Source organism: Mesorhizobium sp. LCM 4576 (assembly GCF_001854815.1).
Taxonomy (GTDB): domain Bacteria; phylum Pseudomonadota; class Alphaproteobacteria; order Rhizobiales; family Rhizobiaceae; genus Mesorhizobium; species Mesorhizobium plurifarium.
Genome location: NZ_MDDT01000057.1, coordinates 688,782 through 745,688 on the forward strand (window position 1 = coordinate 688,782; position 56,907 = coordinate 745,688).

Genomic DNA, 56,907 nt, shown 5'->3' on the forward strand with positions numbered 1-56,907 from the left:
TAAGATCAAAAGCGAGGCGGTCACCCTCACCGGTCCGATCGAGACTTTCATTGCMAAGCATTTTGTGGCGGGCGCCGGGGTGAAGCACGCGGACTAGCTAGGCCGGCAGCAAAATGACGAAATCCTGTTTCTTTCTGGCGGCGGATGCCAAATACTTTCCTTATGCCTGCCTGGCGGCGCGTCGGGTACTGGACGTTTCCCCATCGATAGACGGCTTTATCCTGCAAATGAACGTCGGCGCGGCCGATCTTGCCGCAGCGCGGCGATTGCTCGCCGATCGCGTCAGCRTAATCGATCTCTCGCAGATGATGCAAAATGTGCGCTTTTCCCCCGGCCATCTGAGCCTCGCGGTTTATATGCGGCTGTTCGTGGATGAGATAGCCGAGTTCGCTCCGTACGGCAGGGTTGTCTATTTGGACAGCGACGTGCTCTTCAACCGGTCGATCGTCGACCTGATGGAAACCCCGCTGAACGCGCCGCTTCTGGCGGCCCATGATGTTCAGTCGTATTTCGAGCCGGGATATCGGGAGCGCCTTTCCATGCAGCCCGGTGCCCCATATTTCAATTCTGGCGTTCTTTTGCTCGATCTGCCTTGGATCAGAAGAGATGGCCTATTGGCCACGGCTCGGCACTTTGCCTCGCTTCGCGTCAACGGACTCGATCAAGGCGCGTTGAACCTTGCATTCGAAGGCAAATGGCAGACCTTGCATCCTTCATGGAACGCCATGACCAACTACAGTTGGYAGATACCGTTCGACAGCGCCTTTGCCCGACACTTCAGTTGGGGCAAGCCTTGGGACAAGGTGCCGCTCGGCGTCGAACGCGCCGCTCTCGGCATCTATCGCGACTTGGYGAGCGGCACGCCTTGGGAGGCTGTCTTCAAGCGCCGCGTTCCTTTCGAGCGCGGCCAGATTAAGCGTTTCATCCGGCGTTTTGACAAGGTCGGTAGTCTTCTGACCAACCGTGAGCGCCTTCGCCGTCGCGCCCGCTACGACGGCAGGAAGGTGTACGAAATCTACGCCCGGCAAGCGGAAGAAGGTGCGATGGCGGCACAGTTTCCCGAGGTGCTTGGCGGCTTTGGCTGAAGCATCCGCCGCCGCGGCCTGTGGATAATAACCAGCCGTTTACCACGTCTCGGTGCTCGCGTTGCGGCCTGCCGGCCGACTCGCCGAAATGAAAGCGCCTGAACCCGTCAGGCAACCCCGAAGCCAGCGGCCGGCGTTTTCATGTATCCACGGGACGCGTGCTTGAACGCGTTCCAAGTATGCGTCGGCCGTCAGCGCGCCTCCATTGAAAACGCAAGCCCGCCGCGGCAATGGGAAACCGCGACGGGCTTGGTGACGCACCTCATAGGGCGCCAGGGGAAAATCGGGGCTACGCCAGCAGGCCGGCGACCTTGGCCGCTTTGCGCAGCGTCTTGCGGGCCTCCACCGGACTGCGCAGGCCGTCGAGCGCGTCGCGGCAGACACGGCTCGCCGAGCGCCAGGCGCCGTCGCGCGCCTGTCTGGGCCAGCGCTGGTCGAGGCATTCCATCGCTTCGAAGCAGCTCGAAACCTTGCGGTGGCCGTTTGGCTGGAAATCGATCACGACCGGCTCGGAAAACCAGACATCGTTCATCACTTCCTCCGTTCTTATGATCGTCTTTTGAGCAAGCAATCGGCGCCGGATGGCGCCCGATGCGGATCCGCGATTGCGGACCCGCGCGTTAACCAACCACCGGGCGTTAGGTTCCGAAGAATTTCAAGGCTGGGACACCCCGGGAAGCGTGTGAGCGACTAGCCTCGGCGCCCTTCGCCGTAGCTTCCGTCGGGGGTTGCATAAAAACAAAGAGATAGAGCGATCCGCTTTACGACGGGCAGTGCGTCCGGATGGGCTCTTGGGCCGGCCGATCCGCGATTGCGGATGGTCGAAAATAGCGTGACCAAAGTCACTGCCGCACCCTCGCGGGCGGCGCTAATCAATCCGGCAGGCTGATGAAACGCGGGAAGACCTCTCATGCTTATCGCCGTGCTCGCATCCACCATGACCGTTGCCACCTTGATGGCGACCGCTTTCGGGCTCTACGAGGAAGCGCGACTGAACCGCTCGCAGGCTGAAACGGATCGTCCGCGCGCGTTTCGAACGGAGCGTCGGTTTCCCGTCAAATGGCGCGATCGGTAGGTCCGACACCGCCAGGCATGTTCACTCCGCTTCAGCTGGCCATGTGCATCTTTCGCGCCGGAATCCTGCTGTCTCCGGCGGCGTTGGCGGTGCTGGCTCTTCTATGGCTTTACTATCGATAGGCCGGCTTGTAGAGCGCCGGGCCCGCCACAGCCTATTCCACCAGCACATGCGCTTCGCGCGCGGCTACGATGAAGGCCTYCCTCGCGTTGTCCGCCGCAACGTCGCCGCGGATCGCCCGCCGGCAGGCGCGCAGGGCCGCGCCATGCAGCGCGCTGCCGGCATCGCGCCATTGGCCGGTCAACAGTTCGACGGCCTGTTCGGCGTTGGATATGTGGCGGATCGAGCCGGAAAGCCCGACGGCCACTTCGACCGGCCTGGAAAACCATCCCTGGATCATCGCTAAACCTCCCGAACTATATCGGATCACGATACATTTTATCGCGGAGTTGCGTCGCGAAACGTCAACTTAACGTGAAGCCGTTTCACGAATGCGGCTCAGCTTGCTCATCTTCCAAGCGGCTTCCGTGAAAGCTCGATCAGTTCCGCTTCGTCGGYGATGCCCGCCATGTAATTGGCGATGATGCGCGAGGCGCGCGCTTCCTTCTGCTCGGCAGTCTCGCCTTCGAAATTGCCGTTTTCGTAGACACGGCCAAGCATGGCCGTTTCATCGGGATTGAACGTGTTGCGTACGACGGACATGGCTTCCTCCTCGAGCCCGGCCCCTCTTGCCTGGCTAATAATAGCACGCTTCGAGATTGGGAGTGAGTCGCGGCAAGGTCGTGGCCGAAGTCTTTTCAGCCGGGCACGCCGGTTGCTGTCTTCCTTGCTTACGGCTCGCCGCTGTTTTGCCGGCCTCGTTATATTCTTGCCGAACGAGCGCTGCGCTGATACGCATTAGCAGCGCGGAATTTTTCCGAGTCTCCATTGACTTGAGCCCAGAAAAAGCGCCGCGCGTTCTGTCCGAGACCAGCAACCCCGACGTGGTGGCAACCGGGTTACGAAAGGGTTCTGGTCGAAAAGAAGCAGGGCAGGTCCCGCGTCCAAACCGGGGCAGGCTCATCAACGCTCTGGAACCCTGAAGCCATTGCCCCCATGGCCTTCGGAGGAGCCTGAACCATGGGGAAATCGATGGTTACCAAGAAACTTACCGCCAACGCAGAAAGCGCGGCAGCCTTTCTTGCGGTGATGGGCAACGAGAAGCGTTTGCTCATCATGAATTACCTCGCCGAGGGCGAACTCTCTGTCGGCGTGCTCGCCGACAAGGTCGAACTCAGCCAGTCAGCGCTGTCGCAACACCTGGCCAAACTGCGCAGGTTTGGCCTTGTCGAAACCCGCCGTGATCGTCAGATGGTCTATTATTCCTGCAAGTCTTCGGCAGCGCGCGAACTTTTGGCGTTGCTTGACGGCCTGCTGGCGATGAACAAGCCGCTTGCCGGACCGGCAAGGCAGGCCTTCGTCGAGAGGATGCGGCGGCCGCAGGCTGCCTGAACGGACTGCTACGCACGGACGAGGCCGGGGGGCCTTCGTCCGGTGCGGCGCTTCGATGGCGCAGACTGCGCACAAGCGGGCCGCATCGCGACGCCGCCCACGTTCCTTAAACTGCTCTGGCCATGCCGCTCGCCGCGCGGTTCATCACGTTTCTTTGAGAGGCGGTGCTTCGAAGCTCGGTTCTCGCTGCAAATTTCTGATAATAAAGGGTTTTCTTGTTCTGGCCGGTCCCGGCACAGCCGAAGATTACAGATTTGTAAGTCGCCTGGCCGGGCGCTGTTGGCTAAATTTCGAGTCGATCCACACCCCCGGATCATGACGGCGCCGAGCTTCCACTTCGGCCCCGTAAGAGGCTCGCCGATCACGGCGGGCCTCTTTCGTTTTGGGGCCCCGTGCCTTGCCGCGCTCACCAATGCATGTCGCCCAGAAGTGCGCGGCGATTCTGGACAACGACATGCATCAAGCACAGGCCTGAGGCGCGTCGCCTGAATCCGTTCCAGCGCGACGCGCTTTAGGAGCAATCCCAGGAAAAGTGTGAGCGGTTTTCCGTCCGGAATTGCGTAAAAACAACGGGATAGAGCGGTTCGCCGTTTCCGTGAAACGCTCTGGCGCGATCACCGCCTTTGGTGTCGTCGGGAGCTGCTGTCCGGTAATCTGGACTCTCGATTCCCCGTCACCTATCGTCTCGCTTGGTTCACATTGCGCAATGCTCCATGCCGGGCTCCCGATCCGAGAAGCGGCKGGCAACGTGGCATTCTTGATCTTCGGTGCTGACGATGTTCGGTACGCAAAAAGCCAGGGCCGCTTCGCGCCTGTTGGTGACCCACTGGGACAATGGCACCCGTCTCGATGCGATACCCGAGACGGTGCGGCCGCAAACGCGTTCGGAAGGCTATGCCGTCCAATCGTATGTGATGGATCGCTCGACGGCTCYGCTTTTCGGYTGGAAAATTGYCGCCACCAGCCTGGCGGGGCAGAGGCACATCAACGTCGATGGTCCGATGGCGGGGCGACTGYTGGCGGAGAAGGCGGTCGAGGTCGGCGGGGCCGTTTCGCTGGCGACAAGCAGGATGYGCGTGGCCGAAATCGAATTCGCCTTTCGCTTCGGCCGCGCCCTGAAGCCACGCGCCAAACCCTATGAGATTGCCGAGGTGATGGATGCCGTGGCGACCCTGCACCCGGCGATCGAGATACCGGACTCTCGATATGATGATTTCTGCGCGGTCGGCGCGGCGCAACTCATCGCGGACAATGCCTGCGCCAACCTGTTCGTCATCGGCGAGGCCGTGGAAGACGGTTGGCGCGATGTGGATCTGGCGAGGCACCCGGTGGTCGGGTTCGTCACCGGGAAGTCGCGTCACGACGGATCGGGAGCGGCTGTGCTGGGCGATCCCCGGATCGCCCTTCAATGGATCGTCAACGAATTGTCGGGCCTGGGCATCGCGCTGGAGCCGGGGCAGGTGGTGATAACCGGCACCTGCGTCAAGCCGATAGAAGTCGAGCCGGGCGATGAAGTCACCGGCGACCTGGGCAGGTTCGGTCGCGTCTCTGTCAGGTTTGTCTGATCAGGCCTTCACGGCGCGCTGCCTTGTGACGACGCTGCGCACGGCGAGCACCAGAACGGTGATGATGATCAGGATCACCGAGAGCGCCGCGATCGCCGGGTCGATGTTGTCGCGCAGGCCCATCCACATCAGGCGCGGCAACGTGATCGCGTTGACCGAGGTGATGAACAGCGTCACGCCGATCTCTTCCCAGGAGAGCACGAAAGAAAGCAGCGCCGCGGTGACGATGCCGAACTTGATGTTGGKTATGACGACGCGCGTCGCACGCTCCCACACGCTGGCGCCGAGGCCGCGCGCGGCAAGATCGATGCGGCGATCCAGCTGGCTCAGCGAGACCAGGATCAGCACCGTGGCAAAAGGCACCGTCATCACCGAATGCGCCATGGCGACGCCGAGCCAGGTGTCGTAGCCGAAGAACGAGGTCAGGCCGGAGACCGAGGTGAGCAGGAAATAGAGCGTCACCGCAGAGAYCACCGGCGGCACCACCATCGGCAACAGCACGAAGCCGACCAGGGCGGCGGTGAAGCGCGGCTGGAACATCCAGACGCCGAGGCTGAAGGTGAGGGCAAGCGCCGTGGAGAGGATACTGCTGACGACGCCGATCCTGAGCGAAAGCAGGATCGAGTCCAGCCAGCGCGGATCCTCGATCAGCGAGCGGTAGTGGCGCAGCGACAGTTCGCCCGTCGGCATGGTCAGCATGCGGCTCGGCGTCAGCGACACCGGGATGACGGCAAGCAGCGGCATCAAAAGGAACAGCGCCACCAGCACGGCGAGGATGAGCGAGACGGGGCCGGGGCGATAGGTCGGCATCGCGCTACACCAATTGCTTCGGTTTGACGTAGCGGAACAGCAGCGCCATCAGCGCGCCGACGAACACCACCAGCACGACGCTGATCGCCGCGCCTAGCCCCCAGTCGGGGCTCTGGAAGATGCGCAGGTAGATCAGCTCCGCGATCATGACGGAGCGGCCGCCGCCGAGGATTRCCGGCGTGACGAAGAAGCCCAGCGAGAACACGAAGGTGATCAGCGCCGAACCGATGATGCCGGAGCGCGTCATCGGCACGAACACCGTCCAGAAGGTGCGCATGCGGCTGGAGCCAAGCCCGCGCGCCGCGAGCAACACGCGCTCGTCCAGGCTGCGCATGGCGGACGCCAGCGGGAACACCGCGAAGGGGATCAAAAAATGCGACATGCCGACGATGACGCCGAATTCGTTGCGCACCAGGGTCAGCGGCTCCGAGATGAAGCCGATCGATTGCAGCCAGGTGTTGATCAGGCCGCGATTGGAAAGCAGCGCCACCCAGCCGAAGGCGCGCGTCAGCACCGAGATCCAGAACGGCACCAGGATGCAGAATTCGGCAAGCACGCGCTGCACCGGTGAGCCGCGCACCCACACGACGGTGATGGCATAGGCGGCGGTGACGGAAACCACGGTGACGATCGCCGCGATGCGCAGCGTGCGGATGAACACCGACTGCACCAGATCGTCGGTGAGCAAGGCGTGGTACTGGCCGAGCCCGGGCGTCGGCAGGGTAAAGCTCCATTTCACCACGCCGAGGAACGGCCATGCATAGGCAAGGATCAGGAACAGGAGCAGCGGCGCCATCAGCAGCGCCGCGCCCGTCCTGTCGGAGAGGGTGCCTCTCATCGGTCTGAAAATCTCGGCAGAGCATTTTGCAGCCAAGTGAAATCACTTGGCGTCGCACAAATGCGACCAACAAAAAGACAGAGCGGGATGCCCCAATCCATCAAAATGCATCCCGCTCTCAGGCCGAGATGATCTTGGTGTATTCGTCGAGCGCTGCGCCGTAATYCTTCGCGTACCACTCCATGTCGAGYGGGATCTGCTTCGACATGTTCGCCGGATCGACAGGGTTGATGCGCTTCTTGTCGGCCGGGATCAGYGCGTCCGCCGCTGGATTGGCCGGACCCTGTCCGAGCTTGTCGAACATCACCAGTTCCTTCTGCGGGTCCTGGGTGCTGGCGATGAATTTCATCGCCGCTTCCTTGCCGCCGGGATTGTTCTTCAAGACGGCCAGCGCGCCGGGCGAGATCAGGCCCTGATCCCAGATGAACTTGATCTGGCCGCCCGAGYCCTGCTCGATCAGCGAGGCGCGGGTCGACCACACGATCGCCATCGAGGCCTCGCCGTTGAGCAGAACGCTCTGGCTCTCGGCGCCGCCGCCCCAATAGGAGACGACGTTTTCCTTGAAGGCGGCGATCTTGTCATGCGCGCGCTTGAGGTCGAGCGGATAGAGCGACGCCGGCGCGACGCCGTCGGCAAGAAGGGCGGCTTCCCAACTCGACACGCCCCATTTGTAGAGCGAGCGCTTGCCCGGGAATTTCTTCACGTCGAAGAAGTYGGCCATGCCGGTCGGCGCGTTGGAGCCGAATTTCTGCGAGTCGTAGGCGATGACATAGGAGAAGAAATAGGTGGACGCGGCATATTCCCAGCCGAAGCCCGGCCGCATCTTGCTCTTGTCGACGATYTTGTAGTCGATCGGCTCGAGCWTGCCCTGGCCGCCGAGCGTGATGGCCGAGAACGGATCGACGTCGACCAGGTCCCAGGTCGGCGCGCCGCTCTTGAACTGCGCGGCGATCGCGCCTTCGGTCGGGCCCGAGCCGTCCATCTTGACCGGGATGCCGGTGTCCTTGGTGAAGGCCTGGCCGTAGGCTGCGTCATAGGCGGTGATGGCGTCGCCGCCCCAGTTGACCAGCACCAGCCCTTTGGTTTCGGCATGGGCGCCGGTCGAACGCAGCAGCATCGGCGTGCCGGCAAGCACGAGGCCGGCGAGCTGCGCGAACTGCCGGCGTGAGATCTCGCCGCGCTTGGTCCGCTCGGCCAGCGATTCGATCATTTGTTTCTTCGTGTCGTTCATGTCAGTTCCCCTTGTTGTCGTTGATTGAACCGAAAGCCGATGCGGCGCTTTCAGGCCGCAGCGGCAGTGCTTACTGTCCTCCGTCCGGAAGGAGGAAGCCCTTTTCCGCTGGCCAGGTCAGCCAGACCGAATTGCCTTTGCTGAGTGCCRCCGCAGCCACCTCGTTCGGCACCGAGACGGTGACCTTGGCGCCCTGGCGGGTGGTAAGGTCGAGCTTGGTTGCAGCACCCAGGTAAGTTGAGGCGACAGCCGTCGCGGCGATGCCGTTCTGATTGACCGACGCTTCCGGCGCGATCGACATRTCCTCGGGACGGATGGCGAGGATCGCGTCGCCTTTGATCGTTTCCGCCTTGCAGCGCATGTTGACCGCGCGGTCTTCGCACAGCCCGGTGGCGCCATTGTCGGCGGGGCRCACGCCCTTCACCGGAAGCATGTTGATCTCGCCCAGGAACTCGGCGACGAAACGGTTGGCGGGGCGGTCGTAGACCTCGTCCGRCTTGCCGACCTGCAACAGCTTGCCGTGATTGAAGATGGCGACGCGCGACGACAGCGCCAGCGCCTCGCTCTGGTCATGGGTGACGAAGACGAAGGTGGTGCCGGTCTCCTGGTGCAGCCGCTTCATCTCGGCCTGCATCTGGCCGCGCAGGCTCTTGTCCAGCGCCGAGAACGGCTCGTCGAGGAGCAGCACGCCCGGCTCGAACACCAGAGCGCGGGCCAGCGCCACGCGCTGCTGCTGACCGCCGGAAAGCTGCGCCGGCAGCTTTTTCTCATGCCCTTTGAGGCCGACGCGCTCGATCATCTCGCCGACGCGTTGCTTGATTTCGGACGTGGACTTCTTACGCACCTTGAGCGGGAAGGCGATGTTCTGCTCCACGCTCATATGAGGGAACAGCGCATAGCCCTGGAACACCATGCCCGCGGCGCGCTGCTCGGCCGGCCGATTGGTGATGTCGACGCCGTCRCTGAAAAGCTTGCCTTCGCTCGGCTGCACAAAGCCGGCCAGGATCATCAGGAAGGTGGTCTTGCCGGAGCCTGAGGGCCCAAGCAGCGTCAGGAACTCGCCGCGGCCGATATCGAGCGACAGATTGTCGAGCGCCCGGAACGAGCCGAAGCTCTTGCCGATCCCGTTCGCCTTGATTTCTGCGGCCCGGCCGGGTTGCTGCATCCTGGCTCTTTCCTCAGTTCCCAATGAAATCGTAGGCATGGCTGCGGCTCACCGCAACCGAATAGTTTTCGCCTGATCGGCAAATTTGATTCACGGGTGGAGGGAGAGGGGCGTCGCTGGAACTGCAAATCTCCCCCCTTGCGGGGGAGATGCCCGGCAGGGCAGAGGGGGGTGCTGTCCCGCCAGCGTAGAAACTGGAAAGCGCTGAATTTTCGGAAGATGGCAATCGCCACCCGGGGTATCCGGAAATGTCGGCGTTCCGTCACACCCCCCTCTGTCCTGCCGGACATCTCCCCCGCAAGGGGGGAGATCAGCTCTCCGTCGCCCCACTCAATCCGCCTAAACCCTGCTCTCCGACAGCTTCGCCCTCAGCCAGTCGCCGAAGGCGTTGAGCACCGGGTGCCCCGCCTTGGCGTGTTCGAAGACGAGAAAATAGGAGCGCGGCGATGGGACGGTCGCCTCGAAAGGCTTGACCAGCCGGCCTTCGCTCAGCGCCTGGCGGCCGGTCAGCTCGTCGCCGAGCGCAATCCCTTGGCCGGCGATAGCCGCCGAGAAGACGAGGTTCATGTCGGAAAAGAAGATGCCGCCTTCGGTGTCAGGATTTTCCACCTTGGACAGCGCCAGCCAGCGCGCCCAGTCCTCTGTGTCGGAAAGATGCAGCAGGCTGGCGCGCAGCACGTCGGCGGGCTTGGAAAAGCCGCCGACCTTGTTGAGCAGTCTCGGGCTGCAGAGCGGCGTGAAAGAGACTTCGCAGAGCAGCTCCACGGCCCGGTTCGGCCAATTGCCGACGCCGAAGGCGATGAAGGCGTCGGCATCCGGATTGCTGACATCGTCGAGCCGCCGCGGCGTGAGCACGGAGAGCGTTACGTCCGGATACATCTGCTGGAATTCGCCGATATGGGTGCAGAGGAACATTGAGGCAAAGCCCGGCGGGCAAGAGATGGCGAAAGAACCGCCGACGCCGGCGCCGCTGTTCTGGGTTCTGGCATCGCCGAGCACGGTCAGCGCCTTGCGGACATCCGCCGCGTAGCGCTGGCCGCGCGGCGTCAGCGCCACGCCCTTGCCGATGCGCTGCAACAGATCGAAACCGAGGTCGCGTTCGAGCAGCCGTAGCTGATGCGAAACGGCGCTGCGGGTGAGATGGAGCTCGTCGGCGGCGCGCCACACGCTGCCGTGACGGGCAAAACTGTCGAGGGCGCGCAGCGCCTGCGTGGACGGTATTCGCAAGAGGCCTCAGGTGAACCGAATTTGCACGAACCGGGAAAACATATCACTTTTTGATGAGCCGCTTCACTGCTTTTCTTGGACCATGGACAAACCGGCGACGAGTTCCGCGCAAGAAACCGCGCTTGCCACGATCGACAGCATCCAGCCGCTGCTGTCGGCCTGGACGCGCACCATCTTCGATTTCGGCGAGACCGCCTGGCGCGAGTACCAATCGGCCGCCTGGTATGTGGAGCGGCTGAAGCGCGAAGGCTTTTCGGTCGAGGAAGGCTCGGGCGGCATGCCGACCGCCTTCTGCGCCCATTGGACGAATGGCGACGGGCCGACGATCGGCATGTATGGCGAGTACGACGCCGTGCCCGGCAATTGCCAGGACGCCGCGACGGTGAAGCGGCCGCGGTCCRGTCTGGGCTTTGAGGCAGGCGGYCACACCGATCCGCATTCGGGTCTCGGCATCGGCAGCCTCGGTGGTCTTCTGGCCACCAAGGCGGCAATGCTGGAGCACGGCATCAAGGGTACGCTGCGCTTCACCGGCGAGCCGGYGGAGAAGGTGAGGGGCTCGAAGCCGATCCACGCGGCAAAGGGCTATTATGACGGCCTCGCCGRCATGATCTCCTTCCATCCCTTCTATATGCTGCCGCTCTGCAATACGGCGCGCTGGGATACGCATTGCGGCGCCGGCTATTCGATGATCTACCGCTTCGTCTGCGACGAGCCCGAGAACTGGACCCGCGCGGCAAGCGACGCAGCACCCATCCCGCAGGCGCATTCGGCGGTCAGGGCGCCCRGCGCCAACGACGCGCTGATGATGATGTATATGGCCTCCAAGGCGCTGCGCGATTCCATGCTCACCCATCAAGGCGGCTGGTCGATCAGCGAGGCGATCCTGACGGCAGGYCAGGCGACCGCCGACAATCTCCCGGCCGGCCTGGCTGAAATCCAGTACATGATCCGCGTGCCGACCATTGRCATGGCCGAGCAAGTCWCTGYCGTGCTCGACCGCAACGCCGAAGCCGCCGCCCGTATGAGCGGCTGCCGCTACGAGCGCCACTGGGTGTCGAAGTCGCGGCCCGGTCTCGCCAACCACGCCATGGCCGACATCACCTATCAGGCGCTTTCCGCCGTCGGCGCGCCGCAATGGAGCGAGGAGGCGAGGGCGATTGCCCGCGAGGTCCAGGTCAATGCCGGCGGCGAGGCGACCGAGAACCCCTTCGTCGACGAGCTGGAGCGGCTGATTTCGCCTCAAGAGGCCGAAGCGATCCTGCGCCGCGACCTGCCGCCCTCGCAGGTGAATTCGACCTCGGACGACTACACCGACATGAGCTGGCACGCGCCGACGTCGCGCTTCTACATAGCCCGTCCGGCGCTGCGCGCGGTCAAGGGYCATACTTATCCGTCCTGGGCGATGAACGCGCTGGGCGGCATCTCCGCCACCATCGATCCGATGGTCACCTGCGCAGCCAAAACCGTCGCGTTGACCGCGCTGCGCCTGCTGGAAGACAAGGCTGCGCGCGACGCCRCCATGGATGAGTTCGTAGAGCGAACCGGCGGCGGCGTCGGCGGCTCGAACTGGATCGCGCCGCTTTGCGACTACGAACCGCCGATCAATTTCCGCTGGCCGGAATATGTCACCACGCCGCGCGGGCGCGACTGGTGGATTCCGGCCGCTTCCACCGCATGACAACAAAACCGATCGAGGAGAACACCATGACCGTCCATKACCGCATCGTCGCCGAGYCRTTCTCACTGCAGCGCCGCAACCCCAATGGCGGCACCAAGCCGCTCACCGCCTGGGGCTTCGCCAACGAAACCGACGTGTTGACCGACGTGCTGCTCGGCTCCCCCAATTTCCTCAGGCATTTGTCGACCAGCTCGCTGTCCAGAAAACATCTGCGCGAGGCGCCCTGCAACGTCCAGATCGCCCAGGCGCAGCACAAGGACCTCGTCGCGRCCTACGAGCATTTCGGCGTCAACATCCACTGGCACGAGCCGACGCCGGAACTGCCGATGCAGGTCTATTCGCGCGACTCCAGCGTCATGACCCCCTACGGCGCCTTCATCACCGCCATGGCCAATTGGTGGCGGCGCGGCGAGAACTACGCCGCCATCCGCACCTATGAGAAGCTCGGCATCCCGATCTACGACATGGTGACGGCCGGCACCTTCGAGGGCGGCGACTTCAACGTCATCGAGGAGGGCGTGGTGCTGATCGGCTGCGGCGGCGCGCGCACGCAGGAAGAAGGCGCCCGCCAGGTGCAGGACTGGTTCGAGAAGGAAGGCTGGGAGACGCGGCTTGCCTTCATCGACGAATATTACGTCCATATCGACCTGATGGTCGTGCCGATCGCCGAAAAGCTCACCGCCGTCTGCCTCGCCTGCACCGAGCCCGGCATCGTCGACTGGCTGAAGGGCAAGGGYCACGAGATCATCGACGTGCCCTTCCAGGACACGATGGCGCTCGGCTGCAACTTCATGTCGCTCGGCAAGGACAGGGTGATCGCGCCGACCTCCAGCAAGACGCTGATCGAGAAGCTGAAGGCRCAAGGCTTCGAGGTCGCGGCCGTCGACATGAGCGAGATCTCCAAGACCGGCGGCGGCATCCACTGCATGGCGCAGGCGCTGAAGCGCGTGCCGGCGTAACGGGCTTTCAAGTCCGAGACCACCGAAGGGGAACACCTATCCCCCTGGCCGTCGGCCCTGGGGGATTTTCTATTTGCAGGTCCGGCCTGTCAGGAGACTTCGCCATATCCGTTCCGATCATCCTTGCCCTGCGCTAGGCTCCGGCTAGCCGAAACAGGATTGCCGCAAAGATGATCGTCCAGGCCTGCATCAACGGCGCTCGCCCCGCCGATTTCCACCCCGCTTTGCCGCTCGATCCTGATGCCATGGCGCGCGACGCAGCCGCCTCGATCGCTGCGGGCGCGGCCGAGCTGCATGTCCATGTGCGCGGCGCCGATGGCCGGGAAAGCCTGGCGCCGGAAGCGATGGACAGGACGGTCGCAGCGCTCCGCCGCGCCTGCCCGGGCACGCTGATCGGCGTCTCCACCGGCGCCTGGATCGAGAGGGATGATCTGCGCACGCTGGTCGCCATCTCCGGCTGGCGCGAGCTGCCCGACTATGCCTCGGTCAATCTCAGCGAGACGGCGGCACCTGTGGTCATGGAAAGCCTGCGCCAGCGTGGCATCGGCATCGAGGCCGGCCTTGCGTCCGTCGCCGACGCCGAGCGCTTGGTCGGGCTCGACCATGGCGGCCGGGTGCTGCGCGTGCTGATCGAGATTTCCGAACAGGCGCTGGGCGAAGCCTTTGCAGTGGCCGACGGCATCGAGACGGTCTTGCAGCGCGCCGGCATTCGCCGCTCGATCCTGCTGCATGGCGAGAACGCGACGGTCTGGCCCTTCGTGGAAAGGGCGGCGGCAAGGAAGTTGTCGACGCGGGTCGGGCTGGAGGATGGKAAGGCGTTGCCGGACGGCAGCGTGGCCGATGGGAATGCAGCGCTGGTGGCTGCGGCGGTGGGGATTTATCGCGGAGCATGACCCGGGTTCCTCGCCCCACGAAGTGGGTACGAAGTGGGGAGAGGTGGCTCGGCGAAGCCGAGACGGAGAGGGGAGCGCGCTACGAAGACCCCCTCTCCGTCCGCTTCGCGGACACCTCTCCCCCGCTTTCAGYGGGGGCGAGGAAGCGCTACTGCGTATCCGCGTTGGCCCTCAGCTCGGCGCGTTTCTCGTCCGACACCACGGCAAGGTCCAGCACCTTCTGCAAGCCGGCCGCGTGGCGGAAGGTCGGCTCGGTCTGCACGCCGCTCTTCACCGCCTCGACGAAGCGCTGGTAGTTGGTCGGCACGGTGCCGGCATCGAGCTCTTCCCATTTGGCATTCTCGACATTTGCGCCAGCGCAAGTCTTGAGGAGCGAGTCGTCGAGATTGTGCACCACCTCGATGCCACCCTTGTCGCCATAAATCCGCAGCCTGAGTTCGTTGATATGGCCGGTGGCCCAGCGGCTGGCATGCACCACGCCGAAGGCGCCGTTGGAAAAATCGAGCGTCATGGCGAAGCTGTCATTGGCGTCGAGCTGGTATTCGCCGATGCGGTTGCCCGGCGCCTTGTCGAAGGCGCGCAGCCGGCAGAACACATGGTCGATGTCGAGCGCCGCGCCATAGCTGGCGAAATCGAGGATGTGGATGCCGACGTCGCCGAGCACGCCGTTGGAGCCGTGGCCGCGCGACAGCCGCCACAGCCATTTCGGATCGGTGCGCCAGTCGCCCCAGAATTTCGATACCAGCCAGCTCTGCAGATAGGACGCCTCGACATGGCGCACCRTGCCGATCTCGCCGGCCTGCACCATCTGGCGTGCCTTCTGCAGCGCGGCGACGTTGCGATAGGTGAGGTTGACCATGTTGACGATGCCGGCGGCTTCCGCCRCATCGGCCATTTCGTTCGCCTTGCCGAAATTCTCGGCCAGCGGCTTCTCGCACAGCACCGGCTTGCCGGCGGCGACCAGCGCCATGGTGGTTGGGTGGTGGATGCGGTCGGGCGTGACATTGGCGACCGCGTCGAAATCGCCCCAGTCGAGCGCCGCCTCCAGCGAGGTGAAGCGCTTCGGGATTTTGTAGGCGTCGGCGTACTCGCCGACGCGAACCGCATCGACGTCGACCGCGCCGACGATGTCGACGCCCTCGATGGCGCCGAAGCGGCGGGCATGTTCCTGCGCCATCCAGCCGGTGCCGAGTATCAGAAGCCGCATTTTCTGCTCCTTTGAGCGGTTTGGTTCGATTCAATACTGTGAGGCGAATGTGACCCAGGCACTGTTTCCGCGCAATCCCAGCCGAAGCCGAGAGGGCCTTTTTTAGCGGAAGCCGGCCTCGCCATGCGCATGCAGCTTAGGCCCGCGCTCCTCGATCGGCTCCAGCGCCTTCTCGACCGGCACGTTCGGCGCATTGAGGACGGCGTGATTCGACCCTTGTGGGTTCACCGCCCACTTCACTGCGTTGCGCAGCACCTTCTGTACGGTAGCGTCGTGATAGGTCGGATAAGTCTCGTGTCCGGGGCGGAAGTAGAAGACATTGCCGGCGCCGCGCCGGTAGGTCAGCCCGGAGYGGAACACCTCGCCGCCCTGGAACCAGGATATGAAGACGGTCTCCAGCGGCTCCGGCACGGCGAATTGCTCGCCATACATCTCCTCGTTCTCCAGYTCGAAATAGTCGCCGACGCCTTCGGCGATCGGATGGCTGGGGCTCGTCACCCACAGCCGCTCGCGCTCRCCGGCCTCGCGCCATTTCAGCGTGCAGGGCGTGCCCATCAGCCGCTTGAAGATCTTCGAGAAGTGCCCGGAATGGAGCACGATCAGCCCCATGCCTTCCCAGACGCGCTTTGCGACACGMTCGACCACCTCGTCGGCCACCGCGCCATGGTCCTTGTGGCCCCACCAGACCAGCACGTCGGTTTCCRCAAGGCGGGCTTCCGGCAGGCCGTRCTCCGGCTGCTCCAGCGTTGCGGTCGAAGCGGAGATTGCCTTATCGGCGTTCAGGGCCTTGGCGATGGTCGCGTGCATRCCTTCCGGATAGATGCCGGCCACCACCTCATTGGTCCGCTCATGGATGTTCTCGCCCCAGACGACAGCGCGAATTGTCATGGATTGCCTCGTGATGATTGGGGTGGAGCCGCCCGACGGCCATTCATAAAGCGTTCGGGGTATATTGGAAGGCCTTTCACCTCATCCTGTCCGCCAGCCATTTCGCCGCGGCATCGGCTCCATTCGCGCGAACCTTGCCGGCAAGGGCACGGGCACGCGCCGGAACCTTCGGCGCCAATGCCATCTCCAGCGCCGCTGACAGCGAGGCCGCCGTAGGCCCCGCGCCGTCATGCGCGGCGCCGATGCCCAACTCCGCCACCCGCCGCGCCCAATAGGGCTGGTCGCCGATCTGCGGCACGATCACCTGCGGCGCTCCCGCCCGAGCGGCGGCAATGGTCGTGCCTGCGCCGCCATGGTGGATGACTGCGGCGACTCGGCCGAACAGCGCCTGCTGGTTGACCTCGCCGACGGCGAAGCAATCATCGCCATCGTCGACGGGGGCCAACTCTGCCCAGCCCTGCGCGAGCACCGTGCGGAAGCCCTTGGCGCGGATCGCCGCGATGGCGGCGCTGCCGGCTTCTTTGGCCACCGCTATCGAGCCGAAGCCGACATGGACCGGCGGCGGGCCTGYATTCAGGAAAGCCTCCAGCCCGTCGGGGAGGGGCCGTTCATCCGGCAGGATGAAGGCCCCGGTCTGCACCGCATCGATCAGGTCCGAGGGCAGCCACGGTCCCAGTGTCGGATCRCAGGCGAGCAGGACGGGATTGCCATAGACATAGTCCCGGACATTTTGCACCGGGGATAATCCCAGCGAGGCGCGACGGCCGTTGACCGCCTCGCCGAAGAGGGCGTTCTTGGTCCGGATGTCGATGTCCCACAAAAGCCGGTTGTCGGTCACGCCAGCCGGGAGCGGATGTCCAGGATATTCATGCGGCCGGTTGTGCTGCGACGGCAGCCAGATGGGGCAGAACGTGCCGAGCATGTAACGCGTGCCGCGTTGTTCCGCGACCAGCCGCGCGGCGGCGCAGGACGGGAAGAGGCCGAACGCCACCACGGCGTCGCAGCCTTCGGCAGCCGCGCTCAGCGCCTCATATTGCCTGGCGACGATCTCGGCCGCCTGGCCGGAAATGAGCCTGGCCCGGTCCTCGGGCGAGGCCGATCGCGACCGGTTGATCATTTCCTTCGCCCATTCGCGCACCGGCGCGAAGGCCGGCGCCAGCGGTACGCCCGCGCGGGCGAGAAGCGCGGCAAATTCCGCGTCGGCCGGCGCGCTCACCCTGGCCTGGACGCCATGCGCCTGCAAGGCCGCGCCCAGCGCCGCCAGCGGCTCCACGTCGCCGCGCGAGCCGTAAGTCGATAACAAGATCCGCATTCCATGCTCCGTCGGGGTTTTTCGGAGCAGCGTTGATACGCCATGTCCAGGGGCTTGCCGCAAGCCCGGGCTGCGCCATATCTACATTCTGGGAAGGGTCGCTATCGCTTCCTCGGGTGAGGTTGCGACCATCGCTGTGCTCGAAACGGCGACGGCAAATGCTCCGGCGCGTCTTGGCGCCAAGCCCTTCCGATCAGCAAGTGGGGATCGACAAAGCCGGCGGTCAGCGCGCCGGCTCGGGTGGGACTTAACCCTGGCGGCCTTCCTGGGCGACCTGGGTGGGGGACCTTGTGAGCCGCGGGACGACGACGAGGCGCTTGATCTTGCCCTTTTTGTAGGCGGCAAGGAAGCGGTGGTAGTCCTTGAAGACGACGCAGCCATTCGACTCGGCGCGGCCGCCGCGCAGCATATAGGTGTGCGCGAGCAGGCCGTTGCGGCCGTATTTGTTCCGGCCGCTGGTCGGCGTCAGGCGTATCGCCTCGACGCCATGGAAGCGCGATTCACGGATCGACAGATTGTAGGTGTCGGGCGGCGTCGGGCCGACATTCTTGCGGTCGACGAAACGCGGCTGGTCGACCATCGAACCCAGGCCCGAATGCGCCTCCAGCTTCGAGCCGTCGGGCATGTAGACGGTTCTCGCCGAGATATCGTAGACGGCGACGCCATTGCCCGTGGAAGGACCGTTGAAAAGGTTGCGGAAGGCGCTGCCGAGACCGCCGCTCTCCGGCGTGTCGGGCTTGGCATAGGCCAGCATCTCGGATGTCTGCGCCTTGCGCTTGCCGAGTTTGGACTCGGCAACCATCGGTTTCGAGCCCGCCACGCCCGGCAGGGCCTGGTCGCCGCTTCTCGGCGAGACTGCCGTCGGCGTGCTTTGCGCAGTGTCGGCCGCGGCCGGCTGCGGCTTGGCCTTGGCGGCCTGCGGCTTCGCGGCTTCGGGCTTCTGCGGCTTGGCCGCGTTCTGCTCGGGCGCCTCGGTAGCGCGCTCTAGCATGGTGCGCGGACGAAGGCCGGGCACAGCGATCGTGTCGGGCAAACCGTCCTGCGGCGGCAGCGAGGCGACCTGGTACGCGCCATCCTGGCCATTGTCGGGCTTGTCGGCGACATTCGGCGCGTCACTGTTTTGAAGCGCGACGGCGGTCGGAACGTCGGCCGTCTCCTCTGGCGATATGTTGGCGAGCGCGAGCGCCAACTCGGAAGCGCCAGCGATTTCGGCTGGCTGCGAACCGAACCGCGCTTCCGCCGGGGCGCCCGGCAGCGCGCCGCCGAAGCGGTTCGCCGAGGGCAGGCTGGCCAGCAGGAACGGCGCCTTCTCGGCGCGGGCAAAGGCATCGGCAAGCTTTTGCGGCGAAAGCGCCGCACGCTTCACCACGCCGTCGAAACGGTCGGCGGCCCCGGCGGCCGAAGCCACCACCGCGACCTTTTCCTGCGCGACGCTGTCGGGCGCCGGCAGCTTGAGGCGCGCCATCTTGCCGTCGCGGCCTTCATTCTTCTGTTTTTCAAAAGCTTGGCCGTTATGCCTGAAGCTTGTCGCGAGGTTGAAGCAGCCAGCGTCGCAGCCGCCGATAAGCGAGCCCGCCTTGTAGCCGCCATTGGCGGCAAGGCGTGGCGCCCATGCGTTGGCGATCTGGCGGCGCTGGTCGCCAAGCGCGATGTTGCGTGGCGAAAGCAGACCTTGCGGCAATCCCTTGGAAGCGGCGGTCAGCGAGGTGCTTACCGAATAGAGCCCCGCCAAAGTGGCGATGGACCATAGGGCAAGAGCGGCGCCGACAGCAGGCACCACAACCCAACGATGACCAGACTTTTTCGAAGTTACCCCCCCGTGAGGAGCGTCACCCCGGTTTTTCAAACGCAAAAACGCCATACGACCACTCTCAATCGGCATGCCGGTTTGCGGACCTGGCACCCGTCACGATCACAGTTCGCTGGTGCCCCCTGCACCTTCACGCGTCTGTTGCCGATTGATTCAAAAGATGGACAAAGATGGTTAACCAATCCCTCCACCAATCGCCGATTTGGCGACGGTCCATACGAAAAAAGAGCTTTTCCACGGTCTTCGCCACGGTAAAAATGCTCTTTCCACCTGCTTTGCTGCCCGTTTTTCCGGCCTCTGTCAAGAAACCGTGAAGACCGGAACCGCAGTAATCCTGGCCGCCTATCGGGCGATTAGGGTCAAAATGCGGCCTACGCGCCTGGCGCTGGAACAAGCCGGCCAAAGATGCGGTGGACCAGCCGGTCAAGCCGAGGGGAAGACATTGGGGCGCCAGAACACCCCGAAAAAGTCACCTCCGCCGCAGGGCGGAGGTGACATGAAGGGAGGAAACTAGGGGAAACAGAGCTTTTCGACCGGCGGCAGCATTTCGGACGCTCCTGGCCTGGCTGGCCGCGACCACGCTGGTGTCTTCAACGCGTTTCGTCCGTTGCGTCGGCGACACCGACGTGACGCCGATAGACCATTCCCCAGCCTTTCCAGCCGGTGAACAGAAGAATGAGAACGACGATCAGCGACAGGACCAGGCCGACCGGCACCACGGCCGCCTCCGCGTGGGCATATCGCGAATACCAATTGTAAAGTTCGATCAGGACGACAATCACGTTGCCGCCGGCGTGAAGCCATACGTCGCTAAGACTACGGATTTGGGCATCGCCCAAGACATCGGTCAGGCCGGCCAGGGCGGCCAGCGCGGCCATTATCAGACCCGCCCCAAGAAGCCAGAGCGAAGCGGAGACCCAAATCGGATTGCCGGTTCGCCAGAAGATGAGGTCGCAAACGAAGGTCGCGACGAAGAAGGCGATCGGGAATGGTATCAGCATTGCATGGATGGGATGGCCGGCAATGCTTGCGGTGCTGTGCGGATTGTGGGGGATCGTGTGCTGGACCATGGTGATGTCTCCCGCAGGCGTGGCGAGCGCCGCCTCATGCCACGTCGCGACATAGGCTCGGCGGCGGCAGGAGCCGTATCGCATACCAACCCCGATCTCCCCTGAATGTTCCATAACCCGAGGCGTGCTCGTCGAGCCACGCACTCCGTCAGCCAAAACCCGGCGCCGCTCTCGTCTTGCCGCTGAGCCGCGCGCCCATGGTCAATACTTGCGGAAAATTGCGGACAACAGCTCTCATCATGGCGCCGCCGCCGGGGCCAATGGCGATGCGCGCGATGGCTTCCGCAGCGAGGACACGGGTCGAGAATAATTCTCTCCAGGCCGCCTCGTAACGTCTGCCGACCGCTTCGCGTTTCGCCTGCCCACATCCTGCCGTGCCGAGTTCYCGGGCCAGGAGCCAGCCGGATTGAAGCGCCATCGATATGCCCTCTGYGATGATCGGATGCGACTCGCCGGCGATGTTGCCGACGCGAAAGATGTCCCCGTCGTAGCCGGTGCGGATGCCTGGTCGGATCGGGCCGGCGGCAAGCCTCGGACCGTCGAGGCTGGCTTCCTGCAGCGCCTTCCGCGCACCCTCGCACGTCGCCCTGAGATGATGCTCGACGGCTTCGGCCGCCGAGACCTGGCCACCATGTTTGCGGGCAAGGTTGCCGCGCAACCGGGCGAGCATATCGCGCCTTATGCAGCAGGAGAGGGACATGCGGCCATGGTCTGCTAGCACCATGCCGCCATAGCCGCCGGGAAACGTCAGCAGCGGCATCAGGTCGGGCGGCAGCGTCGATCCTGAAAAATGCGCCTTGAAGCCGAGCAGGTCCGAGGGATGCCCTTTCTTCCCTAGCTGGCTCGGCAAAGGTCCCGGTTCCCACGAGCCATGCGCGGCGACAATTACCGGTGCCCGTAGGATCGTCGCCTCGTCGCGGGAATTCCGGGCTCCTGCCTGGATCCGCACCGCTTGGCAGACGCCATTGCGTTCGATGGCGACGGCGCGGCAAGGCTGAAAGACGTCCGCGCCGGCCGATCGGGCCGCATCCAACAGCAGCGAGTCCAGCACGTCGCGGCCGAGCGCCCGGCCGAAACCGTCTCCTGTCGCCGGCACGGACTTCGCACGCGGCATCGGCGCCTCGACGCTGGTATCGCCGGAAAAGAAGCCGATCCGGCGAATTTCGGGACCCGCCTCGGCCCGCCACGCATCGACGATCTCCAGTCGCTCGAGGAGCGCGAGATTGCTTGCCGAGATATATTCGCCGCACACCTTGCGACGCGGAAACGCGCTCTTTTCCACGATCGCCACAGTCCAGCCGCGCCGGGCCAGCGCCAGCGCCGCCGACGTGCCTGCCGGGCCGGCGCCGATGACGATCGCATCGTGGGTCGATGCCGGTCTCATGGCACAGCCTCGTCAGGCATCGGCGCGGCGCCGGCAAAGACATGGGAGAAGGGGCCGACGCTCCGCTCATCGAGTGGCCGGCCGCCGGCAGCGCTCCAGAGATCGGAAAGCTCGCTGCCGCGAAAACCGGCGCGCACGCTCTGAGCGGCGTCATGCCTAGTGACTTCATTGGCGCCGATCACCGGCAGAAGGCGAGTCGTCGCGAGCGCCAAGYCTGCCCTCAGCGGTTCCGTCGCCAGGAGCAATGGCGCCTTGCGAACCAGCAGCGAAAACAGACGCAGCAGTCCGGCCTCGTCGAAATGATGCAGAAACAGGTTGACCGTGATCACATCGAAAGCCCCGCCATCCGTCCTCTGCGCCCAGTCGAAGACATCGCCGGTGAAGGTTTCGAGTTTCCATCCCAGACCGGCGAAATCCGCCGTGAGCTCGGGCGTGACGAGACCGACGCGATCGAGCATCGTCAGCTCCACCTCCGGCCAGTCTCTTGTCATGCGCCAGGCGACTTTCAGCATGAAGGTGCCRTCGCCGGCGCCGATCTCAAGGATGCGGCGGGGCGCCGTGGCCACGAATTTTCTCATGAGCGATGCCATGATCGGCGCCTGGAACATCAGCGCGTTAATCCTGCGCAGATCGCGCCGCGAGTGGAGCGCCCGCGGATCGTCCGCGGCGAGGCGATCGAGGATTTCCGGGACGAGCGTCCGTCGATCGAGCGCGTTCATGGGGCGGTCCGGAACAACATGGTCTCGGCCGTCAGCCCGGGTCCGAACGACATGCCGCAGCCGAGCTGTCCGCCCGGCGCCTTCAGCATCTCTTCCATGACGAACATCACCGTCGCCGACGACATGTTGCCGTAGCGGCGCAGCACCTCGCGCGACGGCCCGAGCGCGGCCGGCGCGAGGTCGAGCGCCCTCTCGACGGCATCAAGAATACTGCGCCCACCGGGATGCACGGCCCAGAGGTCGATTGCCTCCGGCGGCCGGCCACCGAGGATAGCGTCCTGGTTGCTTCGCAGTGTTTCATGGACCGCCGCAGGCACCTTGCCCGAGAGGAACATATCGAAGCCGTGATCGCGGATATCCCAGGTCATCAACTCCCGCCGCTCCTCAGCGACGGTGCAGCGGAAGGAGTCGAGTTCGATACCGGACGGCTCGGCGGTTACGAGCGTCGCCGCGCAGCCGTCGCCCCAAAGGCAGAAGGACAGCAGCTTTTCCAGCTCGGTGGTTTCCCTCAGATGCAGGGTGCAGACCTCGATATTGACGACGAGGACCCTGGCCCGTGYGTCGGAGCGGACGATATGGCGGGCAAGCTTGAGGGCATTGACCGCGGCGTAGCAGCCCATGAACCCGATCATCGTGCGTTCGATACCGTCTGAGAGGCCGCATCGCGCGGCAAGGTCGAGGTCGATGCCCGGAGCGGAGAATCCGGTGCAGGTGGTGACGATGAGATGGGTGATGCGCGATGCCTCATCGCCAAGCTGCAATCCGTCGACGGCCTTTTGCGCCAGAATGGGTGCTGCTTGGCTGAACATAACCATCCTGGCGGCTGTTCCCGGAAAGGCGCCGCGCCTGAAGGTCCCGGCAAGGTCGGCCGACGGCCCTTCGGGGTCGAGAGCGGGCGCAAAGCAGGAAAAGCGGTGCTCGATGCCGGCAAGGCCGGCCATGCGCTGGAATATCCTCCTGCGGTCGGCGGTCAGCATGGAGGCCGCGTAGCGCAGGTAGAACTGGTGGACTTCATGCTCCGGAACCGCTGTCGCGATCCGGTTGATATAGGCGTTGGCGGACATCTACTGTCTCCCTGGGCCTCGGGCGCGGAGCGCGCTGTTGCCGGAGGGTTTCATTGCTCGCGAGCGCCTTTGTCGGGCGCCAGACGCTGAGCGTTGCCTGTTCGATAAACGTTTCGGGAAACCTGTTTCTTCCCTGGCGCGTGATCCCGAGCCTAAAAGATTTGGGAKGGAATAGTAGGCAAAATCAAACCGTTACAGCCTTTCCCTGCCTCTGGAAACAAGGACTGCGGGCCGATCACTTATTGCCTTGCGTCGCTCCGGGCACGATCAATGCTCCCTGGTCGTGCTCCGAATATCTGAAGCCGATAAAGAACAAGGCGATGATGATGAGGCAGATCGCCAGTACGGTGGCGAGAATCCTTCCCGGGTTTTCGGCAGGCGGTTTGTCTTCCATGGCGGTTCGCCTCGCATATAAACCCCGCGAGAGGATGAAGAGTTCCAAACTCGACGRCGCGGCCGCGGGGGTCGCCGGCGCGTAAGCGACGCGGCTTTGCTATCGCGAGAATTCACGGCTCGACGCCTTCGCCACGAAGATTCTCTGAACGCTCCCAGGGCGATGGGTGAGCGCATCACAAAAGTGACGCGCTCATGTCGCTATATGCCAGRCTCCCGCCGCCAAAACAGGGTTCATCGTTATGGATGCCAGCGAATTGCAGGCCATAGGTGATACGCTGATGCGCGTTGTCACCCCCGATATGAAACCGAAAGACCTGCTCAAGGCGGTGCGAAAACGGCATCCGGATGCCAAGAAGAAGGATATCGCCCGGGCGGCCTTCCACGCCATCATCGCCAACGCCGACCAGGACCCCGGCAAGTCGCGCAACCTCCAGGCCTTCGCGCTTGCCGAGCGTACCCAGCAATCGGAATAAATTGCCGCGAATTGTAGCGTGGGGCTTGCCGGAAACTTAATAAGCAGTTTCTAATTTAATGGCTCAACCGGCAGCTAGCCCCCAACCGGTAATGAGCTCATGACCAAAAACCTCGGCAATGCCAAACCCAGCGCTCCCGCCAAGGAGATAAACCCCTCGCTGTTCGRCAAGGCCGCGCCGGCGCTGTTTCCGCTGGTCGTCGCGGCGCTCGGCTATCTCGTCGGCCGGCATTTCTTCGGCTTTTGACGCGGCCGGCGGTCGTGAGGGCCATGCCCTTGCAGCTTTGGTCCTAGGGCCTAGGTCGTTCTTGTCCTTGGCTGGGCCCGAGCGCATGCTTATGACAGCCGGCGGCCTCGCAAACTCCGGTCAGGCCCGGCCGCCGAACCCAGTATCACCCCCCAAGGCTGCCGGGCCGCCGCCGCGGCGAATTCGTCCGCATCCACGCACCGCCAGGCGCCAGGCTGCGCGATCCGCAGCCCATCCGAACGCTTTCGAAATCCAGTGCCACGCCGTTTCGCAGACCGGACGTGGTAGCGAAGTCGGATTCCGCTGGGCAAAGTTGCAACGGCATGCATGCTCCACCATAATCGTCTTTATTCGCGGTGCCCCGCAATTGTGATGAATAACGGTGAGCTGGTTAGAACTAAACGCCGATAAGCCACCACTTTTCGACAAATCCAGGCGCGCTAGATCATATTGGGAATGAAATAGGCAGTTCTTCGAGCAAAGAGCAGGGGCTGTATATGGTAACGAGCGAGCCAGACAGTGTCCGCGTAAAAGCCATCAATGGTCAATGGATCGTGCGCGTCGTCGATGGCGGCAGGCTGACGCAGCAGGTGTTCGACATTCACGCGCAGGCCGAGATCTTCGCCGAGGAGGAGYGGCTGCGATTGGGGCTGCCCGGGGAACCGCCGACCGAGGAGCCGGTCGGGCCGCTGCGACGCGGGCGGGCCCGCTGAGGCATCTTCCACACGAGGGAGATTGGCAGCCCTACTACCCCAGATGCTCCGCCCTGAGCCTCTCTTTCATCCGCTGGAGCGCCGGCTCACCGCCGGCCGCGAGCTCATCCGCTATCTGCGCGAGCTTGTCGTCGGCATTGCGATGTTTGCTGCCCCAGGCGCCCAGCGTCGCCAGCACCGGTAAAAGGTCGATGCCGGCTTCCGTCAGCCGGTAGATCRCCTTCAGCGCATGCGTCGGGTCGCCGCTGCGGGTGACGATGCCTTCGTCCTGCAGCGTCTGCAGCCGCTCGGCGAGCGTCCGCGACGAGATGCCTTCATCGGATTGCAGGAACTCGCGAAAATGCCTTTTCCCGGCGAAGACCAGGTCGCGGATGATGAGCAGCGTCCAGCGGTCGCCGACGAGTTCGAGCGAGAGGTTGATCGGGCAGCCGGATCGTCCCTTGGTCGACATCGGTACGGTTCCATTTTAAAATCACTCTACTATTGACATCGCTCCTGCCCTGCGTCAAATGGTTTTAAAAGTAAATCATTTGAGCAGAGAGGAGAACGTGATGAACCAGCAAGCCAACCGTACGATCGTGGTCGTCGGCGCGACCAGCGAAGTCGGCGCCGAGGTTTCGGTCAGGCTGACCAGGGCAGGGCATAAGGTGCGCGGCATCGCCCGCAGCCTGGGCGTTGCGCTTGACGACCAGGCGGCGCTCGACGTTGCCTTCTCGGGCGCCGACAGCGCTTACGTGATGATCCCATTCGATGTCACCGCGCCCGATCTGCACCGCTTTGAGGACGAGGTCGGCGCACGGCTGGTATCCTCCATCGGCAAGGCGGGCTTGCGTCGGATCGTACTGCTCAGCGGCCTTAACGCCCATCTCAGAATGGGTACCTCGCTTGGCGCTGCGCTGATGGAAGAGCGGCTCGCCGCGCTGGGCCTGGAGGAACTCGTCTATCTGCGCGCTGCCTTCTTCATGGAGAATTTCATCAAGGGCATGGGCTTCCTCGAGCAGGCGGCGTCCGGAGTCTTCGCCTCGCCCTTCCGTGGCGACCTGCCGATGCCGCTGATTGCCGCCAAGGACATTGGCGAGCGCGCCGCCGCGCTATTGAGTGCCGAACATTTCCCGGCCCGACGCGTTGTCGAATTGCATGGCGGCGGTTCCTACACGCTCGAACAGGCCACCACGATCCTGGGCCGGGCCATCGGCAAGGACGTCGCCTACCATGAAGCGCCGTTCGCCGAAGCGCGGGCCGGCATGGTCGCCAATGGCATATCGGCGAGTTTTGCCGATGCGCTTGGCGAGACGGCGGCAAGTTTCAACAGAGGCGAGCGCTGGGCGCTGGAAGCCCCCACGGCCGAAAACGCCACGCCGACCAGCTTCGAAGCCTGGGCACGGGCTATCGCCCGTTCGCACGCTGCGGCCTGAGCTTTCACAGGGAGACCGGACATGAAAAAGCTCATCCTGCAAATGCAGATGTCGGTTGACGGTTTTGTCGGCTCCGACGAGGACCGCCGCTGGCAGCTCTGGGAATGGGGCGACGACAGCGCATGGGACGAGGAGCTCAAGCGGGACTTCAACGCTGTTTTCACGGCGATCGACACCATCCTGTTGAGCCGCAAGATGGCTGAGGAGGGGTATCTGACCCATTGGGGCAACGCGGCGAGGAAATATCCGAAGGACCCGTTCTACGCCTTCGCGCAACGCATCGTCGAGATTGAGAAGGTTGTGGCGAGCGACAAGCTCGAAGCATCGCGCTGGGAGCGCACGCGGGTCGTGAGCGGCGATCTGCCGCGCGAGGTGCGCAGGCTGAAGCAAGGCGCGGGCGGCGATATCGCCGTGTTCGGCGGTGCGGGCTTTGCGTCCGCGCTGATCGCCGCGGGCCTGGTCGACGAATTCCAGCTCTTCATCAATCCGGCGGTGCTGGGCAGCGGCCGCCGCATCTTCGACCAGGGTGGTTTTTCAAGCCTGAAGCTTCTCAGCTCGAAGGCCTATGCCTGCGGCATGGTGGTGAGCCGTTACGCGCCGGCGCAATGAGAGGTGCAACCGCGGCCGCGCTGCCTTGAATCAATCTGGCAGCGCGCCTTCTCAACCGCCTGTTTGGCCGTGCCTTTCCCGGATCGGCTGCGAGCCGCCTCCGCTGACGAGCCGCAGTTGCCCCGCTGGCCGGCCGGGCCGCGGCCAGGCTGCATGGTCATTGCCCGCGGCGACGAACCAGCGGGCCTCACGCCATGTCAGGYCGATAAGCACCCGCCCGGCATATTCCGCCGGCGACCCATTGCCCGCGTCGAACACCGCCCAGCTGCTCCCGGGCGGCTCCTGCACYGCGACGAACCTCATCGGAGACTCCATCTGTGAAGAGATGGGCAACATAGCAGGCGCGACTTGGCGTTCCTATGACGTGGCTCACATTGGCACACATTTATGGTGGATATCCGGACCTCGGCTGCAATCAGGCCGTGCGTCTACCGATCTCCGTAGCCATTGGCCCTACTGCCCCGCCTGGTCGGCATCGGTCAGCGTGCCGAGGAAGGCGACGATGTCGTCGATCTCTGCGTCGGTCAGCGCCGGCTTGTCGCCGGGTTTCCTGCCGTTGAACGGTGGGTCGGTGTTGAGGTTCGGCCAGTAGGCTTTCGGCAGGTCGTCGAATTTGTCGACCATGCCATCGGCCTTCTTCGGATACCAGCGCGCGGGATCGCTGTYGCGGCTGGCGTAGAAGGCGACCGCCTCGCGCAGCGTGTGGAAATAGCCATTGTGGAAGAAGCTTTTGYGCAAGGCCACGTTGCGCAAGGTCGGCGTCTTGAACAGCCCACAATATTCCGTCCGCCCTTTGAAGTCGGTGCGCAGCGGACCGCACAGGCCGAGGTCGACATAATTAGGATCCGCATTGGCGGGGATCGCCGGATTGCGCGGCACTGCGATCGCGATCAGGCCGTAATCGGTGAATTGCGGCGRCTCGCCGTCATTGGCGGGCTCGCTCAAATGGCAGCTCGCGCAATTGCCCTTCGCCTCGTCCTCGAACAGCATGCGGCCGCGCAGCTCCTGCGCCGAGAGCTGCGCCTTGCCGGCAAGGAAGGCGTCGTAGCGGCTGGAATAGGGATAGAAATCGGTGCTGCTCTGCTCGAAGGTGCCGAGCGCCTCCACCGCGGCGTCGAAGGCGTCCTGCGGATGGTCGAAGACATCGGCGCCGAAGGCAGCCTTGAAGGCGTCGGCATAGGGCGCTTTGCGCAGACTGGCGACCACCTGGGCCTCGTCCTTGTTGCCCATCTCGAAGGGCGACAGCAGCGGGATCCTCGCCTGATCCTTGCCATGGTCGGCACGGCCGTCCCAGGTCAGGCCGCCGGTCGGGCCGTTGTCGACGCTCTCGTCGCCTTCATCCTCGGAGTCGTAGAAATGCTCGGTGAAGGCGGGCGCGGCCTGCAGGTAGCGCAGCGACGRCACGGCGCGAATGCCGGGCCGGTCGAGGTTAGGTCCGCCCATCTCGACGGGTGCCGCCGATGCCGGTCCGAAGGCGTGGTTGGGATCATGGCAGGACGAGCAGGCCTGCTTGCCCGAGGCYGAGAGCGACGGATCGAAGAACATCTGCCGCCCCAACGCCGTCAGCGCCTCGGCGCGGGCGAAGGCGTCCTGGCGTGACATCGGGCCGGGATGGACGCCGGAAGGCTGCGCGGTGTTGGCAGGCGCGGTCAAGACGATCATCGCGGCCGCGCCAATGGCGATCCCCTGATTTCTCCAACGTCCCATCATCTTCGGCGACATCCCTGGGTTCTTTGGCGAAGTAGGAGGCTAGTACAACGGATTGATGACTGGCTTCCTCGCTCACGAAACCGTGTTCGGACGCTGCGGAACTGTCACATGGGTGACAAGGCGTCGAAGTAGCTGGGCATTGATGCAGCTGCGTCCCTGCATTGCCGTCCTCCAGCCATTCCCAAGCCACGAGGCATTTCCCGATGACCCGAACCTTTCTCTCCCTTTGCCTCGCCTCCACAGCGCTGGCATCGCTCTCCRCTGCTGCCCACGCGGCACCTCCCGGCTATGACAAGATCGACACCGTCGTCGTCATCTACGCCGAGAACCGCAGCTTCGATAACCTCTATGGCGGCTTCCCCGGCGCCAACGGCCTGGCCAACGTCTCGCCCGGCCAGGCGCGCCAGCTCGACCGCGACGGCACGCCGCTTTCCGAACTGCCGCCGGCTTGGGGCGGGCTGACCGGCAAGGGCGTCACGCCGGCGGTGACGGAGGCGCAGAGCGCGCATCTGGCCAACGCGACATTCGCGATCGACGATCCCAAGGGCTTCAACGAGGGCACCAACGTCGTCACGCACGAYCTCTGGCACCGCTTCTACCAGGAGCAGATGCAGATCGACGGCGGCAAGAACGACAAGTTCGTCGCCTGGGCCGATTCCGGCTCGCTGGTGATGGGCCACTATGACGGCTCGGTCCTGCCAATGTGGAACATCGCCAAGAAATACGTGCTGGCGGACAATTTCTTCCAGGGCGCCTTCGGCGGCTCCTTCCTCAACCACTTCATGCTCGCCTGCGCCTGCGCGCCTTATTACCCGAACGCCGCCACCAGCCCGGTGAAGGGCCAGATCGCCGTCGTCGAACCGGACGGCGTGACGCTGAAGCCGGCCGACAATTCACCGGCCTCCGCACTTGGCGGCGTGCCGAAATTCGCCAATGACGGCGCCATCACGCCCGACTTCTACGCCGTCAACACCATGYAGCCGCCTTACCAGCCGAGCGCCAACAAGCCGGCCGAGGGCGGCGACAAGGCGCTGGCCGATCCGGCGCAGCCGACCACGCTGCCGCCGCAGCACGAGATCACCATCGGTGACCTGTTGTCGCTGAAGGGCATTTCCTGGGCCTGGTACTCGGGCGCCTGGCAGGCCGCGCTCGACGGCAAGAACGCGACGCCGGTGCCGAATTTCCAGTTCCACCACCAGCCCTTCAACTATTTCGCGGCCTATGCGCCGGGCACGGCCGCGCGGGCCGAGCACATCAAGGATGGCGGCCTCGACGGCGTCGAGTTCATCAAGGCGATCGACGACGGCAAACTGCCGGCCGTCACCTTCTACAAGCCGCAGGGCAACCTCAACGAACATGCCGGCTATGCCGATGTGACCTCCGGCGACCAGCACCTGACCGACCTCGTTTCGCATCTGGAGAAGAGCCCGCAATGGGCTCACATGCTGGTCGTCATCACCTATGACGAGAATGGCGGCTTCTGGGACCACGTCGCGCCGCCCAAGGCCGACCGCTGGGGCCCGGGCAACCGCATCCCGGCCTTCATCATCTCGCCCTATGCCAAGATGGGTATCGTCGACCACACCCAGTACGACACCACCTCGATCCTGCGCTTCATCACCAACCGCTACGACCTGCCGGTGCTGCCCGGCATCGTCGCCCGCGACAAGGCGCTGCGCAACAACGACCAGCCGCCGATGGGCGATCTGACGGCGGCGCTCGACCTGACGAAGTAGCGTTTCCTCGCCCCGCCAAAGGCGGGGAGYCGCGAAGCGGACGGAGAGGGGCCTTCGTAGGGCGCGATGCCAGTTGGCCGTCGCCGCGCTGCCCCTCATCCGCCCCTCGGGCACCTTCTCCCCGTATAGTGACGGGGAGAAGGAAATGGCCGCGACGCCGGCGACAAGCCCTTTCCTCCCGTCACTATACGGGGAGAAATGTCCGGCAGGACAATGAGGGGCAGCGCCGACCTTGCTGGTTGTCCTCAGCAATTCCCCTCCGCTATCAATGTCTCCAAAATTGGAGACTTCACGATGGCAGAATTGAAGGTCAGAACCCGAAATGTCGGCGCGCTCGCCGTCCTGCCGCCGGGCGGCCTGCCCACGGTCACGACTCCGACCGGCGGTGCGGTCGATGTCGTCACGCAGGTGAGCGCTCCGGGCTTCAGCCCGCTTGACCTGCTCTATGCTTCTTTGGCCGCCTGCATGGTGCTCAGCGCCCGCATCGCTGCCACGCGCCTCGGCGTCGCCGACCGGCTTGGCGAGGTAAGGGCGGATGTCACCGGCGACAAGGCGAAGGACGAGCCATCGCGGGTCGAGACATTCACCGTCAAGCTCGAGATCACCGGCGACCTCGATACGGCAACGAAGCAGCGCATCCTCGCCGACGCCGAGGGCATCTGCACTGTCTCCAACACTCTACGCGGCGCGCCGGCGCTGCACGCGACGCTAGGATGATCGCGATGGCGCATCTCTCGCCGATCGACTACGCGACCGCTTCCGACGAGATCCGTGCCGAGYACGACCGCGAGCTTGCGCTGCGCGGCCGCATGACCAACATGAAGCGCATCCTGCTGCATTCGCCGGCCGCCCACCGCATCTACGCCGAATGGTTCACGCTGCGCGACCTGCTGAAGCCGACGCTCGACGACCGCGCCATCTGGCTGTTCTCGAAGGCGATTGCCGAGACGATGCGCGCCGAGATCCCCGTGACCTTCTTCCGCCGCGCGCTGATCGACAGCGGGTTCGAACCCGAGGGGATTGCGCCTTCGGCCGACGAGGCGCTGCTGATAAAGTTTGGTAAGGCGGTCGCCGCCGATGCCAACGCCGTTCCGGACGAAACCTGGGCCGCGCTCAAGGCGCGCTATGACGAGACGCTGCTGGTAAACCTCACCGCCTTCGCCGGCATCATGGTGGCGACCTGCGTGTTCACCAATGCGGTGAGGGTGGATCTCGACCCGGAGTTGGAGAAGTATCGCAGAAAAGGTTGAGGCCGAGATCCTTCGCGCCCCCCTCTGTCCTGCCGGACATCTCCCCCACAAGGGGGGAGATCAGCTGCCGTCGCCGCTTTCGCCAATCTCCAGCGTCGCAAGAAAGAGCGCCGCCGCCCAAGCTGCCAATCTCCCCCCAAGTGGGGGAGATGTCCGGCAGGACAGAGGGGGGCGCTGTCCCTCCAGCTTCTCCGATGGATCTCACTCACCTCCGCAGGAATCGGGTGGCCGAGGCGCGTCCTTCTCCCCACTTTGGTCGCATCGAAGGAGCCGACCCATGACCATTCATTCCCTCAGCACCAAGCGCGTCAGCCGGTCCTCCGAATCCCGCGTCGCGGCGCAAGACTGGCAGGGCATCGTCTCAGACCTTAACGCCCATGGCTGCGCCGTCATGCCCGGCCTGCTGTCGGCCGAGGAGTGCGCCGACCTCGCCGGCCTCTATCCGCATGAGGAGCATTTCCGCAGCCATGTCGTGATGGCGCRCCATGGCTTCGGCAAGGGCGAATATCGCTACTTCAAATATCCGCTGCCGGACCTGATCGACGGGCTGCGCACCGCCCTCTACCCGCGCCTCGCAACCGTCGCCAACGACTGGAACGAGAAAATGGGCGTGGCGCAGCGCTATCCGGCTGAGCACGCTGCTTTCCTGGAGCGCTGCCACGACGAGGGCCAGACGAGGCCGACACCGCTTCTCTTGCAATACGGCCCTGGCGACTTCAACTGCCTGCATCAGGACCTCTACGGCGCGCTCGCCTTTCCGCTGCAGGTGGCGATCCTGTTGYCCGAACCTGGCGAGGATTTCACCGGCGGCGAATTCGTGCTCACCGAGCAGCGCCCGCGCATGCAAAGCCGCGCCGAGGTGGTGCCGCTCAAGCGCGGTGACGCGGTGATCTTTGCGGTGCATAACCGGCCGGTRCAGGGCACCAAGGGATATTACCGGGTGAATCTCAGACACGGGGTCAGCCGACTGAGATCAGGACGGCGACATACAGTCGGAATTATCTTCCACGACGCGAAGTAGGCGCAGCGCTGTTCCTCGCCCCCGCCGAGGCGGGGGAGAGGTGTCCGCGAAGCGGACGGAGAGGGGGCCTTCGTAGGGTGCTCCCCTCTCCGTCTCGGCTTCGCCGAGCCACCTCTCCCCACATTCGTGGGGCGAGGAACCTTCATCCTGCGGCGCTTCTGCCTCTTCCCCTCGCACCCTCATTCGCGTACACGCCCGGGCAAATCCCGCCACGCCAGCGCAGTTTCCCGGACCGTCCCATGATCCGTCTTGAAAGTATCGGCAAGCAGAACGGCCGACAGATCGTCTTCATCGAAGCTTCGGCCGCCTTGCAGAAGGGCGAGAAGGTCGGGCTGGTCGGCCCGAACGGCGCCGGCAAGACGACCTTGTTCCGCATGATCATCGGTGAGGAGCAGCCCGACGAAGGCCAGGTCTCGGTCGATCGCGGCGTCACCATCGGCTATTTCAACCAGGATGTCGGCGACATGGGCGGTTTGAGTGCCGTCGCCGAGGTCATGGAAGGGGCGGGGCCGGTGAGCGCCGTGGCCGCCGAGATGCGCGAGCTCGAGCACGCCATGGGCGATCCCGAGCGCGCCGACGAGATGGATCAGATCATCGAGCGCTATGGCGAATTGCAGCACCGCTTCGAGGAGCTCGACGGTTATGCGCTGGATGGCCGGGCCCGCGAGGTGCTGGATGGCCTCGGCTTCAGCCAGGAAATGATGGACGGCGACGTTTCAAAACTCTCCGGCGGCTGGAAGATGCGCGTGGCACTTGCCCGCATCCTCTTGATGCGGCCCGATGTCATGCTGCTCGACGAGCCGTCGAACCATCTCGACCTCGAAAGCCTGATCTGGCTGGAGAAGTTCCTCAGAGATTATGACGGCGCGCTGCTGATGACCTCGCACGACCGCGAGTTCATGAATCGCATCGTCAACAAGATCATCGAGATCGACGCCGGCGCGCTCACCTCCTATTCCGGCAATTACGAATTCTACCAGGAGCAGYGGGCGCTGGCCGACAAGCAACTGCAGGCGCAGTTCGAGCGCCAGCAGGCGATGCTGGCCAAGGAGATCGCCTTCATCGAGCGCTTCAAGGCGCGCGCCTCGCATGCGGCCCAGGTGCAGAGCCGGGTGAAGAAGCTCGACAAGATCGACCGCGTCGAGCCGCCGAAGCGCCGCCAGACCGTAGCCTTCGAGTTCCAGCCGGCGCCGCGCTGCGGCGAGGACGTGGCGACGCTGAAGGGCATCCACAAGGCCTATGGCAGCCGCAGTATCTATTCCGGCCTCGACTTCCAGATCCGCCGGCGCGAGCGCTGGTGCGTGATGGGCGTCAACGGCGCCGGCAAGTCGACGCTGCTCAAGCTGGTCGCGGGAGCTTCCCAGCCGGACGAGGGCTCCGTCGCGCGGGGTCCCAGCGTCAAGATGGGCTATTTTGCCCAGCACGCCATGGAATTGCTCGACGGCGAACGCACCGTCTTCCAGACGCTGGAGGACAATTTTCCGCAGGCCGGCCAGGCGCCGCTGCGCGCCCTAGCCGGCTGCTTCGGCTTCTCGGGCGACGAGATCGAGAAGAAGTGCCGCGTGCTCTCAGGCGGCGAGAAGGCGCGCCTGGTGATGGCGCTGATGCTGTTCGATCCGCCCAATCTGCTGGTGCTCGACGAGCCGACCAACCACCTCGACATCACCACCAAGCAGATGCTGATCGAGGCGCTGTCGCAATATGAAGGCACGATGCTATTCGTCTCGCACGACCGGCATTTCCTGGCGGCGCTGTCGAACCGCGTGCTGGAGCTGACGCCCGRCGGCATCCACACCTATGGCGGCGGCTACACCGAATATGTCGCCCGCACCGGCCAGGAAGCACCGGGGCTGCGGGGGTAGGGCGTTACAGCGCGTCGTAGACGGCGTCGATCAGCGCCTTGCGGCGCGGGTCCACATCGTCGAACCCCAGCATGTGGTTGGTGACGTAGCCGAACCCCAAGCCGGCACCGGGGTCGGCAAAGCCGATGGCGCCGCCCCAGCCGGTGTGGCCGAAGGTTTGAGGCGATGCGCGGCCGGCATAGATAGGATCCTCGATCTGGTAGCCGGCGGCAAAGGCAGCCGGCAGCGCGAAGCTGTCGTCCAGGCCGCGAAAGCGCGGCCTCGCGGCCTCCTCGATCGCCGCGCGGCCGATCAGGCGCTTGCCTTCAAACGTCCCGCCTGCCGCCATCATGCCGTAGACGCGCGCCAGCGCATGCGCGGTGGACTGGCCGTTGCCACCGGGCACCTCTGCGGCGCGCCAGGCGCGGTCGTTTGGCGCCAGGGCGCGGGGCGCCGGGTTGTCGCATGCGTGGGGAAAGGGCGAGGCGCGCACGAACTCCACCCATTCGGAAGCTTTCGGGCCCTCGATCATCTCGGCGGCCCGGAAATCTTCCGCTTGCGGCAGACCGACATGGAAATCAGCCCCAAGCGGGCCGGCGATCTCTTCCGCGATGAAGCGCCCGACGCTGCGCCCGTCGACGCGCCGCAGCACCTCGCCGGCGAGGTGGCCGTAGCTGAGCGCATGATAGACGCAGCGGCTGCCGGGCTCCCACAGCGGCGCCATGGCGGCAAGCGCGTCCGTATAGGGTGTCCAGGCGAGCAGGCCTGCCTCGTCCATCGGCACGGCGAGGCCGTTCAGCCCGGACTGGTGCGACATAACCTGGTCGAGCGTGATGCGCTCCTTGCCGCCTTCTGCGAATTCCGGCCAATAGCGCGCGACCGGAGCGGCATAATCCAGCTTGCCGCGCTCCACCAGCATCGCGATCGCCAGCGCCACGACGCCCTTGGTCGAAGACCAGACATTGATCAGCGTGTCACGCTGCCACCGCCGGATGCGCGCGGCATCCGCATGGCCGCCCCAAAGATCGACGACGGCCCTGCCGTCGGCTACGACCGAGACGCCGCCGCCATGCTCGAGGCCTTCAGCGAAACACCGGGCGAATGCATCGCGCACGCCGGCAAAACGCGGATCGCAGAAGCCTTGGATGTTCATAGCCAAAGTCCCACCAGGTGCCGACGGATGAATCTGTCCAGACCGTCACGGATTGACGCAGTTTGCCACCAGCACCTCAGCCGAACAGCCTGGTCACGAAACCGCGGATCCAGGCATGCTGTGCCGCGTGGTGGGCTTCCATCAACCGGTCCTGCTCGTCCCGGTCTTGCGCGCCGAGCGTTCCATAGGGCGCGCCTTGCCGTTCCTGCCAGCGCCGGAAGCCGGCCGGGCCCTGCTCGGCATGGAATTGCAGCGCATAGGTCTTGTCGCCGATCCGGAATGCCTGATTGAGGAAGGTCTCGCTCGAGGCGAGGTGCACGGCGCCCGCCGGCAGGGCGAAGGTATGAAAATGGTTCTGCGGCAGGAAGAGCGGCCGGTCGAGGAAGTCGCCGGCCTCGGGCGTCGGCGTGATCTCGAAATAGCCGAACTCCCTGATGCCGCTTTCCACCGGCCCGACATTGGCGCCCAGATGCCAGGCGATCTGCTGCGCGCCCTGGCAGATGCCGAGCAGCGGCAGGTCGTTGTCCAGGCAGTGCTCGATCAGCGCGGCTTCGTCATCGAGGAACGGATGCTTGTCGGTGTCGAAGACGTTGAACGGGCCGCCATAGATCACGGCGCCGTCGACAGCGTTGAGGTCGATCGCCTCGCCCTTGAACGGCATCGCCGTCGTGACCGCATGGCCGTTCGCTTCCAGGGTCGTCTGGACATGATCGTCGCCCGGTTCCTCCGAGTGCCTGACCAGAACGATGCGCTTCATCGGAGGCTCCTGCCGCTTATCCGTAGGAAACGATAAGGCTAAGCGGCCTGTCGGAAATGTGCCAGCGCCCAGTTACGGCTGGACGCCGGCAAGCCGCTCAGGCGCAGCGCCGAAGGTCACCCCTTCGCCAAGCCGCGATCGATCAGCCGGGCAAGCCGCGCCGAGAAGGCCTTGGCGTCCGCCGGCTTGTCGCCGTCGAGCACCCGCGCCTCGTCGTAAAGCAGATGCGCGGCGTCTTCCTTGAACGCCTTCTCGTCGTCGCCGAGCTTTGCCAGCGCCGCCACGCGCTCATGGCGCGGGTTGATCTCGAGGATCGGCTTGGCCGCCTTGTCGAGCCGGCCGGCGGCGTTGAGCAGGCGCTCGAACTGGCGGTCGGGGCCGTGCTCGGGCGCGACCAGGCAGACGGCGCTTTCGGTCAGCCGGTCGGAGGCCTTCACGTCCGACACCTCCTCGCCGAGCGTCGTCTTCACGAAAGCCAGGAAGGACGCGACATCCGATGACGTCTCGGCATCCGGCTTCGCCGCGTCCTCGGGCAGCGCGACATCGGCAAGGTCGGCGGCGCCCTGCGTCACCGATTTGAACGGCTTGCCGTCGAATTCCGGCGCCATCGTCACCCAGAAACTGTCGACCGGGTCGGTAAGCAGCAGCACCTCGATACCGCGGGCGCGAAAACCTTCGAGCTGCGGCGAGGCTTCGAGCCGGGCGCGGTCGTCGCCGGCCATGAAGAAGATCGCTTTCTGACCCTCCTTCATCGCTCTGACGTAGTCGGCAAGGCTGCGCCAGCCTTCGCCCGAAGCGGTCGAGCGGAAGCGGGCAAGCTTCAGCAACTGCTCGCGCCGCTCGTAATCCTCATAGAGGCCTTCCTTCAGCACGACGCCGAAATTTTCCCAGATCTTCCCATAGGTTTCGGCATCGTTTTCGGCGGTCTTGGCGAGGTCGCCAAGAACGCGGTTGGTCACGCCCTTGCGGATCGAGGCGAGCAGCGGGCTTTCCTGGATCATCTCGCGCGACACGTTGAGCGGCAGGTCGGCGGAATCGACCAGGCCGCGCACGAAGCGCAGGTAACGCGGCAGAAGATCGGCATCGTCGGTGATGAAGACGCGTCGCACATAGAGCTTCATGCGGCCCTTGCGGTCCTGATCGAACAGGTCGAACGGCCGCGACCCGGGCACGAAGGCGAGCACGCTGTATTCCTGCCGGCCCTCGGCGCGGAAATGGATGGTYGAAGCCGGCTCGTCGTACTGGCCGGCGACGCTGCGGTAGAAGTCGGTATATTCCTCCGGCTTGATCTCGCTCTTCTGCCGCACCCAAAGCGCCGTGCCGTCGGCGATGTCGCGCGGCTCGGCGCCGGGTTTCTCGACAAGCGTGATCGGCACCGGCACATGGCCGGACTGCGACTTCGCCAACCCTTCGAGCCGGTAGGGCGTGGTGTAGGAGGAAGCATCCTCCATCAGATGCAGCACGACGCGCGTGCCGCGCTTGGGCGCTGCCTCGAGCGGAACCGGCGCGATTTCATAGGTGCCCTTGCCGTCGGACGACCAGCGGAAGGCCTCGTCGCTGCCCGCCTGGCGGCTGATGACGTCGACCCGGTCGGCGACCATGAAGGCCGAGTAGAAGCCGACGCCGAACTGCCCGATAAGCTGCGTGTCCTCCGCCGCCTTGCCGGCCTCGACGCGCTCCATGAAGGCGCGCGTTCCGGAGCGCGCGATGGTGCCCAGCGCCTCCGCCATCTCGTCGCGGCTCATGYCGATGCCATTGTCCTCGACGACAAGCTCCCTGTTGTCCGGATTGGCCGCAATGGTGATGCGCGGCTTCGGATCGTCGCCCAGAAGCTCAGGCCGGCTCACCGCCTCGAAGCGCAGCTTCTCGCAGGCGTCGGCCGCGTTGGAGATCAGCTCGCGCAGAAAAACATCGCGGTCCGAATAGACCGAGTGCACCATCATGTGCAGCAGCCGCGAAACGTCCGCCTCGAATGTCCTGGTTTCCGCCGTCTTGGTGTCCGTCGTCATTCAAAATTCCTGGGTTGGTCGTTTTGTCCGCCGCGCCAACACGCGCCGGGTTTCGAATCTTCAGCCATTGTTGCTTGTGGACGCGCGCCCTGCCAGCGCTGCGGGCGCCAGCGAAACCATGTCCGGCGCCAGAATATTGTGGCGGCGGGCGAAGGCAACAAGGGTTGCCCGCACCGTCTCAGCGTCGATTTCGCCGGCAATGCCGGCTTTGCAAGCATTGAGCGCGATCATATGTGCGCTGCTCCTGCTCGTGGCCGGCCAATCCTGCAGCATGGCATAGGCTTCCGCCACGTTCTCAAGCCGCACCGGCAAGCCCATGCCGACAAGCACCGTGACAGGCTCTTCAAAGCGGTCGTGGTTCATGGTCTGGATCCTCTTTCGGATGGATGCCCACGGTGCCCGGGCGAAGCCCTCCAGCCAGCATATGCCGGCGCGGGTAGGGCGGTTGCAGCACGACGCCGTGCGGCCGGGATTGGCTTATGGCGGGAAAGGCGTGCACAACCACCGCCCCGGCCGGCGTGGTGTGCGTCGCTGAAATCTGCTGCCTCAGCCGCGGCGGCGGCAGCGCGTTATGCGCCTTGGCCAGGGCCTCGATCCAGGCGGCGACCGCCAGCGGCACCGGCGCGCGCCCCTCGATCCAGCGCGTCGCATCGGTCCTGGAACAGCCAAGCTCCTGCGCGAGGTCTCCGGCGTCCCATCGCAAGCTTTTCAGGCATTCCCGCAAGCGTCCCGCAATCATGGCAATCGTGTTCCTACCCCGTCTCAATGCAGCTTGGCGGATCCCGCCCGCGAGGGGCGGGACCGATCTTGCTCAGCTTCGCGCCGATGTTTCAGTGGCTGACACCTGCTGCGCGGCAAGGAACATCAGCGTCGAGGCGACCGTCCGCCGGTTCCATCCGGCGGCTTCGGCTGCGTCGAGCAGGCCTGCCAGCAGCGGCTTCAGCGCGCTTCGGCATTCGGTTTCATAGGCGAGGAATTCGCTTGCCGAATGCGTCGGCGCGGGAATCGAGCCATCTGCGCTCATCATGTTCATGAGGGCCTCCCAAGTTTTGGTGAAACGCCCGCCCCCGTAGCCGGGAGCGGGCTCCCATCTCTATCTCAGAAGTCCATGCCGGCGCCGGCCGGCACGGCCGGCGCGGTTTCCTTCTTCGGCTTTTCGGCCACCATCGCCTCGGTGGTGACGAGCAGACCGGCGACCGAAGCGGCGTCCTGCAGCGCGGTGCGCACCACCTTGGCGGGGTCGATCACACCCTGCTTGTAGAGGTCGCCATATTCGCCGGTCTGGGCGTTCCAGCCAAAGGCGAAGTCGGTCTTCTCGCGCAGCTTGCCGACGATGATCGACCCTTCCGATCCGRCATTCTCGGCAATCTGGCGCGCCGGAGCCTCGATCGCGCGCCGCACGATGTCGACGCCGTATCTCTGGTCGGGATTATCGACGGCAACCGCGTCGAGCGCCTTGGCCGCCCTGAGCAGGGCGACGCCGCCGCCGGGCAGGATGCCTTCCTCGACCGCGGCGCGCGTGGCGTGCAGCGCGTCGTCGACACGGTCCTTCTTCTCCTTGACCTCGACTTCCGTCGCGCCGCCGACGCGGATCACCGCGACACCGCCGGCGAGCTTGGCCAGCCGCTCCTGCAGCTTCTCGCGATCATAGTCGGAGGTGGTCTCCTCGATCTGCGCCTTGATCTGCGTGACGCGGCCCTGGATCTCCTCCTTCTTGCCGGCGCCGTCGACGATGGTGGTGTTCTCCTTCTCGATCGCGACCTTCTTGGCGCGGCCGAGCATCTCCAGCGTGACATTCTCCAGCTTGATGCCGAGATCCTCGCTGATGGCCGTGCCGCCGGTGAGGATCGCGATGTCTTCCAGCATGGCCTTGCGGCGGTCGCCGAAGCCCGGAGCCTTGACGGCGGCGACCTTCAGCCCGCCGCGCAGCTTGTTGACCACCAGAGTGGCCAGAGCCTCGCCCTCCACGTCCTCGGCGATGATCAGCAGCGGCTTGCCGGATTGYACCACGGCCTCAAGCACGGGAAGCAGCGCCTGCAGGTTGCCGAGCTTCTTCTCATGGATCAGCACATAGGGCTCGTCGAGCTCGACGCGCATCTTGTCCTGGTTGGTGATGAAGTAGGGTGAGAGATAGCCGCGGTCGAACTGCATGCCTTCGACGACTTCCAACTCGGTCTCGGCGGTCTTGGCTTCCTCGACGGTGATGACGCCTTCGTTGCCGACCTTTTCCATGGCCTCGGCCAGGAAGCGGCCGATCTCGGCATCGCCGTTGGCCGAGATGGTGCCGACCTGAGCGATCTCGTCGTTTCTGGTGATCTTGCGCGCGTTGGTCTTGAGCTCGGCGACCACCGCATCCACCGCTTTGTCGATGCCGCGCTTCAGATCCATCGGGTTCATGYCCGAGGCGACCGCCTTGGCGCCTTCGCGAACGATCGCCTGGGCGAGAACGGTGGCCGTCGTGGTGCCGTCGCCGGCGAGGTCGTTGGTCTTCGAGGCGACTTCGCGGACCATCTGGGCGCCCATGTTCTCGAACTTGTCCTCGAGTTCGATCTCCTTGGCGACGGTGACGCCGTCCTTGGTGATGCGCGGGGCCCCGAACGACTTGTCGATGACGACGTTGCGGCCCTTCGGGCCGAGGGTGACCTTCACCGCGTCGGCGAGGATGTTGACGCCGCGCAGCATGCGCTCACGGGCATCGGAATGGAATTTGACTTCCTTGGCAGCCATTGGATCACTCCTTCTAGGCAGTTTTCATTGACTGGTTGCGGTTCGATCGAAGCCCCGATCAGGCGGCTTTCTTCAGCGTCGCGGCCTGCTCGATCACACCCATCACGTCGCTTTCCTTCATGATGAGCAGATCCTCGCCGTTGAGCTTGATCTCGGTGCCGGACCACTTGCCGAACAGGATGYGGTCGCCGACCTTCACGTCGAGGGGCACGAGCTTGCCGCTCTCGTCGCGGGCGCCTGGGCCGACGGCGATGACTTCGCCTTCCTGCGGCTTCTCCTTGGCAGTGTCGGGGATGATGATGCCTCCGGCCGTCTTCTCTTCGGCCTCGATTCGGCGGACGAGCACGCGGTCATGCAATGGACGGAACGTCATATCGTTCTCCTTCAGGACAAACAGATTGCGAGAGGTTCCTCCGCTCCGGACCGGAAGGTCCGGAGCGGGGCGCGCGACCCTTTCGGCGTCGCGCGCATGTCGAGCTAATTTTGCCTTCTTCTACTTTCAAGGGGATGTCGAAAAAATTTTGGCACTCTCGACCCTTGACTGCTAGTGCGCTGAAAACATGCGGTAAATTCGGTAGCGCCGGTGAGCGAAAGGCTTGAATTCGCGATTGAGGTGAACAAAATTATCGGCGCCCGRCAGCGCCGGAACCGACAAAAAATTAAACCCTGAAACAAGGAGTTTTTGGAGACGGAGGACAGAAATGGACCGACAGACACTATCGCCGATCATTCCTTCCCTTGCTCCCGAAATATCGGATCTTTCGCTCGACCGGCTGCTTTCGCCGGCCAGCCATTTTCAACACCCGCGAGACGTGCTGGAGGACGGCTCGCTCGACATATGGGAAAAGCGGGCGATCCTTTCGTCCTGGGCTTCCGACGCCTGCGCCGTGGAATCGATGCCGGCGCTGCGCCAGCCGCCGGGCGCCGAGCGGCCGGTCTCCTTCGACGACATCATGGATGCGCTGCGCCGGCTCGACGCAACCGCGCCGCCGCCCAGTCGCCCTGCCGATGACGACCAGCGTCAACTGGTCGAGCGGCTGAGCGCGTGAGGGCCGAAGGCGATGGCAAGCACGGTCAGCAGGGAATTCCGTTTGCAGATGAATGGCTATGGCCTGACCACTGCCGAGATCCATTATCATCTGCCCGACCATCCCAGCTTGCTTCAGCTCTATGTCTGGCAGGACTATGATCTGGCCCCGGATTTCCCCGCGCTGAAAGGCTTTCTGGGCTTTTGGGAACGCGAGCTGGCGGGCGCCCTGCATTCGATCCGGGTCGCCCACCATCGGCTCATCAGGCCATCGGAATGGCGGGCCGTCGACGGGATCATCGCGATCCATTGAAGATCAGCGCCCTGAGGCGGTCGCGTTGCGCGGCCGCCTTCCTTTCATCTTTTATCCGCCCGCATGCCGACGAAAAGCGCGACTTTTCACGACCTTGAAGGCGGTTCATGGCCGGGTCTTGACGTCCCGGATTTGAATTCCCAGATGGATTTTGCCGGTGCTTTGAGAGACCGGCAAAGGTCAAGGGGCGCCGCTTCCTTGGCGCCCCTCGTATCTATGTTGCTCAATGGAGGATGTAGCTATGAGAACCACCTTTGACTTCAGTCCCCTGTTTCGGTCGAGCATCGGTTTCGATCGAATGTTGAACGCGCTCGAAACGGCGAGCCGAATCGAAACCGTCGACAATTGGCCACCCTACGACATCGCCAAGACCTCGGAAGACGACTACCGCATCAGCATGGCGGTGGCAGGCTTCGCGCAGGACGAACTGGACATTACCCAAGAGCAGAACATGCTCATGGTCTCGGGCCAGAAAGCCGGCGAGGACAAGGGTGAGTACCTGCATCGAGGCATCGCCGGGCGCGCGTTCCAGCGCCGTTTCGAGCTTGCCGACCATGTCAAAGTCGTCGGCGCCAGCCTGGTGAATGGCCTGCTGACGATCGATCTGAAGCGTGAGATTCCGGAAGAGATGAAACCGCGCCGGATCGAGATCGCAGCCGACAAGGCGATGCCCAAAGGCGCGACGAAGAAGATCGAAGGCGAGAAGCACGCGGCCTGAGGCCTTCTTGTTAGCGCTCCACGCAATGCGCCGGGCGCATGGCCCGGCGCAACAGGGGGCCGTTTCAGTCCGACGAACAGAAAGGAGGAAACCATGAGTGTCCGTGATCTGATTCCCTGGGGCCGGAGCAACGGCAACCAGGTTCCAAGCCTGTTCCGCGACGGCGAACGCGATCCGTTCCTGTCGCTGCATCGCGAGGTGAACCGCCTGTTCGACGATGTTTTCCGCGGCTTCGACAGCCGGTGGCCGTCTATTGGCGGTGCCTCCGCCCTCGGCACTGGTTGGCCGAGCGTCGAGATCTCCAATGGCGAGAAGGAGATCAAGGTGACGGCCGAGGTGCCCGGCCTCGAACAGAAAGACATCGAGGTCCTATTCGACGACGGCGTGCTGACGCTGCGCGGCGAGAAGCGCTCCGAGACGGACGACAAGGACAGGCAATTCTCYGAACGCTATTATGGCCGCTTCGAACGCCGCAYTCCCGTCGGCTACGAGGTTAAGGAAGACGAAGTCGAGGCGCGCTTCAGGAATGGCGTGCTGACCGTCACCTTACCGAAGAGCGAGAAGGCGCAGTCGCAAGTCAAGCGCATCGACATCAAGAGTTGATGCACCGGCGCGGGGGGCGCGTCGATCGCCTCCCGCGTCCAATCAACCACATCGAACGGATGCCCGCGCGGCACAGGCCGTCGCGGCCGCTCTGGAGCGGCCGAGGTCGAGAAAATTCAAGTGGCGAGAGCTTCAATTTTCCATCCGAAAGTCTTCGCATCGGTCATGTGAATGATGACAAGCAGCGCGCTGTCTCTCCCTGTTGGAACGCGGGCATGGAGCGCAAGGACCGAGAGAGAAAATTCACATAAGCTTGGAGCGGAAGAGCGACCACTTGGCACCCGGTCCGCATAGCATTGGGACTGGCGATAACCTTAATTTTGCTTTCTTTCGCAGAGGCTTCCCGAGCGGAAGGTAAAGAGATAAATTAGCAATTCGTTAAGTACGCGTGGGGCGCGAGTAAGGGATGTGCCGTGATGAATTTCAAGTCTCTGATTAAGCGGGCCGAGGACGTCGATAAGGAATTTCAGGACCTCCAATCGGATCTGGCGGAAGCATTCGAGGACGTCCTGAAAGATGATGARCAGCCACCGTCGGGGGACGATGACGTTRCCGGCCAGGAACTCGTGGCAAGCGACGAGAATCCGCCGCCCGCGGAGCAGCCCGAGCCAGCTTCATCGCGGTTGACGCCCCATACCCAAACGCGGCTCGCCGCCCTGGAGGCGGTCGCCGGGCTTTTCCGCGACGGACAGGGGCATCTGCAGGAGATCGAGGCGAAGCTGGCGGAGATCGCCACCGCGCACCACATGACGCGCGAGGTCCTCAACGTCTTCCATCGCGACGTGTTGCGCTCCAACGAGCTGGAGCTGGCAAACCTCGCGCTCACCACCGAGCACAAGGCGCTTTCGGAACAATTGCTCGACGCCGCCCGCAAGCAGCGCGAGCGTGACGGTGCGGCCGAGGCCCGGCAGCAGCGCGAGGCGAGCCTCGTCCAGGATCGCGAGCAGCTGCGGTCGGCGCTGGCGGCCGTGCGCCTGGAGCTGGTGGAGATGAGCAATGAGAGCGCCAGGCGCGAGAAGGAGTTCGGCGAGATCGTCAAGGCCTTGACGGCCAAGACTGTCGAAGTCGACAGGCGCGGCGCCGAGAACAAGTTGCTGCGCGAAAAGCAGGTCGGCCTCTCGGTCGACCTGGAGCAGGCGCAAAAGCGCGAGGCGGAGGCCCGCCACAAATTCGACGAGTTCGCAGCGACCCACGCCAGCGAAACCGCCCATATCGCCGAGCTGCTGGCTCAACTCGGCAGCCACGAAAGAGAAGAAACCCGGCTGCAGAAGGCACTGGAGGCAACGCAGGCCAAGCTTGCCGAAACAGCCGAGGCGGCGCGGATCGCCGAAAGCGACGGTGCCGCCGAATTGGCGCGCAGCCAGGCGGAAATGCGCGGCCTGCGTGCCGAGATCCAGGAGTTGCAGTCGCGTCTCGACAAGGTCTCTACCGACAATGGCGAAGCCACGGACGAGATCATCAGGCTCAAGGCGCAGCTGAACGACGCCGTGACCGAACGCCAGATTGCGGAGGAAAGGCTCGCCGTCCTCAAGGAAGAGAGCGACGCGGACAAGAAGAACCTGTCGGTGGCCAGCACCAACCTCTCGCAGCTTTCGCTGCAGCAGGCGTCCGAGCAGATCCAGCTCGATATCCAGAAACAGGAATGCGAGGATCTGCGCGCCGAGGTGGAAGCGCTCAATGCCCGCATCCGGGAATTGCTTCCTTACGAGCGGCTGCATCGGGTGACCGACGCAAGGTCGCGCAAGGATGCCGTGCCTCAAGCCAACGGGATCATCGCGGAAACGGTGCGTTCCGCGCCGCGGCGTGTCCCACGGCGCAACATGCGGGCGAACGCGGGCTGAGGAACCGCCTCGCCCCGGAATTGCTACTGCCGGCTATTTGCCCGCCATGCCGTCGGCTAGGTCCTGTGCCTGCTTGAGCAGCGCCGGGAAGGACGGATCGCCGGGCAGGCGCTGGGCCATGCAGGCGCGGTAGTCTGCGTCGCCTTTTTCCCAGGCGGCGTTGGCCGGATCGGAGGCCTGCGGGTCGTCCTGATCCGAGCCCTGATCGGCCTGCTGGGCTTTCTGCGCGGCGGCGTCGGCCGCTGCCCAGATCGAATCGCAGGCCGCGATCTTCGGCACAGCGGGCGAGGCTGGCGCTTCGGCGATCATCACGCGGTCGCCTTTGACGACCRCCACCACGACATGCTGCTCGTAGATCGGCCCGACATCCTGCGTCCAGCCGCCGAGCCGAGCCACCACCACGTCAGCGCCCTCGGGCTTCGTCAGTGAAAAGTCGAGCGTGCCGGAGAACGCGGCGTCGCTGCCGATGGCCTGGGTGTAGAAACCATCGAGCTTCAGCGCCGCGCCGATGTCGGCGGGCAGCTTGAAATCCGCTTCCGCCTCGGCCGATTTGGATTTGAGCCAGCGCTCGGTCAGCCCGCGCGTCGAGACGATGATGCTCGGACCGTCGTCGCTCTGGGCATACCGCAACCCGTCGAGCATGCCGTAGCCGATATCGGAAGCGTTGAGGCTTTCGATGTTGTTGGTGCCGGTCGCCGGGAAACCCTTGACCGAAAGCGGACCGAGAATCGCGGCGAGACGCTGCTGGAGGTCGGCCAGCGCTTTCTCGTTCTGCGCATCGATGGTTTCGATGGCCGCGTTGGCGCTTTCCTGCGCCGYGATATCGGCAATCGCCTTGTCGCGCGCCGCGATATAGTCGTCTTCCGGCGAGGCCGCGAGCGCCGTGCTGCCCGCCAGCGTGAGGAGAAGTGTCAAGACCAACCGCATGCTGTAACCCCCAAGGTTAGCGATCAAGAGCCCATGCGAGCCATCGCCCGACTTGGCGGCTTTTGCGTGGCRGAAATCAGGGTGGGAGCAAATCTTTATTCCGCTTCTCCACCTCGGCCTTGCGCAGCAGGAACCGCTGGATTTTGCCGCTCGGCGTCTTCGGCAGCTCGCTGACGAACTCGACCTCGCGCGGATAGGAATGCGCCGACAGCCGCTTCTTGACATGCTGGGCAAGCTCCTCGGCCAGCGCCTCGCTGTCCTTGAAGGCGGGCGCCAGCACCACGAAAGCCTTGACAATCTCGGTGCGCTGCGGATCGGGCACGCCGACGACAGCCGCCTCGTTGACCGCCGGGTGCTCGATCAGCGCGCTTTCGACATCGAACGGCCCGATGCGGTAGCCGGACGAGGTGATGACGTCGTCGGCCCGGCCGATGAACGAAACCGAGCCGTCCGGCTCGTATTCCACCGTGTCGCCGGTTCGGTAATAGCCGCCGGCGATCGCCGGCGTCTCCGCCTCGTGGTAGCCGCCAAACCAGCGCAGCGGCGATCTGGCGATGTCGACGGCAAGCACGCCAGGCTGGTTGGGGCCGAGCTCGTTGCCTTCGTCATCCAGCACCACCATGCGGTAGCCCGGCATGGCGAAACCGGCGGAGCCCGCGCGGACAAGATGCTTAAGCCCGTGATGGTTGTTGACCATCATGCCGTTCTCGGTCTGGCCGTAATGGTCGTGGATCGGCGCGGCGAGGTGCGCGTCGAACCAGCGGATCACTTCCGGGTTGAGCGGCTCGCCGGCACTGCTCACCACGCGCAGCTTTCCTTTGACGCGCGCGGCCGCTTCCGGGCCCTCCGCCATCAGCAGGCGATAGGCCGTCGGCGAGCCGGCAAGGCTGGTGACGCCGAGTCGCTCGATGATGTCGTAGGTCGATTTGGCGTTGAATGCGCCTTCGTAGAAGGTGGTGGCGATGCCGAGCTGCAAGGGCCCGGTGATGGCGTAGTAGAGCCCGTAGGCCCAGCCGGGATCGGCGATGTTCCAGAAGATGTCGTCGGGCGTGAGCCCGATCGCGTCGCGCATATAGGCGCCAAAGGCAAGCAGCGCGCTGAGCGGCACCGGCACGCCCTTCGGGTGCCCGGTCGTGCCGGAGGTCGACATCATCATGAACAGGTCTGAGCCCTTGCGCATGACCGGCTCGCAGTCGGGGGAGGCGGCCGCGAGCGCCGCGCGGAAATCGATGTCGCCTTCGGGAAGCGTCTCGCCAGGTGCGAGAATGGTGGYGATGCGCGGATGGTTGCCCACCTCGTCGAGCTTGCCGCGGTTGGCGGGGTTCGTGACCACCAGCTTCGCCTTGCTGTAGCTCAGCCGATGCTCGATGGCCTTCGGYCCGAAAGCGGTGAACAGCGGCTGGTAGACCGCGCCGACCCGCCATGTGCCGAGGATCAGCGCCACCAGCTCGGGAATGCGCGGCAGCATGCCGGCCACGACATCGCCCGCGCCCACGCCGAGATCCTTCAGCATTGTGCCGACGCGGCCGGACATATCGGCCAGATCGTCGAAGGAATATTCGCGCAATTCCCCGTCGGCCGAGATCGCGCGCAGCGCCAACCGGTTCTCGCCTGTATAGCGGCCGCAGCATTCGACATAGGCATTGATGCCGGTGGCGGGGTCGCCGTGAAGGCGCGCGATCTCGTCCTCGATGCGGAAGCGCTCGACGGCATCTTCGTAGCGCGGCAGCGCCTGCGTCTTGGTCATGGTGGTCCTCCCTCGGTGGCGGATCATCTGCCCGTGATCGCCGTTGGCGGGAGATTGCCCGAAAAGATGGCGCTGGTCGATTGCGGCGAAAGTCGAGGCAGGYAAGCAAGGCCGGCCCCATAAAGACCGCCGCCGTTCATGGCGTTAAACGTTTCCGATCAACAAGCTGGACCCGACATCGGAATCGGGACCTGAACCGCCTAACCGCGCTTCCGATAAAGGCTCAGCGTTATGTCCTTGCCCACGCCAGCGGGCGCCAGCATGAAGTAGTCATAGGTCGCCACCTTGCCGCTTGGCCCGACCAGTCCCTTCGACCAGATCGACGCTTCCTCCACTCGCATCTCCGCCCATTGGCGCGCGAATTCAGGGCTCAGCGCCTTGAGCGGGTCGAGCACGGCGCGGACGTCGGCCGCAGACGCGTAGCCGACGGTCGCGGCGCGGAACTGCGCCATAGCCGAGCGCGCTACAACCTCCCAGTCGGCAAACAGCGCATGCCAGGCCGGGTCGAGGAAGAGCCGCTTGAGAAGGTTGCTCTTCGTCGGCTCCTCGGGATCGAAGCCGCCGAACAAATCCGCCGCCTCGTCGTTCCAGGCGATGAAGTCCCAGGCGCGGTTGAGCGCATAGGCCGGATTGGGCGAGAGCGTGGCGAGCAATGCCGCGATGCGCGGATCGGGCGAGGGGTCTTCGGGCGCCATCGCCTCGGGCAGCCATTCCGGCCTTGCGAGCTTGAACAGGTGCTGACGCTCCACGGGCAAAAGGTCCAGCACGTCGGCCAGCGCATTGAGCACCGGCGCGGAAGGGTTGGCCTCGCGGCCCTGTTCCAGCCATGTGTACCAGGTGGCGCTGATCCCGGCGAGTAACGCGACTTCCTCGCGCAGCAGTCCGCTTGCGCGCCGTCGTGTGCCGGTGCGGATGCCATGCCGCGACGGCTCGACGCGCTCGCGCATGGCGCGCAGGAAGCGCCCCAGTTCCTTGCGCCTGTCGATCTCGGCGGTCTRCTCCAGCATGCTCGTGCCTCGAAAGGGGGTAGCGACGCCACCAGTAGCATCGCTCATCTTGTACCACCTTGCTACCAGTATAAACGGGACAGCGCATCGCACAATCAAATCGCGCCGGAACGCGGCGCCAGGCAAAGGAGTCCGTCATGAACGCGCTGAAAAGTATCAGGAACATCGACTACACCGTCCTCTTTGCCCGCGACATGGAGGCGATGCGGCGCTTCTACGAGGACGTGATGGGCTTTGCAGTCCATTCCAGYCTGGGCGAGGGCTGGATTGCCTACCAGGTTGGCTCGTGCCTCCTGGCGCTCACCGAGCGTGGCGTGATGTTCGATGACGCGCCGACGCCGGCGCGCGCGCTTTCCGTGCAACTCGCCTTCCGTGTAGCGCCGGGCCAGGTTGACCAATGCGCCGACGCGTTGCGCGATAAGGGCGTGGCGATCGAAGGCGAACCGACTGACCAGCCCTGGGGCCACCGAACGCTGTTCTTTCGCGATCCCGACGGCAATGTGTTGGAGATCTACGCCGATATTTAGCCCTGCGGCAGGTGAATCCCCAGCGCCGCCATATGCCGTTTCCAGCGGCTGCGCAATTCGGCTGGCCGGCAGCCGATGCGCTCGTCGAGGAACTCCGCGGCACGGATGCGGTCGGTGCGGAAATGGCGGAAATCCTGGCGCAGCTCGCACCAGGCGGCGATGAGCCGCACCGTCTCGGCATAGCCGATCATGGTCGGCCAGATGACGCGCTCGCTCTCGTCGCCCTGTTCGCTACGGTAGCGGATCCGGATCTTGTGGCCCTTGCGGATCGAGGCTCGCGCCTTCGCGATGTCGAGCCCATCCGGCAGGCTCGCGCGGCTGAGCGGCGCGCCGACGGTCGGATTGCTGACGAAGGGGCGCAACCGCTCGGGCACGACGGTGGCGATCTTGGCGATCAGGTCGCGCGCCGCGCCGGCCAGCGCGGCATCGCCCTTATCGGCCACCCACTGCGCGCCGAGCACCGCCGCCTCCAGCTCGTCCGGCGTCAGCATCAGCGGCGGCATGTCGTAGTCGCGGTCGAGCACATAGCCGAGCCCGGCTTCGCCCCGGATCGGCACGCGCTGTCCGACGAGGTCGGCGATGTCGCGATAGACCGAGCGGCGCGAGGTTTCGAGCTCTTCGGCGATCCGGCTGGCGGTGATCGGCCGGCTCGAGCGCCGCAGGATCTGGATGATCTGGAACAGTCGGTCGGCGCGGCGCAAGGCATGTCTCCTGTTGCCACTATGCTGGCAGCAGGGTCGGTCCACAAGTCGGGCAGGGCGCCTGAACGGGCGCCACCGACGAAGAAAATTTTCGCGGCGAGCCAACGGAGAAGACTTGGATGAATTTCGTTTCGACCCGCATCATCACCGCCGACGTCAAGCGGCTCGTCGCCTTCTACGAGATGGCGACGGGCATCAAGCTCACGCTCTACACCGAGGATTTCGCCGAGCTCGTCACGGAGGCGGGCACGCTGGCCATCGGCAGCACCCGCACGCTTCGGCTCTTCGGCGGCGATAATGTCGCGAGCCCGGCCGAGAACCGCACCGCCATCATCGAGTTCCGCGTCGCCGATGTCGACGAAGAATACCGCAGGCTGGGCGGTCTCATTGACGGCGCGCTGGTGCAGGCGCCGACGACAATGCCCTGGGGCAACCGCTCGCTGCTGTTTCGCGATCCCGACGGCAATCTGGTGAACTTCTTCACGCCGGTGACGGCGGAGGCGATTGCGAAGTTTGAAAGGTGAGGGTGCTCCAGGAAGAGCGGGCACCGAAACAGCCAATCTCCCGCCTTGCGGGGGAGATGTCCGGCAGGACAGAGGGGGGTGGGCGGAAATTCGGCGCTTGAGAGTCTTGAGCAACCCCTGCCATTGACCTTGCCGCCCATCCAGCCGATATCCCGGGCAAATTATGCCCGAGCCCCGAATGACCACCGATCTCAAACAACTGGCCGCCGACACCGCCTGGCAGGACGATGTCCGCGCCGGCGTGCGCCATGTCCGCGACCTCGCCCCGCTGCCGCTCTCGCCGGCCGAGCGCGCCGCCGCGCAGGAGGCCGCGGCCGCGCACAAGGTGCGCGTGCCGAAACCCTATCTCGACCTGATCGACTGGGACGATCCCGAGGACCCGATCCGCGCCCAGGTGATCCCGTCGCCCGACGAGCTGGTCGCCACCGAGGGCGAGCTCGACGATCCGATCGGCGACCATGCCTTCAGCCCGGCGCCTCGGCTGACGCACCGCCATGCCGACCGCGTGCTCTTGTTCCCGACCTATCAGTGCGCCGTCTATTGCCGCTTCTGCTTCAGGAAAGAGTCGCTGACCTCCATCGGCCGCGGCTACACACGCGAAGCGCTGGAACCTGYGTTGGCCTATATCGCCGGCCACCCGGAAATCCGCGAGGTGATCCTGACCGGCGGCGATCCGCTGTCGCTGCCCGACAAGGCGCTGGCCGAGATCCGCGCCCGCCTGGAGGCGATCCCGCATCTCAGGCTGTTGCGTATCCACACCCGCGTGCCGGTGGCGCTGYCGTCGCGCATCACGCCTGGCCTGGTGGAGGCGTTGCAGGGCCGGCTGATGGTGACGGTGGTCACCCACTTCAATCACCCGCGGGAAATCACACAGGCCACGGAGGAAGCATGCCGCACGATGCGGCAGGCGGGCTTCGTGCTGCTCAACCAGAGCGTTCTGCTGAAAGGCATCAACGATCATGTCGAGGTGCTGGAGGAGCTCTGCCGCGAGCTGATGTATCGGCTCGGCGTAAAACCCTATTACCTGCATCATGGCGACCTCGCGCGCGGCATGGCGCACCGTCGCACCACGATTGCCGAAGGCCAGGCGCTGGTCGCCGAACTGCGCCGGCGGCTTTCCGGCATCTGCAACCCGACCTACGTCATCGACCTGCCCGAAGGCGGCGGCAAGGTGCCGCTGGCCGCGAGCCATATCGAAGGGCGGGAAGGGCAGACGTGGAGAGTTCGCGGCCAGGACGGCAAGGAGAGGGCCTATACCGAGGTGGTGGCGGGCATCTGAAGCGCGGGGTTTTCCCCGCTCAAAGGCGGCCCGGCAGCCCTGTTGGGGGCAACTTGCCGACTGCCGGGCCTAACCGACGGGCAGGTGGCCACCCGCCGGCTGAAACCAGCGTGGGTCGAAGCTGTCAAGACTGCACCATGTGAACGAAGGATCGCGTGCTTTTATTCCTTCGTTTGCACCATGYAGCGGGCCGGAAAAGGCGCGACGCTGCGCTCGATCCTTTTGGATCATCAAAGACTGCAACTGAGAAAGTCCTCAGCTAGGTCCCTTCTAGCGATCCTTGAGCCTCGCCTGCCTCTCCCCCGGGGCATGCGAGGCTCTCCCGTTGCTGCCGGCGGGTCTCAACATTGCCCTCTTCTCGTGGGAACTGGAGCCTGCGCCCCGCATTCTATGAGCAGGGGCTGAAGGAGCGTTGCGTGAAGGCTTTGTTGGGAATTGCCGGCGGCTTCGTGCTGACCTTGGCCGTGTTCGCCAGCGGGCTTGCCTTCGCCACCTGGCTGCTCGCCRCCAAGCCGGTGCGCCAGGCAACGCCGGCGATCGGCGTTTCCGAGCTCTGGACGAAGGACGYGCAGCCGATCGATCCGCGGAAGCAGAACCTTGAACGCATTCCCGCCCAGCAGGCAGCGGCCGCGCCCGCCAAGGCCGGCGAACCGGCCCCAAGCGAACCGACCAAGGCGGGAGGCGCAACGCAGATGACGGCGCTCGCTACGCCCACGCCGCCCGCAGCGCCGCCACTGCAGCCATTGCCGGACGTCTCTGGCCCGGGCCAGCCCGCGCCCGACGCCGGCGCGGYCCAGCAGCCGGCCGCGGCCGATCAGCAGGCGCGGCAAYAGCAGCTGCCGGTTGCCCATCTGCAATGGTGCGCCACCCGCTATCGCAGCTACCGCCCGGCGGAAAACAGCTACCGTTCCTACAGCGGCGAGCTGCGTCCCTGCATCTCGCCCTATTACGACCCCGGTGGCGACCGCACGGCTTCCACCGACGCTGGCCAGAATGATCAGGCGGCAGCGAACGATCGCCCAGGTGCCATGGCCGACGACCGGGTGGGCGACGACCAGGCCGAGATGGAAGGCTACGCCCCGTCCGGTGACGGCTACGCCACCACCTATGGCGGCCCGCCGGAAGAGATTTCGCCGGAGGCCGAGGCCGCCCAGGCATCGGGTCGGGCGGTTCGAGGTGACCACGTCGACTATTGCTTCAGCCGTTACCGCTCCTACGATCCGCGCGACAACACCTATCAGCCCTTCGACGGCGGCCCGCGCCGCCAGTGCGAGTAGGAGTGGCGCGTCTTCGATCTGCGATTGGCGCTCGCTAGTTCAGCACCCTGCCATCGATCTCATTGACGCTGCGCGTCCCTGTCAGCGCCATGGTGACTGACAGCTCCTTGTGCAGGATATCTATGGCCGTGGCCACACCGGCTTCGCCGCCGGCGGCGAGGCCATAGACATAGGCGCGCCCGACAAGGCAGGCGCGGGCACCCAAGGCCAGCGCTCGCATCACATCCTGGCCCGAGCGCACGCCGCCGTCGAACAACACCTCCGCCTCCGATCCGACGGCTTCCGCGATCCTAGGCAACATCGAGATCGTCGAGGGGGCGCCGTCAAGCTGCCGGCCGCCATGGTTGGAAACCACAATGGCGTCGGCACCGGCCGCGCAGGCGCTCCGCGCATCGTCGGTGTTGAGGAGGCCTTTGACGATCAGCTTGCCCGGCCATATGCTCCGGATCCATTCGACGTCGCTCCAATTCAGCGTCGCGTCAAACTGATGCGCTACCCAGTCCGCTACCGCCCGGACATCGTCCTCGCCCTTGAGATGGCCGGCGAGGTTGCCGAAGTTCCAGCGTTTGGCGGTGAGCATGCGGGCCGCCCAGGCCGGATGGGCGGCTATGTCGAGGATCGTGCGAAGTTTTAATGCCGGCGGCACCGAAAGCCCGTTCCTGACATCGGCATGGCGCTGGCCCAGCACTTGCAGGTCGACGGTGAGCACCAGCGCGCCGCAACGGCCGGCGATCGCCCGCTCGACCAGCGAGCGCACGAAACCGCGATCCTTCATCACATAGAGCTGGAACCAGAACGGATAGTCGACGGCTTCAGCCACGTCCTCGATCGAGCAGATCGACATCGTGCTCATCGTATAGGGAACGCCTGCGGTCTTGGCGGCGCGGCAGGCGAGGATCTCGCCATCGGCCCATTRCATGCCGCCGAGCCCGATCGGCGCCAGCGCCACCGGCAGCGAGACCTTCTCGCCGAGAATTGTGGTTGCCGTGTCGCGCTGCTCGACATCGACCAGCACGCGCTGCTTCAGCGTGATGCGCTCGAGGTCGGCGCGGTTGGCACGCAGCGTCTGCTCGGCATAGGAGCCGGCTTCGAGATAGTCGTTGAAGACGCGCGGCACCCGCCGCCGCGCCGCCTGGCGCAGGTCCTCGACGCAGGTCATCCCGGCCATCAGCCCCGGCGCCGCCGACGCCGCCCTGAATTCGTCGGGCAAGGTCACGATGCCTGTTGGGATATCGCGCACTGTGGGGACCACTCGTTCCATCGCCGTCCTCCCTTCGAATATTAGAGAATGCTGATCATTGAAGGCCAGGTCGTCCCTGATGTAAATTCACTTGCGAGTATAMTTATCGACGGCAGCGCTCATGCCCAGAGCATCCGACGCGACCAGGCCCGTGATTCTCCAGGCGGCGTATAAGTTGTTTCGCCGCCGGGGCTTCTTCCGCGTCGGCATGGAGGAGATCGCTGAGGCCGCCGGCGTCACCAAGCGCACGCTCTACTACCACTTCGACAGCAAGGACGCGCTGTTGACTGCCGTGCTCGCTTCGCAGCACGAGCGCACTTTCGCCGATTTCCAGAACTACGGCATCGAGCTGTCGGGCGGTGCCGACGCGCTGATCGATAAGCTGTTCGAGGGATTGGTCAAATGGTCATCCAAGCCGCGCTGGGCCGGCTCCGGCTTCACCCGGCTGGCGATCGAGCTCGCCGACCTATCGGGCCACCCCGCGCGCTTGATCGCACGCCAGCACAAGGCATTGATGGAAAAGCAGCTGGAAACGATGCTTGCCGGAGCCAGGATACCGTCGCCGAAGGAGAGGGCGCGCGAGCTGTTCGTGCTGATCGAGGGAACCATGGTGATGATCCTGATCCACGGCGACCAGAGCTACTGCACGGCGGCGGCGGACGCAGCGAAGAGGTTGATGGCAGTTGGTTCCTCGCGCTCCGGTCCTTGAGAAGCGCATCATGAGGCGCGCTGTCCCGTCAACACTTGCCGATTTCCTTCATAGGGCTTGATACGTTCCAGAGACCAAGCTGAAACACACCCTCCCTACAACCGGCATGCTTGCGAAACGCTCGAGCCGGATGGTCTTGGCTCCCGGAACCCAGGAGCTACGCGCCGATGACACCCGACCAGATCAAGCTTGTGCAGGACAGTTTTCGCGAGGTCGTCCCGATCAAGGAGGCCGCCGCGGCTTTGTTCTACGAGAAGCTGTTCGCCCTCGATGGCAGCCTCAAGCCGCTGTTTCGCGAGACCGATATGAAAAAGCAGGGCGCCAAGCTGATGGCCGCGCTGGGCTTCGTCACGCATGGGCTGTCGCGCGCCGAAAACATCCTGCCCACCGTCCAGGACCTCGCCCGGCGCCATGTCGGCTACGGCGTCGAGGAGCATCACTACGCGACCGTCGGCCAGGCGCTGATCGAGACGCTCGATGCGGGCCTCGGCGAAACCTTCACGCAGGAGGTGCGCGAGGCCTGGGCTGCGGCTTACGGCCTGCTCGTCGGCGTGATGATCGCCGCGGCAAGGGACGTGCAACTGGCGGCTTGAGGCCTGTTTCCTCCCCCCATTTCATGGGAGCGAGGAAAGAGCCTTTACCCCACCACCTTCCCCGGATTCATCACACCAGCCGGATCGATCAATCCCTTGATCGCCTTCGCCAAATCGCGCTTCACCGGGTCGGCGTGCCTTTCATAAGCCGCGCGCTTTTCCAGCCCCACCCCATGCTCAGCCGAGAACGAGCCGCCGGCGTCGCTCAGGCCTGCGTAAAGCACGTCCTCGATCGCCGCGTGCCGCTCATGCGCGACCGGCCCGTCGCAATTGATCGAGATGTGCAAATTGCCATCGGCGAGATGGCCGTAGACGTAAGGCGCGTACGAGGCGTCGATCTTCTTCAA

63 protein-coding genes (2 of these 63 running past the window's edge) are annotated in these 56,907 nt (G+C 64.6%); 29 read left to right on the forward strand and 34 right to left on the reverse strand.

Going from position 1 to position 56,907, the window contains the following annotated elements; all coding sequences use genetic code 11:
• Together LCM4576_RS37605 and LCM4576_RS29040 are read left to right on the forward strand one after the other, a co-directional pair.
• Positions 1-97, forward strand: the end of a protein-coding gene (locus LCM4576_RS37605; RefSeq protein ID WP_071035812.1) for a CatB-related O-acetyltransferase. 524 nt of this gene lie to the left of the window's left edge; 97 of the gene's 621 nt are visible here — the last part of the coding sequence; its start codon lies beyond the left edge, outside the window; it ends in the stop codon at positions 95-97.
• A 16-nt stretch (positions 98-113) separates the two neighbouring features.
• Entirely contained in the window at positions 114-1,085 is a 972-nt protein-coding gene (locus LCM4576_RS29040; protein WP_083361555.1) for a glycosyltransferase, read from the forward strand.
• A 289-nt stretch (positions 1,086-1,374) separates the two neighbouring features.
• Here the strand turns inward: LCM4576_RS29040 and LCM4576_RS29045 are convergent, their stop codons facing one another.
• Complete coding sequence (locus LCM4576_RS29045) at positions 1,375-1,617, reverse strand: DUF982 domain-containing protein (protein ID WP_040988328.1); 243 nt, start codon at positions 1,615-1,617, stop codon at positions 1,375-1,377.
• Between the two features lie 378 nt (positions 1,618-1,995).
• Here LCM4576_RS29045 and LCM4576_RS36640 point away from each other — a divergent pair, with 378 nt between their 5' ends.
• A complete protein-coding gene (locus LCM4576_RS36640) occupies positions 1,996-2,160 on the forward strand; it encodes a hypothetical protein (RefSeq protein WP_157900518.1) in 165 nt (54 codons plus the stop codon).
• Positions 2,161-2,314: 154 nt separating this feature from the next.
• Here LCM4576_RS36640 and LCM4576_RS29050 read toward each other — a convergent pair whose 3' ends face one another.
• Both LCM4576_RS29050 and LCM4576_RS29055 read right to left on the reverse strand, forming a co-directional pair.
• Complete coding sequence (locus LCM4576_RS29050) at positions 2,315-2,560, reverse strand: DUF982 domain-containing protein (protein WP_071035814.1); 246 nt, start codon at positions 2,558-2,560, stop codon at positions 2,315-2,317.
• Positions 2,561-2,667: 107 nt separating this feature from the next.
• Entirely contained in the window at positions 2,668-2,862 is a 195-nt protein-coding gene (locus tag LCM4576_RS29055) for a hypothetical protein (RefSeq protein ID WP_071035815.1), read from the reverse strand.
• A 429-nt stretch (positions 2,863-3,291) separates the two neighbouring features.
• Here LCM4576_RS29055 and LCM4576_RS29060 point away from each other — a divergent pair, with 429 nt between their 5' ends.
• Together LCM4576_RS29060 and LCM4576_RS29065 are read left to right on the forward strand one after the other, a co-directional pair.
• Positions 3,292-3,651 carry a helix-turn-helix transcriptional regulator gene (locus LCM4576_RS29060; protein ID WP_041009196.1) on the forward strand — a complete coding sequence of 120 codons (360 nt, stop codon included), beginning with the start codon at positions 3,292-3,294 and terminating at the stop codon, positions 3,649-3,651.
• A gap of 776 nt (positions 3,652-4,427) precedes the next feature.
• Positions 4,428-5,216 (forward strand): 2-keto-4-pentenoate hydratase, encoded by a 789-nt coding sequence (locus LCM4576_RS29065; RefSeq protein WP_071035816.1) that lies wholly within the window; start codon positions 4,428-4,430, stop codon positions 5,214-5,216.
• On the opposite strand, the gene LCM4576_RS29070 is transcribed toward LCM4576_RS29065, so the two are convergent.
• The 5 genes from LCM4576_RS29070 to LCM4576_RS29090 all read right to left on the reverse strand — a co-directional run bounded on the left by LCM4576_RS29070 (position 5,217) and on the right by LCM4576_RS29090 (position 10,487).
• Complete coding sequence (locus LCM4576_RS29070; protein ID WP_071035817.1) at positions 5,217-6,026, reverse strand: ABC transporter permease; 810 nt, start codon at positions 6,024-6,026, stop codon at positions 5,217-5,219.
• Positions 6,027-6,030: 4 nt separating this feature from the next.
• Positions 6,031-6,864 (reverse strand): ABC transporter permease, encoded by an 834-nt coding sequence (locus LCM4576_RS29075; RefSeq protein WP_071035818.1) that lies wholly within the window; start codon positions 6,862-6,864, stop codon positions 6,031-6,033.
• A 118-nt stretch (positions 6,865-6,982) separates the two neighbouring features.
• Entirely contained in the window at positions 6,983-8,095 is a 1,113-nt protein-coding gene (locus tag LCM4576_RS29080) for an ABC transporter substrate-binding protein (protein WP_071035819.1), read from the reverse strand.
• 70 nt (positions 8,096-8,165) lie between these two features.
• Positions 8,166-9,260 carry an ABC transporter ATP-binding protein gene (locus tag LCM4576_RS29085; protein ID WP_071035820.1) on the reverse strand — a complete coding sequence of 365 codons (1,095 nt, stop codon included), beginning with the start codon at positions 9,258-9,260 and terminating at the stop codon, positions 8,166-8,168.
• Between the two features lie 339 nt (positions 9,261-9,599).
• The gene (locus tag LCM4576_RS29090) at positions 9,600-10,487 is read right to left on the reverse strand and encodes a LysR substrate-binding domain-containing protein (protein ID WP_040988345.1); all 888 of its coding nucleotides are present in this window, start codon (positions 10,485-10,487) and stop codon (positions 9,600-9,602) included.
• Between the two features lie 82 nt (positions 10,488-10,569).
• Between LCM4576_RS29090 and LCM4576_RS29095 the strand changes: the two genes are divergently transcribed.
• The 3 genes from LCM4576_RS29095 (at position 10,570) to LCM4576_RS29105 (ending at position 14,017) form a co-directional block, all read left to right on the forward strand.
• Positions 10,570-12,165, forward strand: coding sequence for a peptidase M20 (locus LCM4576_RS29095; protein WP_071035821.1), 1,596 nt, complete (start codon positions 10,570-10,572; stop codon positions 12,163-12,165).
• A 26-nt stretch (positions 12,166-12,191) separates the two neighbouring features.
• On the forward strand, positions 12,192-13,124 hold the full coding sequence (locus tag LCM4576_RS29100) for a dimethylarginine dimethylaminohydrolase family protein (RefSeq protein ID WP_071035932.1): 933 nt from the start codon (positions 12,192-12,194) through the stop codon (positions 13,122-13,124).
• Between the two features lie 170 nt (positions 13,125-13,294).
• Positions 13,295-14,017, forward strand: a complete 723-nt coding sequence (locus LCM4576_RS29105; RefSeq protein WP_071035822.1) for a 3-keto-5-aminohexanoate cleavage protein — start codon at positions 13,295-13,297, stop codon at positions 14,015-14,017.
• Positions 14,018-14,165: 148 nt separating this feature from the next.
• Here LCM4576_RS29105 and LCM4576_RS29110 read toward each other — a convergent pair whose 3' ends face one another.
• The 10 genes from LCM4576_RS29110 to LCM4576_RS36645 form a co-directional block, all read right to left on the reverse strand.
• Positions 14,166-15,224 carry a Gfo/Idh/MocA family protein gene (locus LCM4576_RS29110; protein WP_071035823.1) on the reverse strand — a complete coding sequence of 353 codons (1,059 nt, stop codon included), beginning with the start codon at positions 15,222-15,224 and terminating at the stop codon, positions 14,166-14,168.
• A 102-nt stretch (positions 15,225-15,326) separates the two neighbouring features.
• Positions 15,327-16,112, reverse strand: coding sequence for a ThuA domain-containing protein (locus tag LCM4576_RS29115; protein WP_071035824.1), 786 nt, complete (start codon positions 16,110-16,112; stop codon positions 15,327-15,329).
• A gap of 76 nt (positions 16,113-16,188) precedes the next feature.
• Positions 16,189-17,424, reverse strand: a complete 1,236-nt coding sequence (locus tag LCM4576_RS29120; protein ID WP_071035825.1) for a glycosyltransferase — start codon at positions 17,422-17,424, stop codon at positions 16,189-16,191.
• A 247-nt stretch (positions 17,425-17,671) separates the two neighbouring features.
• A complete protein-coding gene (locus LCM4576_RS29125; protein ID WP_244508473.1) occupies positions 17,672-19,201 on the reverse strand; it encodes a tlde1 domain-containing protein in 1,530 nt (509 codons plus the stop codon).
• Between the two features lie 163 nt (positions 19,202-19,364).
• Positions 19,365-19,661 (reverse strand): hypothetical protein, encoded by a 297-nt coding sequence (locus LCM4576_RS36415; protein ID WP_131803315.1) that lies wholly within the window; start codon positions 19,659-19,661, stop codon positions 19,365-19,367.
• Between the two features lie 163 nt (positions 19,662-19,824).
• On the reverse strand, positions 19,825-20,304 hold the full coding sequence (locus LCM4576_RS29130; protein WP_071035934.1) for a DUF2231 domain-containing protein: 480 nt from the start codon (positions 20,302-20,304) through the stop codon (positions 19,825-19,827).
• A 148-nt stretch (positions 20,305-20,452) separates the two neighbouring features.
• On the reverse strand, positions 20,453-21,688 hold the full coding sequence (locus tag LCM4576_RS29135; protein ID WP_071035826.1) for an NAD(P)/FAD-dependent oxidoreductase: 1,236 nt from the start codon (positions 21,686-21,688) through the stop codon (positions 20,453-20,455).
• A complete protein-coding gene (locus tag LCM4576_RS29140) occupies positions 21,685-22,407 on the reverse strand; it encodes a hypothetical protein (protein WP_071035827.1) in 723 nt (240 codons plus the stop codon). Before LCM4576_RS29140 ends, LCM4576_RS29135 begins: the two co-directional genes overlap by 4 nt.
• Positions 22,404-23,471: a type III polyketide synthase gene (locus LCM4576_RS29145; RefSeq protein ID WP_071035828.1), complete on the reverse strand. Its 1,068-nt coding sequence runs from the start codon at positions 23,469-23,471 to the stop codon at positions 22,404-22,406. Before LCM4576_RS29145 ends, LCM4576_RS29140 begins: the two co-directional genes overlap by 4 nt.
• A 235-nt stretch (positions 23,472-23,706) precedes the next feature.
• Positions 23,707-23,865, reverse strand: a complete 159-nt coding sequence (locus LCM4576_RS36645) for a hypothetical protein (protein WP_157900517.1) — start codon at positions 23,863-23,865, stop codon at positions 23,707-23,709.
• A gap of 280 nt (positions 23,866-24,145) precedes the next feature.
• On the opposite strand from LCM4576_RS36645, the gene LCM4576_RS29150 reads away from it, so the two are divergent.
• From LCM4576_RS29150 to LCM4576_RS29155, 3 genes are all read left to right on the forward strand, one after another.
• Complete coding sequence (locus LCM4576_RS29150; protein WP_320411881.1) at positions 24,146-24,340, forward strand: hypothetical protein; 195 nt, start codon at positions 24,146-24,148, stop codon at positions 24,338-24,340.
• A gap of 99 nt (positions 24,341-24,439) precedes the next feature.
• Entirely contained in the window at positions 24,440-24,586 is a 147-nt protein-coding gene (locus LCM4576_RS36960) for a hypothetical protein (RefSeq protein WP_198540330.1), read from the forward strand.
• Between the two features lie 497 nt (positions 24,587-25,083).
• Positions 25,084-25,299 (forward strand): hypothetical protein, encoded by a 216-nt coding sequence (locus LCM4576_RS29155; RefSeq protein ID WP_071035829.1) that lies wholly within the window; start codon positions 25,084-25,086, stop codon positions 25,297-25,299.
• A 34-nt stretch (positions 25,300-25,333) separates the two neighbouring features.
• On the opposite strand, the gene LCM4576_RS29160 is transcribed toward LCM4576_RS29155, so the two are convergent.
• Entirely contained in the window at positions 25,334-25,750 is a 417-nt protein-coding gene (locus tag LCM4576_RS29160; protein WP_071035830.1) for a helix-turn-helix domain-containing protein, read from the reverse strand.
• A gap of 100 nt (positions 25,751-25,850) precedes the next feature.
• On the opposite strand from LCM4576_RS29160, the gene LCM4576_RS29165 reads away from it, so the two are divergent.
• Both LCM4576_RS29165 and LCM4576_RS29170 read left to right on the forward strand, forming a co-directional pair.
• Positions 25,851-26,714, forward strand: a complete 864-nt coding sequence (locus LCM4576_RS29165) for an NmrA family NAD(P)-binding protein (RefSeq protein ID WP_071035831.1) — start codon at positions 25,851-25,853, stop codon at positions 26,712-26,714.
• A gap of 21 nt (positions 26,715-26,735) precedes the next feature.
• Entirely contained in the window at positions 26,736-27,323 is a 588-nt protein-coding gene (locus LCM4576_RS29170; RefSeq protein WP_071035832.1) for a dihydrofolate reductase family protein, read from the forward strand.
• A gap of 453 nt (positions 27,324-27,776) precedes the next feature.
• On the opposite strand, the gene LCM4576_RS29180 is transcribed toward LCM4576_RS29170, so the two are convergent.
• Positions 27,777-28,985, reverse strand: a complete 1,209-nt coding sequence (locus LCM4576_RS29180; protein ID WP_244510942.1) for a cytochrome-c peroxidase — start codon at positions 28,983-28,985, stop codon at positions 27,777-27,779.
• Positions 28,986-29,236: 251 nt separating this feature from the next.
• On the opposite strand from LCM4576_RS29180, the gene LCM4576_RS29185 reads away from it, so the two are divergent.
• The 5 genes from LCM4576_RS29185 to LCM4576_RS29205 all read left to right on the forward strand — a co-directional run bounded on the left by LCM4576_RS29185 (position 29,237) and on the right by LCM4576_RS29205 (position 34,902).
• Positions 29,237-30,769, forward strand: coding sequence for an acid phosphatase (locus LCM4576_RS29185; RefSeq protein WP_071035835.1), 1,533 nt, complete (start codon positions 29,237-29,239; stop codon positions 30,767-30,769).
• A gap of 294 nt (positions 30,770-31,063) precedes the next feature.
• The gene (locus LCM4576_RS29190) at positions 31,064-31,486 is read left to right on the forward strand and encodes an OsmC family protein (protein WP_071035836.1); all 423 of its coding nucleotides are present in this window, start codon (positions 31,064-31,066) and stop codon (positions 31,484-31,486) included.
• A gap of 5 nt (positions 31,487-31,491) precedes the next feature.
• Positions 31,492-32,019, forward strand: a complete 528-nt coding sequence (locus tag LCM4576_RS29195) for a hypothetical protein (protein ID WP_071035935.1) — start codon at positions 31,492-31,494, stop codon at positions 32,017-32,019.
• Between the two features lie 277 nt (positions 32,020-32,296).
• Positions 32,297-33,040 carry a 2OG-Fe(II) oxygenase gene (locus LCM4576_RS29200; protein WP_071035837.1) on the forward strand — a complete coding sequence of 248 codons (744 nt, stop codon included), beginning with the start codon at positions 32,297-32,299 and terminating at the stop codon, positions 33,038-33,040.
• Between the two features lie 239 nt (positions 33,041-33,279).
• Positions 33,280-34,902, forward strand: a complete 1,623-nt coding sequence (locus tag LCM4576_RS29205) for an ABC-F family ATP-binding cassette domain-containing protein (RefSeq protein WP_071035838.1) — start codon at positions 33,280-33,282, stop codon at positions 34,900-34,902.
• A gap of 4 nt (positions 34,903-34,906) precedes the next feature.
• Here LCM4576_RS29205 and LCM4576_RS29210 read toward each other — a convergent pair whose 3' ends face one another.
• From LCM4576_RS29210 to groES, 8 genes are all read right to left on the reverse strand, one after another.
• A complete protein-coding gene (locus LCM4576_RS29210; protein ID WP_071035839.1) occupies positions 34,907-36,034 on the reverse strand; it encodes a serine hydrolase domain-containing protein in 1,128 nt (375 codons plus the stop codon).
• Between the two features lie 76 nt (positions 36,035-36,110).
• Entirely contained in the window at positions 36,111-36,791 is a 681-nt protein-coding gene (locus LCM4576_RS29215; RefSeq protein ID WP_071035840.1) for a type 1 glutamine amidotransferase, read from the reverse strand.
• 116 nt (positions 36,792-36,907) lie between these two features.
• A complete protein-coding gene (htpG, locus tag LCM4576_RS29220; RefSeq protein WP_071035841.1) occupies positions 36,908-38,800 on the reverse strand; it encodes a molecular chaperone HtpG in 1,893 nt (630 codons plus the stop codon).
• Between the two features lie 60 nt (positions 38,801-38,860).
• Positions 38,861-39,163: a DUF982 domain-containing protein gene (locus LCM4576_RS29225; RefSeq protein ID WP_040988400.1), complete on the reverse strand. Its 303-nt coding sequence runs from the start codon at positions 39,161-39,163 to the stop codon at positions 38,861-38,863.
• Complete coding sequence (locus tag LCM4576_RS36965) at positions 39,144-39,539, reverse strand: helix-turn-helix transcriptional regulator (protein WP_052468051.1); 396 nt, start codon at positions 39,537-39,539, stop codon at positions 39,144-39,146. Before LCM4576_RS36965 ends, LCM4576_RS29225 begins: the two co-directional genes overlap by 20 nt.
• A 72-nt stretch (positions 39,540-39,611) precedes the next feature.
• Positions 39,612-39,833, reverse strand: coding sequence for a hypothetical protein (locus LCM4576_RS29235; protein WP_040988402.1), 222 nt, complete (start codon positions 39,831-39,833; stop codon positions 39,612-39,614).
• A gap of 65 nt (positions 39,834-39,898) precedes the next feature.
• Positions 39,899-41,527: a chaperonin GroEL gene (gene groL / locus LCM4576_RS29240; protein ID WP_071035842.1), complete on the reverse strand. Its 1,629-nt coding sequence runs from the start codon at positions 41,525-41,527 to the stop codon at positions 39,899-39,901.
• A gap of 58 nt (positions 41,528-41,585) precedes the next feature.
• Positions 41,586-41,900: a co-chaperone GroES gene (gene groES, locus LCM4576_RS29245; RefSeq protein WP_071035843.1), complete on the reverse strand. Its 315-nt coding sequence runs from the start codon at positions 41,898-41,900 to the stop codon at positions 41,586-41,588.
• Positions 41,901-42,228: 328 nt separating this feature from the next.
• Between groES and LCM4576_RS29250 the strand changes: the two genes are divergently transcribed.
• The 5 genes from LCM4576_RS29250 (at position 42,229) to LCM4576_RS29270 (ending at position 46,029) form a co-directional block, all read left to right on the forward strand.
• Positions 42,229-42,576: a hypothetical protein gene (locus LCM4576_RS29250; RefSeq protein ID WP_244508379.1), complete on the forward strand. Its 348-nt coding sequence runs from the start codon at positions 42,229-42,231 to the stop codon at positions 42,574-42,576.
• 12 nt (positions 42,577-42,588) lie between these two features.
• Positions 42,589-42,867, forward strand: coding sequence for an usg protein (locus LCM4576_RS29255; protein ID WP_040988407.1), 279 nt, complete (start codon positions 42,589-42,591; stop codon positions 42,865-42,867).
• A gap of 241 nt (positions 42,868-43,108) precedes the next feature.
• Positions 43,109-43,585 (forward strand): Hsp20 family protein, encoded by a 477-nt coding sequence (locus LCM4576_RS29260; RefSeq protein WP_040988410.1) that lies wholly within the window; start codon positions 43,109-43,111, stop codon positions 43,583-43,585.
• 93 nt (positions 43,586-43,678) lie between these two features.
• A complete protein-coding gene (locus tag LCM4576_RS29265; protein ID WP_071035844.1) occupies positions 43,679-44,188 on the forward strand; it encodes an Hsp20/alpha crystallin family protein in 510 nt (169 codons plus the stop codon).
• 416 nt (positions 44,189-44,604) lie between these two features.
• Positions 44,605-46,029 (forward strand): hypothetical protein, encoded by a 1,425-nt coding sequence (locus LCM4576_RS29270; RefSeq protein ID WP_071035845.1) that lies wholly within the window; start codon positions 44,605-44,607, stop codon positions 46,027-46,029.
• Positions 46,030-46,062: 33 nt separating this feature from the next.
• Here the strand turns inward: LCM4576_RS29270 and LCM4576_RS29275 are convergent, their stop codons facing one another.
• The 3 genes from LCM4576_RS29275 to LCM4576_RS29285 form a co-directional block, all read right to left on the reverse strand.
• Complete coding sequence (locus LCM4576_RS29275; RefSeq protein WP_244510943.1) at positions 46,063-46,944, reverse strand: hypothetical protein; 882 nt, start codon at positions 46,942-46,944, stop codon at positions 46,063-46,065.
• A gap of 88 nt (positions 46,945-47,032) precedes the next feature.
• Complete coding sequence (locus LCM4576_RS29280) at positions 47,033-48,703, reverse strand: acyl-CoA synthetase (protein ID WP_071035847.1); 1,671 nt, start codon at positions 48,701-48,703, stop codon at positions 47,033-47,035.
• A gap of 200 nt (positions 48,704-48,903) precedes the next feature.
• Positions 48,904-49,710, reverse strand: coding sequence for a helix-turn-helix transcriptional regulator (locus LCM4576_RS29285; protein WP_071035848.1), 807 nt, complete (start codon positions 49,708-49,710; stop codon positions 48,904-48,906).
• Positions 49,711-49,847: 137 nt separating this feature from the next.
• On the opposite strand from LCM4576_RS29285, the gene LCM4576_RS29290 reads away from it, so the two are divergent.
• Positions 49,848-50,237, forward strand: a complete 390-nt coding sequence (locus tag LCM4576_RS29290) for a VOC family protein (protein WP_071035849.1) — start codon at positions 49,848-49,850, stop codon at positions 50,235-50,237.
• Here the strand turns inward: LCM4576_RS29290 and LCM4576_RS29295 are convergent.
• Positions 50,234-50,938, reverse strand: coding sequence for a YafY family protein (locus LCM4576_RS29295; protein ID WP_071035850.1), 705 nt, complete (start codon positions 50,936-50,938; stop codon positions 50,234-50,236). The two genes, LCM4576_RS29290 and LCM4576_RS29295, sit on opposite strands and share 4 nt — an antisense overlap.
• Before the next feature lie 119 nt (positions 50,939-51,057).
• Between LCM4576_RS29295 and LCM4576_RS29300 the strand changes: the two genes are divergently transcribed.
• The 3 genes from LCM4576_RS29300 to LCM4576_RS29310 all read left to right on the forward strand — a co-directional run bounded on the left by LCM4576_RS29300 (position 51,058) and on the right by LCM4576_RS29310 (position 54,018).
• Positions 51,058-51,462, forward strand: a complete 405-nt coding sequence (locus LCM4576_RS29300; protein WP_071035851.1) for a glyoxalase/bleomycin resistance/extradiol dioxygenase family protein — start codon at positions 51,058-51,060, stop codon at positions 51,460-51,462.
• A 178-nt stretch (positions 51,463-51,640) separates the two neighbouring features.
• Entirely contained in the window at positions 51,641-52,741 is a 1,101-nt protein-coding gene (locus LCM4576_RS29305) for a KamA family radical SAM protein (protein ID WP_198540331.1), read from the forward strand.
• Between the two features lie 416 nt (positions 52,742-53,157).
• Entirely contained in the window at positions 53,158-54,018 is an 861-nt protein-coding gene (locus LCM4576_RS29310) for a BA14K family protein (protein ID WP_116398029.1), read from the forward strand.
• A gap of 34 nt (positions 54,019-54,052) precedes the next feature.
• On the opposite strand, the gene LCM4576_RS29315 is transcribed toward LCM4576_RS29310, so the two are convergent.
• Positions 54,053-55,186, reverse strand: a complete 1,134-nt coding sequence (locus LCM4576_RS29315) for an alpha-hydroxy acid oxidase (RefSeq protein WP_071035937.1) — start codon at positions 55,184-55,186, stop codon at positions 54,053-54,055.
• Between the two features lie 193 nt (positions 55,187-55,379).
• On the opposite strand from LCM4576_RS29315, the gene LCM4576_RS37610 reads away from it, so the two are divergent.
• Both LCM4576_RS37610 and LCM4576_RS29325 read left to right on the forward strand, forming a co-directional pair.
• On the forward strand, positions 55,380-55,967 hold the full coding sequence (locus tag LCM4576_RS37610; protein ID WP_040988427.1) for a TetR/AcrR family transcriptional regulator: 588 nt from the start codon (positions 55,380-55,382) through the stop codon (positions 55,965-55,967).
• A 167-nt stretch (positions 55,968-56,134) separates the two neighbouring features.
• Entirely contained in the window at positions 56,135-56,560 is a 426-nt protein-coding gene (locus tag LCM4576_RS29325; protein WP_071035853.1) for a globin family protein, read from the forward strand.
• A gap of 44 nt (positions 56,561-56,604) precedes the next feature.
• Here the strand turns inward: LCM4576_RS29325 and LCM4576_RS29330 are convergent, their stop codons facing one another.
• Positions 56,605-56,907 carry the end of an FAD-binding oxidoreductase gene (locus tag LCM4576_RS29330; protein WP_071035854.1) on the reverse strand. Its footprint extends 1,077 nt past the window's final position, so 303 of the gene's 1,380 nt are visible here — the last part of the coding sequence; its start codon lies off the right edge, out of view; it ends in the stop codon at positions 56,605-56,607.

Coding starts and splice junctions, on each gene's coding strand:
- LCM4576_RS29045 (WP_040988328.1), bottom strand. CDS start 1,617: ATGAACGATGTCTGGTTTTCCGAGCCGGTCGTGATCGATTTCCAGCCA.
- LCM4576_RS36640 (WP_157900518.1), top strand. CDS start 1,996: ATGCTTATCGCCGTGCTCGCATCCACCATGACCGTTGCCACCTTGATG.
- LCM4576_RS29060 (WP_041009196.1), top strand. CDS start 3,292: ATGGTTACCAAGAAACTTACCGCCAACGCAGAAAGCGCGGCAGCCTTT.
- LCM4576_RS29130 (WP_071035934.1), bottom strand. CDS start 20,304: ATGGTCCAGCACACGATCCCCCACAATCCGCACAGCACCGCAAGCATT.
- LCM4576_RS36645 (WP_157900517.1), bottom strand. CDS start 23,865: ATGGAAGACAAACCGCCTGCCGAAAACCCGGGAAGGATTCTCGCCACC.
- LCM4576_RS29150 (WP_320411881.1), top strand. CDS start 24,146: ATGCGCGTTGTCACCCCCGATATGAAACCGAAAGACCTGCTCAAGGCG.
- LCM4576_RS29165 (WP_071035831.1), top strand. CDS start 25,851: ATGAACCAGCAAGCCAACCGTACGATCGTGGTCGTCGGCGCGACCAGC.
- LCM4576_RS29170 (WP_071035832.1), top strand. CDS start 26,736: ATGAAAAAGCTCATCCTGCAAATGCAGATGTCGGTTGACGGTTTTGTC.
- LCM4576_RS29190 (WP_071035836.1), top strand. CDS start 31,064: ATGGCAGAATTGAAGGTCAGAACCCGAAATGTCGGCGCGCTCGCCGTC.
- LCM4576_RS29210 (WP_071035839.1), bottom strand. CDS start 36,034: ATGAACATCCAAGGCTTCTGCGATCCGCGTTTTGCCGGCGTGCGCGAT.
- LCM4576_RS29215 (WP_071035840.1), bottom strand. CDS start 36,791: ATGAAGCGCATCGTTCTGGTCAGGCACTCGGAGGAACCGGGCGACGAT.
- LCM4576_RS29225 (WP_040988400.1), bottom strand. CDS start 39,163: ATGAACCACGACCGCTTTGAAGAGCCTGTCACGGTGCTTGTCGGCATG.
- LCM4576_RS36965 (WP_052468051.1), bottom strand. CDS start 39,539: ATGATTGCGGGACGCTTGCGGGAATGCCTGAAAAGCTTGCGATGGGAC.
- LCM4576_RS29235 (WP_040988402.1), bottom strand. CDS start 39,833: ATGAACATGATGAGCGCAGATGGCTCGATTCCCGCGCCGACGCATTCG.
- LCM4576_RS29250 (WP_244508379.1), top strand. CDS start 42,229: ATGGACCGACAGACACTATCGCCGATCATTCCTTCCCTTGCTCCCGAA.
- LCM4576_RS29255 (WP_040988407.1), top strand. CDS start 42,589: ATGGCAAGCACGGTCAGCAGGGAATTCCGTTTGCAGATGAATGGCTAT.
- LCM4576_RS29260 (WP_040988410.1), top strand. CDS start 43,109: ATGAGAACCACCTTTGACTTCAGTCCCCTGTTTCGGTCGAGCATCGGT.
- LCM4576_RS29300 (WP_071035851.1), top strand. CDS start 51,058: ATGAATTTCGTTTCGACCCGCATCATCACCGCCGACGTCAAGCGGCTC.
- LCM4576_RS37610 (WP_040988427.1), top strand. CDS start 55,380: ATGCCCAGAGCATCCGACGCGACCAGGCCCGTGATTCTCCAGGCGGCG.
- LCM4576_RS29325 (WP_071035853.1), top strand. CDS start 56,135: ATGACACCCGACCAGATCAAGCTTGTGCAGGACAGTTTTCGCGAGGTC.